The organism is Streptomyces inusitatus, from assembly GCF_014651115.1.
In the GTDB taxonomy this organism is placed as follows: domain Bacteria; phylum Actinomycetota; class Actinomycetes; order Streptomycetales; family Streptomycetaceae; genus Streptomyces; species Streptomyces amakusaensis.
Genome location: NZ_BMWG01000012.1, coordinates 48,412 through 102,059, shown reverse-complemented (window position 1 = coordinate 102,059; position 53,648 = coordinate 48,412). Strand labels below are relative to the sequence as shown.

The following is a 53,648-nucleotide window of genomic DNA, read 5'->3' as shown; positions in this document are numbered from 1 at the left end:
CCCCCCCCCGGCGGGGGGGAAACCCGGGACACACCCGTGAGGGCGCCCCCCCCCCGGGCGCCCCCCCGGCGGGCCCCCCCCGCCCGCCCGTTTCCCCGCCGGGCCACACCGGCCCGGCGGGCCGGATCAGCCACACCCCAGCAATGACGCGATCGATCTCCCCCGCGGCGCGGAGGCGTTCTAGGCTCTTCGGTACCGCCGGCTCGCGCAGCGCGGGGACGGGCACCGCATGCGCACCGGAGCACCAGCGGTACTTGAAGCGCCGCCCCCGGACGGGAGCGTCGCAGGGCAAGGAGGGCCGCATGACCGTACGGCGAGTAATGGGAATCGAGACGGAGTACGGCATCTCCGTCCCGGGCCATCCCAACGCCAATGCCATGCTCACCTCATCCCAGATCGTCAACGCCTACGCGGCGGCGATGCACCGGGCGCGCCGCGCCCGCTGGGACTTCGAGGAGGAGAACCCGCTGCGGGACGCCCGGGGCTTCGACCTCGCCCGAGAGGTCGCCGACTCCAGTCAGCTCACCGACGAGGACATCGGCCTGGCCAATGTGATCCTCACCAACGGCGCGCGGCTCTACGTCGACCACGCGCACCCCGAGTACAGCTCTCCCGAGGTCACCAACCCGCGCGACGCCGTCCTGTGGGACAAGGCCGGCGAACGGATCATGGCCGAGGCCGCCGACCGCGCGGCCCAGCTCCCCGGCGCCCTGCCGATCCATCTCTACAAGAACAACACGGACAACAAGGGCGCCTCCTACGGTACGCACGAGAACTATCTGATGAAGCGGGAGACGCCGTTCTCCGACATCGTGCGCCATCTGACCCCGTTCTTCGTCTCGCGGCAGGTGGTCACCGGCGCGGGCCGGGTCGGCATCGGCCAGGACGGGCACGAGGACGGCTTCCAGATCAGCCAGCGGGCCGACTATTTCGAGGTAGAGGTCGGCCTGGAGACCACACTCAAGCGCCCCATCATCAACACCAGGGACGAGCCGCACTCCGACGCCGAGAAGTACCGCCGGCTCCATGTGATCATCGGTGACGCGAATCTGTCGGAGATCTCGACCTATCTCAAGCTCGGCACCACCGCGCTGGTCCTCTCCATGATCGAGGACGGCTTCATCGCCGTCGACCTCGCCGTCGACCAGCCGGTGCGCACACTGCACCAGGTCTCCCACGACCCGGGGCTGAAGCAGCTGGTCACGCTGCGCAGCGGGCGGACACTCACCGCTGTCCAGCTCCAGATGGAGTACTACGAGCTGTCCAGGAAGTATGTCGAGGAGCGATTCGGGGCCGACGCGGACGAGCAGACCAAGGATGTGCTGGCCCGCTGGGAGGACACGCTCAACCGGCTGGAGAACGATCCGATGAGCCTCTCGGGCGAGCTGGACTGGATCGCCAAGAAGGAGCTGATGGAGGGCTACCGCCGCCGGGACGGGCTGGGCTGGGACGCGGCCCGGCTGCATCTGGTGGATCTCCAGTACGCCGACGTACGGCCCGAGAAGGGCCTCTACAACCGGCTGGCCGCCCGGGGCAGGATGAAACGGCTGCTGGACGAGACGGATGTGGTGCGGGCCCGCGCCAAGCCTCCCGAGGACACCCGCGCCTACTTCCGGGGCCGCTGTCTGGAGCAGTACGCGGACGATGTGGCCGCGGCCTCCTGGGACTCCGTGATCTTCGACCTCCCGGGCCGTGACTCGCTTCAGCGGGTCCCGACCCTGGAGCCGCTGCGCGGCACCCGCAATCACGTCAAGGAGCTGCTGGACCGGTGCCGGACGGCGGAAGACCTGGTCCGGGTGTTGTCAGGGGGCTAAAAGGGCCTGGTTCGGGAATCATCAACGGGAATCGCGGGGACGGCCCCAGGGCGTTGAGGAAAGTACGGGGCCGATGTCGGACCGGGCTTGTAGGGTCTGATCTTGACAGGAACGAACTCACGTCAGGGCAAACCGAGCGGGGTGAGGGACATGGCGACCAAGGACACCGGCGGCGGACAGCAGAAGGCCACGCGTTCCACGGAGGAGGCCGAGGAGCAGGCGCAGGACGCGCAGGTCTCCGAGGATCTCAAGGAGCGCCAGGAGAAGCTGTCGGACGACGTGGACTCCGTACTGGACGAGATCGACGACGTGCTCGAAGAGAACGCCGAGGACTTCGTCCGCTCATTCGTACAAAAAGGCGGACAGTAGCGGAGCCGTCGGGCTCTGCCGAGCCGACGCGCCGTTCTGTGCGCCGGGCCGCCCGGGGGCGAGCAGCGCCTTTCCGGTGCCCGTACCGCACGACCGCGGCCGAACACGGCGTGATGACCGCGGGACGGAGGGTTCCGCTCCCTCCGTCCCGCGGCTTCCGCCGCACATGTGGATCACTGCCGGGAGACGGGTAGGGTCCGTGGCATACCGTGCTTCAACCGTAATTCGGCCATCGGCACGTTGGGAGACCATCCCGACACCGTCCGTCGGGCTGCCGCCTACGTGGAAGGAAACTCGTGGAAGCCAACACTCGTGGCGCCGGACGTCTGCCGGCTGCCTTTCTGACGCCTGGCTCCTCCTCCTTCATGGACTTCCTGGGGGAGCACACCCCGGAAATGCTCCCGGGGAACCGTGCTCTTCCGGCCGTGCAGGGAGCCTTCGAGGCCCCGCACGGCACGACCATCCTCGCCGTCACCTTCTCCGGCGGCGTGGTGCTCGCCGGTGACCGGCGCGCGACCATGGGAAATGTGATCGCCCAGCGCGACATGGAGAAGGTCTTCCCGGCCGACGAGTACTCGGCCGTGGGCATCGCGGGCACCGCGGGCCTCGCGGTGGAGATGGTGAAGCTCTTCCAGCTGGAGCTGGAGCACTTCGAGAAGGTGGAGGGCGTCCAGCTCTCCCTGGAGGGCAAGGCGAACCGGCTGTCGACCATGATCCGGGGCAATCTGGGCATGGCCATGCAGGGGCTCGCGGTCGTTCCGCTCTTCGCGGGGTACGACGTGGACCGCGGCAAGGGGCGGATCTTCTCGTACGACGTGACGGGCGGCCGCTCGGAGGAGCGGGGCTACGCGGCGACCGGCTCGGGTTCGGTCTACGCGCGCGGCTCCATGAAGAAGCTCTATCACGAGGATCTGACCGAGGAGCAGGCCGCCACGCTGGCGGTGCAGGCGCTCTACGACGCGGCCGACGACGACTCGGCGACCGCCGGCCCCGACATCGCCCGGCGGATTTTCCCGATCATCACGGTGATCACCGAGGACGGGGTCCGCAAGCTCACCGACGACGAGTCCTCCGAGATCGCCCGGGCGATTCTGGAGCGCCGCCTCGAACGGCCCGACGGGCCGCGCGCCGCGCTGCTCTGATGTTTTTTCGGCTACTACTCGGCGGGGCTTTCACGCCACTGACAGAAAGGGACGGATAACCGGTGACGACGCCGTTCTATGTCTCGCCCGCACAGGCCATGCAGGATCGGGCGGAATATGCCCGCAAGGGCATTGCCCGAGGTCGCAGCCTGGTTGTGATCCAGTACGCCGACGGAATTGTCTTCGTCGGCGAGAACCCGTCCCGCGCGCTGCACAAGTTCAGCGAGATCTACGACCGGATCGGTTTCGCGGCGGCCGGCAAGTACAACGAGTACGAGAATCTCCGGATCGGCGGGGTGCGCTACGCGGATCTGCGCGGATACACCTATGACCGTGACGATGTGACCGCCCGCGGTCTGGCGAATGTCTACGCGCAGACGCTGGGCACGATCTTCTCCAGTTCGGCCGAGAAGCCGTACGAGGTGGAGCTGGTGGTCGCCGAGGTCGGCGCGACGCCCGACGGCGACCAGATCTACCGGCTGCCGCACGACGGGTCGATCGTGGACGAGCACGGCTCGGTCGCGGTCGGCGGCAGCGCCGAGCAGATCAGCGCGTTCCTGGACCAGCGCCACCGGGACGGCATGTCGCTCGCGGAGGCGCTGAAGCTCGCGGTGCAGGCGCTCTCCACCCAGACCAACGGCACCGAGCGGGAGATCCCGGCGGAGCGCCTCGAAGTCGCGGTGCTGGACCGCACCCGCCCGCAGAAGCGGAAGTTCAAGCGCATCGTGGGCCGGCAGCTGGCCCGGCTGCTGGAGGCCGACGGGGCGGCCTCGGTTCCGACCGACGCCCCTTCGGACATCGAGGAGACCGAGGAGAGCGGCGGGACCGGCGAGACCCGCCAGAGTGGCGAGAGCGGCGAGTAGTCCGCCGGCGGAGCCATGAGCGTGCCCCGGGGGCGGTCCGACGGCCGGTCCCGGGGCACGGCCGTGTCCGGCCCCCTCCGCCGACGGCCGGGACCGCCGGTGGATCAGGGCAGTGACCAGTGGCGGAGGCCCCCGGTGTGCCGGGTCAGCCAGGTCCCGTCGCCGAGCGGGGTGACCCAGCCGACGGGCGCCGGATAGCGGACCCGCCCGAGCGGCCGGAGCGTGGCGGCGTCGCAGAGCCAGTGCCGGATCACCGCGGGGCGTCCCGGTGGGTAGGTCCGGCCGGTGACCAGCAGATGCCTGTCGTCCAGGAGGAACGCGCCGTCGAACTCGTCGCTGTCGCGCCCGGCGGTGAGCCGTGCCAGGTCGTACAGCGTGGTGGGCTCGTCGGCGGCGACGTCGTGGGCCGCGAGCTCATTGCGGTCGTCGTCGGCCGCGATCCGTTCGGCGCGGCGGAGGGTGAGCAGATGCGGCGGCGCGTCCGGCCCGCCGTCGGGCGGGCGCGGCAGAAAGTCGATGATCTCCCGCATGGCGGTGGTGCCCCGGATGTGGAGTCCGTCGCGGCGCGGCTCTATCCACCAGCTGGTCCAGCTGTACCAGGCGGTCCAGGAGGAGAGGGCGAGCAGCGCGCCGTCCGGACGCCAGCGCTGGGTGGCGACGGACGAGATGCCGCTGATCGGACGGCGGGCCCGGATCCGGCCGGAATCGGTGTCGAGCAGCAGCAGCGTGTCATTGCCGTAGGGGAGTCCGGACGCGCCGCCCCCGGGGCGGGCCGTCGCCGTTCCCCCGACGGCGAGGGTGGGCACCAGCACGCTGACGAGGCCGCCGCCCGGGTGCGGGGCGGGCGGCCCCGGCGGGCGCGGTTCGTCGTGACAGCCGTGCCACGGGGTGTGCGGAAGCTCCCAGAGCGTCCTTCCGTCGGCGGTGATCCGGCGGATCCCGGCGGCCTCGCAGACGATCGCGCCGTCCTCCAGCGCGGCGGCGGTGGAGCGCGGCGGCAGGGGCAGCGTCCGCAGCGGGGCGAGGGCCCCGGAGAGAAAGGTCTTGGCGTCGTGGATCTCCAGCCGGTCGTCGTCCGTCAGGGCCAGCCGTCCGCCGGTGAGCGGGGTCACCGAGCCGGTCGTGCCGACCGTTCCGACCAGGGTGGCGTCGATCGGCGTCTCCGCCGTACTCGTCATGATCAAGATCGTTCCACGCGGCACGTGCGGGCTCAAGGGCGGGCCGTCTCGGCGGTCCGTCAGCGCACCGACCCGGGTACGGGACCAGGCACGGACCCGGGCACGGCCCCGGGCACTGGGCCGGTGGACTCGCGGACGACGAGCTGTACGGGAAGCTCGTCCCGCGCCGGGGCGCGCCCGTCGAGCACCGCGAGCAGGGCGTGCATACCGCGCTCGCCGACCTGTTCGGCGGGGAGCCGCACGGTGGTCAGCTCGGGTTCGACGGCGGTGGCGAGGGCGAGATCGTCGAAGCCGGTGACCGAGAGATCCTCCGGGACGCGCAGGCCGAGCCTGCGGGCGGCCTTGCAGACCCCGGCGGCGAGGGTGTCCCCGTCGCAGACGACGGCGGTCGGCCGGGGACCCGGCGCGGTCAGCGCCCGGTGGGCGGCCTCCCGGGCGGCGTCGACGGTGAAGGGCCCCCGGACGGTCCGCACGCTCGCCCCGGGGACCGCGCCGACGGCGGCGGCCAGGGCGCGGGCGCGCACCTCGAAGGTCCAGGAGTCGATGGCCGGGGCGAGATGCAGATACCGGCGGTGGCCGAGGTCCAGCAGATGGCCCGCGACCTGACGGACGCCGTCGGCGATGGCGAGGTTGACCCGGGCGGCGGCCCCCCGGTCCTCGGGGTCGCTGTCGAGCATCACGAGCGGCAGACCGGAGGCGCGCAGCGCGGTGAGCGCGTCGGTGGCCATCGAGGAGGCGATCACACCGTCCAGGGCCGCGCGGGCGGAGGCGAAGGGGTCCTTGGCGGGGCCGATGCCGTCCGGGGAGGGGTAGACGACCACGCCGAAGCCGTGCCGCTCGGCGACGGCGGCGGCCCCGGTGTAGACGCGGGCGAAGAACTCGTGGGTGAGGGCCGGGACCACCAGGAGCGCGGTCCTGGTGTGGCCGAGGCGCAGATTCCGGGCGGCGAGATTGGGCCGGTAGCCCAGTGAGCGCGCGGTGTCGCGGACGGTGTCGGCGGTGCCGGGGGAGACCCGGCCGCGCCATTTGTCGCCGAGCACGAGCGAGACGGTGGCCTGCGAGACCCCGGCGGCCCGGGCGACGTCCCGGCTGGTGGGCCGGGCCCCGGGAGGGACGCCGTCGCCCGGGGGAGCCGGCTCCGGCTCCGGGGCCGTGGCGTGGCGCGGTCCGCCCCCGCCGGGAGCGGGCGGGCGCTGCCCGTCTGCCATGGTGCCGTCCTTCGCTGCGCCGCCGTCCGCGGTAGGCGCGGATCCGCGGCGGGGCGGTGCTGTGGACCCGCGGACTGTCGACATGGTACGTATGAGCCTCGACGTTATACGTAACACCTCGGCCCGGGCCGGGGAGAGGGGGGCGGGGCGTGGTGTCTGAAGCCACCGGAACCGGCGAAGCGACCGGGGCCGTCGGGAACACCGGGGACGGCGGAGACGGCGGGGACGGCGGAGGCACCGGGATCGGCGGATACGCGGACATCCTCAGGGCCCCGCACGCCGCACGGCTGCTCGCCGGCACGCTGGTGGGGCGGCTGCCCCACGCCACGGGCCCGATCGCCATCGTGCTGTTCACCCGGGCCGAGGGCGGCGGCTACACCCTCGCGGGCGCGCTCGCCGCCGTGTACGGCACAGCCACCGCGATCGGGCAGCCGCTGCTCGGGCGCGCCGTGGACCTGCGCGGACAGCTCCGGGTCCAGCTCCCCGCCGCGGTGGTGTCCGCGCTGGGCATGGTGGTGCTGGCCGTCGCGGGGATCGGCTCGCTGCCCCTCGCGTACGCGGCGGTCTTCGTCGCCGGGCTGTTCACCCCGCCCCTCGAAGGAGGGCTGCGGGCGCTGTGGCCGAGCGTGCTGGGTCGCACGGACCGGGTGCACCGGGCCTATGCCCTGGACGCGGTCGCCCAGGAGATCATGTTCACCGCGGGGCCGCTGCTGATCACCCTGTTCGTCTCGCTCTGGTCCGCCGGGGCGGCGCTGCTGGCGATCAACGCGATCGGGGTGCTCGGCGCGCTCGTCGTCGTCCTCTCCGAGCCGTCCCGCGCCTGGCGCTCGGCCCCCCGGGAGGCCCACTGGCTGGGCGCGCTGCGCTCGGGCGGGCTGCTGGCCCTGCTGGGGTCGTTCTTCTTCGTGGGGCTCGCGCTCGGCTCCATCACCGTCGCGGGCGTCGCCTACGCGGACGACCACGGCCGGGACGCGATCTACGGCTGGCTGCTGGCCGCCCTGAGCCTCGGCGCGCTGATCGGGGGCGTGTTCTACGGGGCCCGCCGCTGGGCCGGCCCCCCGGAGCGCCGGCTGCTGGTCATCGTGGCCCTGCTCGCGGTCGGCTATCTGCCGCTGGCGCTGACGCCCGGCGTCGTCGCCATGACGGCCCTGGCCGCTCTCGCCGGGCTCTTCCTCGCCCCCGCGATCGCCTGCGCTTTCGTCGTCGTGGACCGGCACGCGCCGCGCGGCACGGTCACCGAGGCGTTCTCCTGGCTGGTGACCACCTTCGGCGTGGGCGCGGCCGCGGGCACCGCCGCCGCGGGCCCCGCCGTGGAACTGGGCTCCACCTCGTGGGGCTTCGCGGTCGCCGGGGCCGGCGGAATCCTCGCCCTGCTCGTTCTGACGGCCACTCAGAAGACCCTCGCCGGACCGGGCCGCGCGGTGGACGTCGCCCGCTCCATTCCGGACCCGCCGGCGCGATCAGCCGAAAATGATCGCAATGGTGCCGCCGAACCCGGTTTCAGCTCAGGCCCTGAGGCGTAATGTTCAGACATGGACCGCCGCATTTTCGGGCTGGAGAACGAGTACGGCGTCACGTGCACGTTCAGGGGACAGCGCCGACTGTCACCTGACGAAGTGGCGCGCTACCTCTTCCGCCGAGTTGTCTCATGGGGCCGCAGCAGCAATGTCTTCCTGCGGAACGGCGCCCGCCTCTACCTCGACGTGGGATCGCATCCCGAATACGCGACACCGGAATGCGACAACGTGACCGAGCTGGTCACTCACGACAAGGCCGGAGAGCGGATTCTCGAAGGTCTGCTCGTCGACGCCGAACGCCGCCTGCACGAGGAGGGAATCGCGGGCGACGTCTATCTCTTCAAGAACAACACCGATTCGGCGGGAAACTCCTACGGCTGCCACGAGAACTATCTCGTCGCCCGCCACGGAGAGTTCTCCCGGCTCGCGGACATCCTCATCCCCTTCCTCGTCACCCGCCAGCTGCTCTGCGGCGCGGGCAAGGTGCTCCAGACCCCCCGCGGCGCGGTCTACTGCGTCAGTCAGCGGGCCGAGCACATCTGGGAGGGCGTCAGCTCGGCGACCACCCGGTCCCGTCCCATCATCAACACCCGGGACGAGCCGCACGCGGACGCCGAGCGCTACCGCCGACTCCATGTCATCGTCGGCGACTCCAACATGTCCGAGACCACGATGCTGCTCAAGGTCGGCGCCACCGATCTGGTGCTGCGCATGATCGAGGCGGGCACCGTGATGCGCGATCTGACCCTGGAGAACCCGATCCGGGCGATCCGCGAGGTCAGCCACGACATCACCGGGCAGCGCAAGGTGCGCCTCGCCAGCGGCCGCGAGGCCTCCGCCCTGGAGGTCCAGCGGGAGTACTACGAGAAGGCCGTCGACTTCGTCGACCGGCGCGGCATCCGCACCGGCACGGTCGAGCAGGTGCTGGAGCTGTGGGGCCGCACCCTCGACGCGATCGAGGCCGAGGACCTGGACCGGATCGGCACCGAGATCGACTGGGTCATGAAGTACAAGCTCATCGAGCGGTACCGGGCCAAGCACAACATGACCATGTCGCACCCCCGGGTCGCCCAGATAGACCTCGCCTACCACGACATCCACCGCCGGCGCGGGCTGTACTACCTCCTGGAGCGCAGGGGCCAGGCCGCGCGGATCTGCAACGACCTCAAGATCTTCGAGGGCAAGTCGGTGCCCCCGCAGACCACCAGGGCCCGGCTGCGCGGCGACTTCATCCGCCGGGCGCAGGAGCAGCGGCGGGACTTCACCGTCGACTGGGTCCACCTCAAGCTCAACGACCAGGCGCAGCGCACGGTGCTCTGCAAGGATCCGTTCCGTTCGGTCGACGACCGGGTGGAGAAGCTGATCGCCGGCATGTAGCCGTCCGATCCCCTCAGGGCGGCCCGGCCGGTGGGCACATGAGTGCCACAGGTCGCCGGAACGTCACCCGGGCCCCGTACGTTGCTCGTGCGGGGCCCTCGGCACGCCCTAGAGTGTCGGGGACTCCGGGGGGTGTCGTGTGGTGGGGACTGCGCCGACGCCGCAGTCCCCACCACACGACACCCCCTCCACCCCGACGTCTGATGATCTGAGGAACACGTGCGCCGAATCGCCGGCCTTCTTGTCGTCCCCGCGCTGCTCTTGTCGACAGCGGCGTGCGGCAGCGAGGAAAAGGGCTCCGACTCCAGCCCCTCCCAGGGCGGACTGCCCGCCATCACCGAAGGCGCCAAGTTCGGTGAGAAGCCGACGCTGGCGAAGGGCGAGGGCACCCCGCCCAAAAAGCTGAAGGTCGAGGTCATCAGCGCGGGCAAGGGCGCGGTCCTCAAGAAGGGCGACCAGGCCCAGGTGAACTACCTCGGCCAGGAGTGGGACGAGAACAAGCCTTTCGACAACAGCTTCGACCGGGGTCAGCCCTTCGACGTGGCCATCGGCGGCCAGGGCGTCATCCAGGGCTGGCAGGAGGCTCTGAAGGGCCAGAAGGTCGGCAGCCGTCTGGAGGTCTCGATCCCGCCGGACCTCGGCTACGGCGCGCAGGGCCAGGGCGACATCAAGGCCAACGCGACGCTCGTCTTCGTCATGGACATCGTCAAGGGCACCACCGTCCCGGTCTCCGCCGACGGCGCGGAGGTCCCCCAGAACGACACCGCGCTCCCGAAGGTGGGCACCAACACCGACGGCAAGGCCCCCTCGGTGACCATCCCCAAGACGGACGCGCCGAAGAAGCTGGTCTCCAACTACGTGCTGGAGGGCAAGGGCCCCGAGGTGACCGACAAGGACACCGTCGTCGCCAAGTACGAGGCGTACATCTGGAAGGACGCCAAGCAGTTCGACAGCACCTACAAGTCGGACTCCACCGTCAGCTGGCCGCTGGCCCAGGTGACCGTCGAGGGCCTCAAGGAGGGGCTGATCGGCAAGAAGGTGGGCAGCAGGGTGCTGCTGGTGATCCCCTCCGACAAGGCCTTCGGAGACAAGGACCAGAACGGCATCCCCAAGAACTCCACCCTGGTCTTCGCGGTGGATCTGCTCGCGAAGGCCTGATCCGGCCGGGAGCGCGGCGGCCACGCCGGACTCGGCCCCCGGCCGGGCGAGGTGCGAGACTGTCCCGGTTGCCCGTACACCGTTTTACGAGGAGCAGTATCAGTGAGCATCGAGAAGCCCGAGATCGACTTCCCGGAAGGCAACCCGCCGGCCGACCTGGAGATCAAGGATCTCTGGGAGGGCGATGGCGCGGAGGCCAAGGCCGGTGACCTTGTCACCGTCCACTACGTGGGTGTCTCCTTCTCCACGGGCGAGGAGTTCGACGCGTCCTGGAACCGCGGCGAGACGTTCAAGTTCCCGCTCGGCGCCGGTCGCGTCATCGCCGGCTGGGACCAGGGTGTCCAGGGCATGAAGGTCGGCGGCCGCCGTCGGCTGACCATCCCCGCGCACCTCGGCTACGGCGACCGCGGCGCGGGTGCCGCGATCAAGCCGGGCGAGACGCTGATCTTCGTCGTCGACCTGATCTCGACCTGATCCCGGTCCGATCCGGTCCGCCGGGGCCCATGCTCTTCTCGGGAGCATGGGCCTCGGCTTTTGTCCCGACACCCCGGGGCGGTACGGTCGGCGGTGCGGAAGCGACTCAAGCAGAAGAGGTGCAGGGCGTCGATGGCCATTGCCAAGGCCGAGCGGCTGATGAATCTGGCGCTGTGCCTGCTCGGGACGCGCCGCCCGCTCAGCAAGCGTGAGCTGCGCGGGTCCATCGAGGCCTATCTGGAAGCGGGCTCGGACGAAGCCTTCAACCGGATGTTCGAGCGCGACAAGGACGATCTCCGCGAACTCGGCCTCGTCATCGCCACGGTGGAGAACCTCGACGGCGAGGTGGGCTATCTCGCCCGCCGCGACAGCAACCGGCTGCCCCCGATCACCCTGGACGCCGAGGAGGCCGCAGCCCTCGGGCTGGCCGCCCGGGTCTGGCAGCAGGCCAGACTGGCGGGGGCCGCGAGCGGCGCCCTCCAGAAGCTGCGCGCGGCCGGGATGCCCGAGGCGGAGGACGCCTACGACCTCCCGTACAGCGCCCTGGAACCCCGGATCCCGGTCCATGAGACCGCCTTCGAACCGCTGATGCTCGCCTGCCGCGACCGCAGGACCGTGGTCTTCGACTACCGCAAGGCGACCGCCGCCCGCCCCGAGCAGCGCCAGGTGGAGCCCTGGACGCTGGAGTGCTGGCGCGGCCACTGGTATCTGGCGGGCTGGGACCGCGACCGGCGGGCCGAGCGCGTCTTCCGGCTCTCCCGCATCACCGGCCGGGTCCGCTCCCGCGCCGGGGCCTTCACCGCGCCCGTACCCGATGTGGTGACCGTCCGGGAGACCGTCGAGAGCTGGGCCGGCGAGACCGCCACCCGGACCGCGCGGATCCGGCTGCGCGCCGGCAGCGGCTATCCGCTGCGCGCCCGTGCCCAGTCGGTGCGGGAGCTGGCCGGCGGCTGGGAGGAGCTGGAGATTCCGTACGGGCACGGGCTGGACGCCTGGCTCGTGGAGTTCGGCCCCGATGTGGTGGTCGTGGAGCCCGCTGATCTGCGGGCCGATGTCATGGAGCGGCTGCGCGCCGTGGCCAAGGGCTGAGGGGAGTCGGACCATGGCCGCCAACGCCATTGACCAGACCCGGCGGATGCTGTCGCTGGTGACCTATCTGCGGGAGCGCCCCGGGGCCCGGGTGGGCGATGTCGCCCGTGCCTTCGGCATCACCGAGGACGAGCTGATCTCCGATCTCGATGTGCTGCCCATGTGCGGGACGAGCTTCCGCGGCGGCGATCTGCTCGACATCGACACCGACGGCGACCGGATCTGGTGGCACAACCCCGACGACGTCGCCGAGCCGCTGCGGCTCGCCGCCGACGAGGCGACCGCGCTGCTGGTCGCCGCGCGCGCGGTGGCCACCCTGCCCGGGCTGCGCGAGGGCGACCGGGAGGCGCTGCTGCGGGCCACCGCCAAGCTGGAGACGGCGGCGGGCGAGGCGGCCGGGGCCTCCTCCCGGCTCTCGGTGACCTTCGAGTCCGAGGGCGGTGTCTTCGCCGAGGTGGACCGGGCGATCTCGGAGCGGCGGCGGCTGTGGGTGCGGTACTACTCGCCCGCGCGCGACGAGCTGACCGAGCGCGAGGTCGACCCGATCCGGCTCTTCGCCGTCGGCCACACCTATATGGAGGCCTGGTGCCGGCTCTCCGAGGCGCGCCGGACCTTCCGGCTCGACCGGGTCGCCGAGATCAGACTGCTGGACGCGCCGTCCGCGCCGCCCGAGGTCGAGCTGCGGGACCTCTCCGAGGGGCTGGTCCAGCCCTCGGCCGACGATCCCGAGGTGATCGTGGAGGTCGGGCCCGCGGGCCGCTGGGTCGCGGAGTACTACCCGCACGACAGCGCGGACGAGCTGCCCGACGGCGGTCTGCGCATCACCCTGCGGACCCCGTCCCCCGCCTTGCTGCGCAGGCTCGCGCTCCGGCTCGGCCAGGACGGACGGATCGTCGCCCCCGCCGAACTGGCGCTCAGCGCCCGGGACGCGGCCCGGCAGGCGCTGGCCGCCTACGAGGACAAGGGCCTTGAGGAGGCGGGCGGCGGCGGGACCGCGCCCGTCGCCGGGGCGCACGGCTGATGCCCGACGAACTCGACGAACTCGACGAAGGGGCGTACGCGGCCGGGGCCGGCCGTGACGCTGTCGCCCGGACGGGCGGGGAGAGGGAGGCGTACCGCACATGTCGCTGATTTCAGGGATCGCGTCCTCGGTCGGCCCGGTGCTCTTCAAGGCCGCCTGCCCCGACTGCCGGGCCCGCTTCGAACTGGCCGCGGAGGCGCTGCGGCTGGCGATCGGAGCCAGCCACCGCACCACCTTCTACTCCTTCACCTGCCCCGAGTGCGGCTCCGCCGTGCGCAAGCCGGCCGGAGAGCGGATCGTCGAACTCCTCACCGGCGGCGGGGTCCGCACCCTCCGTCTCACTCCCGGCTCCGGAACGGTCTAGGTTTCCCTCCCATGCTCTGGCCCATGCTCGCCGTCGCCCTCGGCTTCCTCGGCATCGCCGTCCTCGGTCTGCTCGGCATCAGGGTCTTCATCGAGGCCCGGCGCCTCGGTCTGGAGGTCGCCCGGACGACGGAGCGGATCAACCGCGCGGCGGAGGATCTGGAGCGGGCGGCGACCGGACTGGCGCGCACCGGGGAGACGCTCCGCCCCTGATCCGGGACTCGCCGTGTGCATGGCCAATACAGAAGGTGGTCATTGCACCCTGCTGTGGCGTGCGAGTGACCGGTACCCTGAGGTGCGGCGGCACAGGTGATGAGGCACCACCCGCCGACGGGAGTTGCCAGGGGGTTGCCCCCTGTTTACCCCCGGGAGTTACGATCGAACGGCTGTGGTGTGGTACCTCCATGCCCCGGCCGACAGCACAGACCATGCCGCCACGGTGAGAAGGTAGACCAGAATTATGCCGAACCTCGGTCCGTTGGAGATTGTTCTCATCCTCCTCGTCGTCATCCTGCTCTTCGGCGCGAAGAAGCTTCCGGACATGGCGCGCTCCCTGGGGAAGTCCGCGCGCATCCTGAAGAGCGAGGCCCGGCAGATGAAGTCCGAGGGCGGCCAGAGCGCCGCCGCGCCCGCAGAGCCCAAGGCACAGGACCCGGTCCAGCCGGCTCCCCGTACGATCCAGGCCTCGCCGGGCGATGTGCAGAGCGCCCGCCCCGTCGCCGAGCCCACCGACTCCGCCCAGCGCTGACCACCCGGGCCGCCTCTCCTCGACGGAGGGCGGTCTGCCGCATGAGATGAGGACGTGGGTTGCTCAAGCCTGCCCGCTCGAAGAGCCCGGAGAAGGACCCCGAGGGGCGGATGCCACTCGCCGAGCACCTGCGCGAGCTGCGTAACCGGCTCGCCAAGGGACTGCTGGCGATCGTCGTCATGAGCATCATCGCGGTCTTCTACAACAAGCAGCTGATGGACTTCCTCGCCGCGCCCGTCCCGGCGTGCGAGAAGGGCCAGTCCAACGCCGGCGGCCAGTGCGCCGAGATCGTCTTCAACAAACTCCTGTCGCCGTTCACCACCACCATCAAGGTCACACTGCTGGCCGGCTTCGTCCTCTCCTGCCCGGTCTGGCTCTACCAGCTCTGGGCGTTCGTCGCGCCCGGTCTGCACAAGAGCGAGAAGAAGTACACGTACTACTTCGTCACCGCGGCCGTCCCGCTCTTCCTGTCCGGCGCCTACCTCGCCTACCTGATCATGCCGATCAGCTTCGAGATGCTGCTGAAGATCACCCCGGACGCGGCGGGCAACCTGCTCGAACTGGACGACGTCCTCGACTTCTCCGTCCGTATGGTGCTCGTCTTCGGCCTCGCCTTCGAGCTGCCACTCATCCTGATCATGCTGAATCTGGTCGGCCTGGTCACCGGCCGCCGCATGTCCGGATGGTGGCGGGGCGTGATCATGGGCGTCTTCGTCTTCGGCGCGATCGCCACGCCGACCACGGACCCCATCGGCATGATCGCCCTCTCCGGGCCGATCGTCGTCCTCTACTTCGCCGCCGTGGGCTTCTCCCTGCTCAACGACAAGCGCCGTGCGCGCCGCGACCCCGACGCCGCCCTCGACGACGACGAGGCGTCCCCGCTCGACCTCGACACCGAGCCGGTCACCGCCGGACACTCCCTCCCGGAGCAGTCGAAGGGCGAGTCGGACGGAGCGCGCACCCACCGGGTCAACGGCTACGACGACATCACCTGAGCCCGGGCGTCAGCCCGAGCGCGCATCGTACATACGGACCATGGGACCGGAGGGCATGCCCTCCGGTCCCATGGTCATGATCCCGCGGTGCAGTAACGTCACGCGGGTGACCAGCCAGATCACCCTCTTCGTCAACCCCACCGCCGGACGCGGCAGAGGCGCGTCGGCCGCCCGCCCGGCGGCCGACGCGCTGCGCGGGGCCGGATTCTCCGTGCGCACCGTCCTCGGCGAGGACGCCCCCGACGCGCTCCGCCGCGCCCGCGAAGCAGTCGACGCGGGCACCGGCGCGCTCATAGCCGTCGGCGGCGACGGCCTGATGTCGCTCGCCCTCCAGGCCGTCGCCGGGACCGGTACCCCGCTCGGAGTGGTCGCGGTCGGCACCGGCAACGACTTCGCCCGCTCGCTCGGACTGCCGGTCAAGGACCCCGCCCGCGCCGGGCGACTGGCCGCCGAGGCGCTCACCGCGGGCACGGTCCGCACGATCGACCTGGGGCGGGTGGGGACGAAATGGTTCGGCACGATACTCGCCTCCGGCTTCGACTCCCGCGTCAACGACCGGGGCAACCGGATGCGGCTGCCCGGCGGCCGGTTCCGCTACGACCTGGCGATGCTCGCCGAACTGGCGGCGCTGCGCCCCGTCCCGTACCGGATCGCACTCGACGACGGGCCGGTACGGGAGATCGAGGCCACGCTGGTGGCGGTCGGCAACGGGCCCCTGTACGGCGGCGGGATGCGGATGTGCGCCGGGGCCGTGATGGACGACGGCCTCCTCGATGTGACGGTGGTCGCCGGCTGTGACCGCAGGACCCTGCTCCGGGTCTTCCCCCAGGTCTACCGGGGGACGCACCTGGACCACCCCAAGGTCACCGTCCACCGGGCCCGCTCGGTGACGCTGCGGGCCCCCGGGATCACCGGATACGCGGACGGGGAGCCGGTCGGGGCGCTGCCGCTGACCGCCCGGTGCGTGCCCGGCGCGGTGGGGGTGCTGGCGGCCACCCGATGAACAGGCATTTAAGTCCGCGCTGACTGTCGTACCTCTTGGGTAGGCTCGTGAGCAAGATGACCGAGGATCTCTCACCCGCCGAGCGCTATGCCGCCGCCCGCATCCGCGCAGCAGAGGCGGCCACCGCACTGGCCCCCTTCCGCGAGATGTACGAATTCGACCTGGACCCCTTCCAGATCGAAGCCTGTCAGGCCCTGGAAGCGGGCAGGGGCGTGCTTGTCGCCGCGCCCACCGGCTCAGGGAAGACCATCGTCGGCGAGTTCGCCGTCCACCTCGCCCTCCAGCAGGGCCGCAAATGCTTCTACACCACCCCCATCAAGGCGCTCTCCAACCAGAAGTACACCGATCTCGTCAAGCGCTACGGCGCGGACAAGGTCGGCCTCCTCACCGGTGACAACAGCGTCAACGCCGACGCTCCGGTGGTCGTCATGACCACCGAGGTGCTGCGCAACATGCTGTACGCGGGCTCCCAGGCGCTCCGCGGCCTCGGCCATGTGGTGATGGACGAGGTGCACTACCTCTCCGACCGCTTCCGGGGCGCGGTCTGGGAGGAAGTGATCATTCACCTGCCCGAGTCGGTGACGCTGGTGTCGCTCTCGGCGACCGTGTCCAACGCGGAGGAGTTCGGCGACTGGCTGGACACCGTCCGCGGCGACACCGCCGTGATCGTCTCCGAGCACCGGCCCGTCCCGCTGTGGCAGCACGTGATGGCCGGCCGCCGGATGTACGACCTCTTCGAGGAGGAGAGCGACCACGGCGGGCGCGGCACCGCCCGCCGCGAGGTCAGCCCCGATCTCGTCCGGCTGGCCCGGATGGAGAACCAGCGCGGCTACAACCCCCGCGACCGGCGGCGCGGCAAGATGGTCCGCGAGGCCGACCGGGAGCGGGAGCGCCGCCAGCGCGGCCGGATCTGGACCCCCGGCCGCCCCGAGGTCATCGACCGGCTCGACGCGGAGGGGCTGCTGCCCGCGATCACCTTCATCTTCAGCCGGGCCGGCTGCGAGGCCGCCGTACAGCAGTGCCTCCACGCCGGGCTGCGGCTGAACAACGACGCGGCGCGGGCCCGGGTCCGGGAGATCGTGGAGGAGCGCACCTCCGCCATCCCCACCGAGGATCTCCATGTCCTCGGCTACTACGAGTGGCTGGAGGGCCTGGAGCGCGGGATCGCCGCGCACCACGCCGGAATGCTGCCGACCTTCAAGGAGGTCGTGGAGGAGCTGTTCGTCCGGGGCCTGGTCAAGGCCGTCTTCGCCACCGAGACCCTCGCCCTCGGCATCAATATGCCGGCGCGCTCGGTGGTGCTGGAGAAGCTCGTCAAGTGGAACGGCGAGCAGCACGCGGACATCACCCCCGGCGAGTACACCCAGCTCACCGGCCGGGCCGGCCGCCGCGGCATCGACGTCGAGGGCCACGCGGTCGTGCTGTGGCAGCGGGCGATGGACCCGGCCGCCCTCGCGGGCCTGGCCGGGACGCGGACGTACCCGCTGCGCTCCAGCTTCAAGCCCTCGTACAACATGGCCGTCAATCTCGTGCACCAGTTCGGCCGCCATCGCTCGCGCGAGCTGCTGGAGACCTCGTTCGCACAGTTCCAGGCGGACCGCTCGGTCGTCGGCATCTCCCGCCAGGTCCAGAAGAACGAAGCCGGTCTGGACGGCTACCGCGAGGGCATGACCTGCCACCTCGGGGACTTCGAGGAGTACGCGCGGCTCCGCCGCGACCTCAAGGACCGGGAGACGGAGCTGGCCAAGCAGGGCGCGGCCCAGCGCAGGGCCGCCGCCGCCGACTCGCTGGAGAAGCTCCGGCCCGGCGATGTCATCCACGTCCCCACCGGCAAGTTCGCCGGGCTGGCGCTCGTCCTCGACCCCGGCGTCCCCGCCGGGCGGACCGGCGGCCATCGGGGCTTCGACTACCACGACGGGCCCCGGCCCCTGGTGCTCACCGCCGAGCGGCAGGTCAAGCGGCTGGCGGCGATCGACTTCCCGGTGCCGGTGGAGACGCTGGAGCGGATGCGGATCCCCAAGTCGTTCAACGCGCGCTCGCCGCAGTCACGGCGCGATCTGGCGTCCGCGCTGCGCACCAAGGCCGGTCACATCGTGCCCGACCGGCACCGCAAGTCCCGTTCCGCCGCCGCCGACGACCGGGAGATCTCCCGGCTAAGGGCGGAGCTGCGGGCGCACCCCTGCCACGGCTGTGACGAGCGTGAGGACCATGCCCGCTGGGCGGAGCGCTTCTACCGGCTGAAGCGGGACACCCAGCAGCTGGAGCGCCGGATCGAGGGGCGCACCAATACGATCGCGCGCACCTTCGACCGGATCGTGGCGCTGCTGACGGAGCTGGACTATCTCCGCGAGGACGAGGTCACCGAGCACGGCCGGCGGCTGGCCCGGCTCTACGGCGAGCTGGACCTGCTGGCCAGCGAGTGTCTGCGCGAGGGGGTCTGGGAGGGGCTGAGCCCGGCCGAGCTGGCGGCCTGCGCCTCGGCGCTGGTCTTTGAAGCGCGCCAGTCGGACGACGCGGTGGCCCCGAAGATCCCCGGCGGGAAGGCGAAGACGGCGCTCGGCGAGATGGTCCGCATCTGGGGCCGGCTCGACGCCCTGGAGGAGGACTTCAAGATCAACCAGGCGGAGGGCGTGGGCCAGCGGGAGCCGGACCTGGGCTTCGCGTGGGCCGCGTACCAGTGGGCCTCGGACAAGGGGCTGGACGAGGTGCTCCGCGAGGCGGAGATGCCGGCGGGGGACTTTGTGCGCTGGTCGAAGCAGGTGATCGACGTTCTCGGGCAGATCGCTGCCGCGGCTCCGGCGGAGAGCGGGACGGTGGCGAGGAACGCGAGGAGGGCGGTGGACGCGCTGCGGAGGGGTGTGGTGTCGTACAGCTCGGTGGGGTGAGCGCAGGGGCCTGCGGCCCGTGCTTGGGGAGGGTCCTGAATTGGCGGGCCTGCCCGAGCGGGGCCACGGGGCGCGGGGTCCGTCCTCAAGCGCCGGACGGGCTGGGATTTGGCTGCCTCGTGCGGGCCCCTGGGGTGCGGGGGCCGTCCTCGGTCTCCCGCTGGGCTTCGCCCGGGCGGGGGTGGTCCCGCACTGGGACGTCGGAATCGGGGCGGTTCCACTGCTGCGTTCGAGTGGCGGGAGGTCGAATCGGGCTCGGATGCCCGGTTGGCCGCATGACGGAGCCCCCGGCCCGGGAGCGGGCGGGGGGCTCTTGGGGCGGCCGGGTGGGTCAGGCGGCCTGCTGCTGTTCCTGTTCGCGTTCGACCTGGTCGTTCCATTCGCGCTTGACCTGGCGCCAGGCCTCGTCGGTCTTGCCGAGGCGCCAGTAGCCGGAGATGGAGAGGTGCTCGCGCGGGATCTGGCGCTCCAGGCGCAGATGGCGGCGCAGCTCCTTCACGAATCCGGCTTCGCCGTGGACGAAGGCGTGGATCCGGCCCTCGGGGAATTCGAGGTTCTTCACGGCGGTCACCAGGGACTCGCCGGCGGGGCGGCCGGACCGGTGGAGCCAGGTGACGCCGACGCCGTCCGGGGTGATGATCTTCTGCTCGTCGGCGGCGTCCTCGATCTCGACGAAGGCGTGCACTCGCGCGCCCTCGGGCATGTTCTCCAGGGCGGCGGCGATCGCGGGCAGCGCGCTCTCGTCGCCCACCAGCAGATGCCAGTCGGCCGCCGGGTCCGGCGCGTATCCTCCGGCGGGGCCGAGGATCCAGAGGGTGTCGCCGGGCCGGGCGCGCCCGGCCCAGGGGCCGGCCAGCCCCTCGTCCCCGTGGACGACGAAGTCGATCGTCAGCTCGTTGCGGTCGCCGTCCCAGCGCCGCACGGTGTAGGTGCGGTTGGCGGGCCACTGCTCGCGCGGGAACTCCGCCCGGACCCGGTCGATGTCGAACGGCGAGGGGTAGCTGACGCCCTCCTGGGCGAAGAGCAGCTTCACATAGCTGTCGGTGTGGCCCTCCACATCGAATCCGTTCAGCCCCTCACCGCCCAGAACGACACGGACCATGTGCGGCGTGAGCCGCTCGGTGCGGACCACGGCCGCCTCGAAGGACGTCGGTACCTGTGCCGATTGGTCTGCCACGGCGGCCTCCCTGTATTGGTTACATTCGCTTAGGCTTACCTAAGTTAGCACCTCGTGGGGCCAATCTCGCCTCAGGGAAACCAGCCTTCTCACCGGCGAAGAGTGGCCAGCAATCGCTGTAGTGCCCCGCCCAGCCCCCAGCGCGCGGCCAGTTCCTCCAGCGTCTCGGGATCGCGGGGCTCGTCCGGGAGCGCCGGGTCGAAGGCGGGCAGCGGTACGTCCGGGGCCACGCGGACCACCTTCGGCGCGACCGCCACATAGGCCCGGGCCTCGTCCAGCCGCTTGCGCTGCGAGGGTGTCAGCCTGGCCGCCGGATCGTCGACCGCGGCCATGATCCCGGCGAGATCGCCGAACGCGTCGAGCAGCTTCGCGGCCGTCTTCTCGCCGATGCCGGGCACCCCCGGCAGCCCGTCGCTCGGATCCCCGCGCAGCAGCGCCAGATCCACGTATCCCGGCCCGTCCACCCCGTACCGCTCGCGCAGCCACGCCTCGTCCGTGAGCTGGAGCGTCCCCACTCCCTTCAGCGGGTACAGCACCCGGCGGCCGCGCGCGTCGTCGACGAGCTGGAAGAGATCGCGGTCGCCGGTGACGATGTCCACCGGCCCCCGCGCGCGTGCGGTGAGCGTGCCGATCACATCGTCGGCCTCGTAGCCGTCGGCCCCGATCCGGGCGATCCCGATCGCGTCCAGCACCGCCGCGATCACCGGGACCTGCGGTGCGAGGGTGTCCGGGGTCTCCTCCTCGTCGGGGCCCGACTCGGTCTCCACCGCGACGCGGTGCGCCTTGTACGAGGGGATCAGATCGACCCGCCACTGTGGCCGCCAGTCGTTGTCCCAGCAGGCCACCAGATCGTCCGGATGGTGGTCCTGGACCAGTCGGGTGATGAATTCCAGCAGCCCGCGCACCGCGTTGACCGGGGTGCCGTCCGGGGCGCGGACCGAGTCGGGGACCCCGAAATAGGCCCGGAAGTAGAGGGAGGCGGTGTCGAGGAGCATCAGGCGTCGCGTCACCCCCCGATCATGCCGTACCCCGCCGGCGGTCATCCGGCAGCCGGTCCGCGCCCGTCCCGTGCCCGCCCCGCACCCGTTCCTTGCCCGTCCCGTACCGGCCCCCGGGCCCGCCCCGTACCCGCCGGATGTCTGTGAAGTGGGTCACTGTCGCGTTTGCCCGGTAAGAGCGGGGGCAGGCGCGGCAGCGGAGCCGCCCCCCGCCGTCCACCGTGACGCGCCGGGGTGCGCGGGCGGAACCCGCCGGGCTCCGCGGTTCGCTGGCCAGGGTGCGGCGGACCGCTTTTCGGTTCAACGCGTGAGGTATATGTGTCCAGGCTCCAGGCCGAGCACCTCTACAAGGTGTTCGGAAGACGACCCGAGGAAGCGATCCAGCGGCTGGAAGGGGGAGCCGACCGCGACGAACTGCGCGCCGAAGGCACGACCGCGGCCGTGGTCGACGCCTCGTTCACCGTCGAGCCGGGACAGATCTTCGTCGTCATGGGCCTCTCCGGGTCCGGCAAGTCCACCCTGCTGCGCATGCTCAACGGACTCCTCGCCCCCACCTCGGGCCGGGTCCTCTTCGACGGCCAGGATCTGACCGCCCTGACCGGGGGCGAGCTGCGCGCCGTACGCTCCCGCAGGATCAGCATGGTCTTCCAGCACTTCGCCCTCTTCCCGCACCGCAGCGTGCGGGAGAACGCCGCGTACGGCCTGGAGGTGCAGGGCGTCCCGCGCGCCGAGCGCGACCACCGGGCCGCCGAGGCGCTCGCCCTGGCCGGCCTCGCGGGCTGGGAGGACTCCTGGCCCGACGAGCTGTCCGGCGGTATGCAGCAGCGCGTCGGCCTGGCCCGGGCGCTCGCCACGGACGCCGATCTGCTGCTGATGGACGAGTCCTTCAGCGCGCTCGACCCGCTGATCCGCCGCGATATGCAGGACCAGCTCCTCCAGCTCCAGAAGACCCTGAAGAAGACCATCGTCTTCATCACCCACGACCTCAACGAGGCCATGCGCCTCGGCGACCGGATCGCGGTGATGCGCGACGGCCGGATCGTCCAGCTTGGCAGTGCCGAGGACATCCTCGTCACCCCCGCCGACGACTACGTCGCCTCCTTCACCCAGGACGTCGACCGCTCCCGGGTGCTGACGGCGGGCGCGATCATGGCCGATCCGGAGACCGTCCTGGGCGAGGGTCCGGAGCGCCGGAGCGCCGAGGACGTCCTCGCCGCCGCTCCCGCCACCGTGCGGGCCGACACGCCGATCATCGAACTCTTCACCCCCTGCTCCACCGGCGAGGCCCCGGTCGCCGTCGTCGACGGCACGGGCGCCCTCACCGGCGTCGTCCCCCGCGCCAGGCTGCTCGCCGTCCTCGGCGAGCCGATGACCCCCTCGTCCGCGCCGGAGACCGGACCGCCGGCCGCCGCGGCGCCCGCCCCCGTCGACCGCACCCCGGCCCCGGCCCCGGCCGAGGCCGAGGCCAAGGCGGTGGCCCGTGCCTAGGCTCAACATCGGCGACTGGGTCGACAGCGGAGTCGACTGGCTCCGCCTCCACCTGGAGTGGCTGTTCGACGCGGTCAGCGCCGTCGTCACCGGAATGTACGACGGCATCGACGCGGCCCTCTCCGCGCCCGAACCCCTGCTCTTCGCGGGCGTCCTCGCCATCGCCGCCTGGTGGCTGCGCGGGCTGCTCGCCGGAGTCCTCGCCTTCGCCGGGTTCGCGCTGATCGACTCCATCCAGCTCTGGGACGACGCCATGTCGACCCTCTCGCTGGTCCTCGTAGCCACCCTCGTCACCCTGGCGATTGCCGTGCCGCTCGGCGTCTGGGCCTCCCGCTCCACGACCGTGAGCGCGGTCGTCCGGCCGGTGCTGGACTTCATGCAGACGATGCCCGCCATGGTCTATCTGATCCCCGGCATCATCTTCTTCGGCGTCGGCGTGGTCCCCGGCATCATCGCCACCATCGTCTTCGCCCTGCCGCCCGGCGTGCGCATGACCGAGCTGGGCATCCGCCAGGTCGACAAGGAACTCGTCGAGGCCGCCGAGGCCTTCGGCACCACCCCGCGCGACACCCTCTTCCGGGTCCAGCTCCCGCTGGCCCTGCCCACCATCATGGCCGGGGTCAACCAGGTCATCATGCTGGGCCTGTCCATGGTGGTCATCGCGGGCATGGTCGGCGGCGGCGGCCTCGGCGGCGCGGTCTACCGCGCCATCGGCAACGTCGACATCGGCCTCGGCTTCGAGGCGGGCGTCTCCATCGTCATCCTCGCCATGTACCTGGACCGGATGACCGGCGAACTCGGCCGCCAGGTCTCCCCGCTCGGCCGCCGCGCCGCCGCCCGGGCCGTCGCCGCCTCCGGCCGCCCCCGGCTCAGGGACTACCGTCCGCGGCCCGCCGTCGCGCTCACCGGAGCGGTCGTCCTCGCCCTCGTCGCGGGCGGCATCGGAATCTTCGGCACCGAGAAGTCCGGCCGCCCCGCGGGCGCGGCCGACATCGGCAAGGGCCGCCAGGTCACCATCGGCTACATCCCCTGGGACGAGGGCATCGCCTCCACCTTCCTCTGGAAGGAGGTGCTGGAGCGGCGCGGCTTCGAGGTCGAGACCAAGCAGCTGGAGGCCGGGGCGCTCTACACCGGTCTGGCCGGCGGGCAGCTCGACTTCCAGACGGACGGCTGGCTGCCCGTCACCCACGCCCAGTACTGGAAGAAGTACGGCGACCGGCTGGAAGACCTCGGATCCTGGTACGGCCCCACCTCGCTGGAACTGGCCGTCCCGTCCTATGTGGACGGCATCGACTCCCTCGCCGACCTCAAGGGGCAGTCGGGGAAGTTCAAGGGCCGGATCATCGGCATCGAGCCGAGCGCCGGAATGATGGGACTGCTCGACGACAAGGTCCTCGACGCCTACGGCCTCGGCGACGAGTACGAGGTCGTCGACGGCTCCACCCCCGGCATGCTCGCCGAGCTGAAGCGGGCGTACCAGAAGAAGGAACCGATCGTGACCACCCTCTGGTCGCCGCACTGGGCCTACAGCACCTACGACCTGAAGAAGCTCAAGGACCCCGAGGGGGCCTGGGGCAAGGGCGACGGCGTCCACACCATCGCCCGTAAGGGCTTCGCCGCCGACCAGCCCGAGATCAGCCGCTGGCTGAAGGACTTCACCATGACCGAGAAGCAGCTCACCAGCCTGGAGGCGCTGATCCAGCGGGCGGGCACCGGCGAGGAGCAGCACGCCGTACGCGCGTGGCTGAAGGAGAACCCCGAGGTCGAGGGGGAGAGGCCCCCGCGGGGGGGGCCCCCCCCGCGCAACGGGCCCCCGGGGGGGCGCCCCCCGGGGAGGGGGGGACCCGCCCCGTCCGGTTTTCGCCCCCCCGCCAGTCCCCACCGGCCCCCCACCTGCCCTCCGCGGGCTCCCGCGGCCCCCGTCCGGTGCGCCGTATGCGCGCGGCCGGAGCCGGAAGCTGCGTATGGTGAGACAGGACCAGGAAGGGGAGCCGGGCGCATGGACGCGAAGGACGGCAAGGACCCGAAGGAGACCGAGCGTCTTCGCGTGGGCGCCGCCGTGCGCAGACGCCGCCGGGCGCTCGATCTCACGCTCGCCGCGGTCGCCGAGCGCAGCGGCCTCTCCGTGCCCTTCCTCAGCCAGGTCGAGAACGAACGGGCCCGGCCCAGCACCCGCTCCCTCCAGCGCGTGGCCGACGCCCTGGAGACCACCGTCGGACGGCTCGTCGAGGCCTCCGACGCGGCACGGACCATCGCCGTCGTCCGGGCCCCCGCCGACACCGAGGACGATCTGGTCTACGCGCGGCGCACCCGCAGGCTGGTCCGGGGCAGGCACCAGCTGGAAGCCCTGGAGTTCACCGGCGAGTACGACACCGAGGGCGAGTTCCAGCACCGCAACGACGAGATGATGTACGTCGCCGACGGCGCGGTCGAGGTCGAGGCCGAGGGCCGCGCCCACCGCCTCGGCCGCGGTGACACCCTGTTCCTCTCCGGTGGCGTACGGCACCGCTGGCGCGCCACCGTCCCCGAGACCCGCCTCGTCGTCGTCACCGTCGCCGACCACATCGTCGAAACCCCCGCCGACACCACCCGCTGACCATGCGCGTCGTCTCCCTGGTGCCCTCGCTCACCGAGGCCGTCGCCGTCAGCGCGCCGGGGCTGCTCGTCGGCGCGACCGACTGGTGCGAGCACCCCGCCGGTCTCGACGTCGTACGGGTCAGAGGCACCAAGAATCCGGACCTCGCCGCCGTCCTCGCGCTGAAACCCGATCTGGTGATCGCCAACGAGGAGGAGAACCGGCCCCAGGACCTCGACGCCCTGCGCGCCGCCGGAGCCCCCGTCCTGGTGACCGAGATACGCGACCTCGCGCAGGCCTTCCGCGAACTGGAACGCGTCCTCGTCGACGGCTGCCGGCTCCTCCGCCCACGCTGGCTCGACACCGCCGAGGAGGCGTGGGCGGCCGTCCGCCCCCTGGCCGACCCGCCGGTCCCCGCCGTGGTGCCGATCTGGCGGCGGCCCTGGATGGTGCTCGGCCGGGACACCTTCGCCGGGGATCTGCTCGCCCGGCTCGGGATACGGAATGTGTACGCGGCCCACCCCGAGCGTTACCCCCGCATCCCCCTGGAGCGGCTGCGCGACAGCGGGGCCGCGCTGGTGGCCCTCCCCGACGAGCCGTACCGCTTCACCGCCGACGACGGCCCCGAGGCCTTCCCCGGGCTGCCCCCGGCGCTGCTCAGCGGCCGGCATCTCACCTGGTACGGCCCCTCCCTCACCGAGGCGCCCGCCGTCATCGGGGCGGCACTGCGGGCAGCGCTCCCGCCAGCACACCGCGCGCGGTACGCCAGCCCGCCACCGCCCAGGCCGTGACCAGCAGCGCGTACAGAACGGCCGCCAGCGCGGTGAACACCGACAGGCCGGTACGGTCCGCGAGCCCCGCAGCGCCCGTCACACAGGTGCCCACCGGGAAGGTGAAGGCCCACCACCCCATCGTGAACGGCATGCCGCGCCGCAGCGCCCGTACGGTGAGTGCGCCCGCGAGCGCCAGCCACAGCAGCGCGAACCCCATCACCGGCACGCCGTAGACCACCGACAGGGCCGTCAGACCAGAGCCGTACGGGGAACCGGAACCGGCCCCCGCCATATTGCTCAGCGCGGTGGTCGACTGCCCCAGCGGCCCGAGGACCAGGAACAGCGAAGGGGTGAGCGCGAGCGGCGGCGGACCGCCGTGGACCAGCCGGGAGAAGACCAGCGGCAAGATCATCAGCGTCGCCAGCAGCGTCATCCCGAACAGCGCGCCGCTCGCTGCCAGCACCGTCTCCCGCCACCGTCCGGTCGGCAGCAGCGGGAGCGAGGAGGCCGCCACCATCGGCGCGACCACCGGCAGCAGCCACACCGGGGACGCGCCGCCCGGCTCGATCCGGTGCCGTACGACCATCAGATACGGCACCCCCAGCGCCACGGCGACCGCGCCGGCCGTGCCCGCCGTGAAGAGCGCGAACGCCAGCGCCGTGGCCGCGCTCTCCCCGATCAGCTCCCGGCCCGCCGTGAGACCCGCCGTCCCCACCGCCAGCAGCGCCATCGGCGCACAGCCGTAGAACGGGGCCACCGAGGGGTCGAGCAGATCGGCCCGGGCCTGATCGCGGTGGCGCAGCCAGTGCCCCGCCCGCCCGGCCAGCACCAGGACCAGCAGCACGGCGGAGATCGCCCACACAGCCCCCAGCGCCGGGCGCGCGCCGGGCACCGGGAGGGCCGCGCCCGCCGTCGCCACGACGGCGGTGCCCATCACGGTCGCGTACCAGTTGGGGGCGAGCCCGCGCAGCGCCGCCGGACGTCTTACGGAGAGCGCCTGAGGGCCTGGGCCGATGCGTACGGCGGTGGTCATGCCCCCACTCTCGGACGCGCCGGGGGCCCGCGCCAGGAGCCCCCGGGCTATGGGGTCATAAGCTGGGGTGATGAGTGAGCGTCGCGCGGATGGGACATGGGTGCCGCTGGCGCACCGGGTGCCCGAGCTGGGGGCGCTGGAACTGCTGCTCGCGGTCGCCAGGCTCGGCAGCCTGGGGCGCGCCGCCCGGGAGCTGGGCATCAGCCAGCCCGCCGCCAGCGGCCGGATCCGCTCCATGGAGCGTCAGCTGGGGGTCGCCCTGCTGGACCGCTCGCCGCGCGGCTCCCGGCTCACCGAGGCCGGGGCGCTGGTCACCGACTGGGCACGCCGGGTCGTGGAGGCGGCGGAGGCCTTCGACGCGGGGACCCAGGCGCTGCGCGGGCGGCGCGACTCACGGCTGACCGTCGCCGCGTCCATGACCATCGCCGAATATCTGCTCCCCGGCTGGCTCATCGCGCTGCGCGCCGCCCGGCCGGACACGGCCGTCTCCCTGCTCGCCGGGAACTCCGCGACGGTCGCCGAGCGGCTGCTGTCGGGCGAGGCCGACCTCGGCTTCGTCGAGGGGCTCTCCATCCCCGAAGGGCTGGACGGCACGGTCATCGGACACGACCGGCTGGTGGTGGTCGCCGCTCCCGGACACCCCTGGGCCCGCCGCCGCACCCCGCTGACGGCCGCCGAGCTGGCCCGCGCCCCGCTGATCCTCCGCGAGCGCGGCTCCGGCACCCGCCAGGTGCTGGACTCCGCCCTCTCGAAGAGCGGCGGCCTCGCGGAACCCCTGCTGGAGCTTGCCTCCACCACGGCGGTGAAGGCCGCCGTGGTCAGCGGCGCCGGTCCCGCCGTCCTCAGCGAACTCGCCGTCACCGAAGAGCTCACCGCCCGCCGCCTCACCGAGATCCACCTCCACGGCATCCCCCTCCGCCGCGCCCTCCGCGCCGTCTGGCGCCGCTCCCAACTCCCCACCGGCCCCGCCCGCGACCTCCTCACCCTCACTTCCCAACCGACACCACCCCTCTGATTTCTCTGCGGCAGAGCCCGGAACCTCAACTTTGCCCGCGCCCCCTGCACATCACTTCTCAACCCGGCAAAATTCAGCCCCGCCGGCGTTTGAGGCGCGGGGGTTCGGGGGCAGCGCCCCCGACCAGGGCCTCGCACTCGCGAGATGCCTCAGGCACGGGCAGCCTCCACCAGCGCCCCCACCACCCCCACCTCCCTCCCCATCTCCGGATGCCACTGCACCCCCACCCCCCACCCGCCGGAGGCCACCTCCACCGCCTCCACCGTCCCGTCCTCCGCGTACGCCGACACCGTCAGCCCCTCCGCCACCCGGTCCACCGCCTGGTGGTGGTAGGACGGCACCTCCGTCGCGTACGGCACGATCGAGGCGTAGCGGGTCCCGGGCACGGGCTTGACGGTGTGGGAGGTGAAGACGCCCTCGCCGCCGGTGTGCCCGTCCAGATGCTGGCGCAGCGTCCCGCCCAGGGCCACGTTGAGCAGCTGCATCCCCCGGCAGATCCCCAGCAGCGGCACCCGCGCCGCGAGTGCTGCGTGGATCAGGGCGAGTTCCCAGGCGTCCCGTTCGGGGGCGGCGGGCCCGGTGCGCGGGTCGCGTTCGGCCCCGTACCGCCGGGGCTCGACATCCGCGCCGCCCGCGACGATCAGGGCGTCGAGCCGGGCCAGGACGGCGGGGGCGGAGTCCGGGTCGGGGTCGGGCGGGATCATCGCGGCGAGGCCGCCCGCCCGCTGCACCAGGGCCGGGTACTGGGCCGGGAGCAGCGCGGCGGGCATGTTCCACAGCCCCCAGGCGGCGGGGTTGAGATAGGTCGTGACGCCGATGAGCGGCTTGGTCACCATGGCTCCGTTCGGTTCCGGTCGCTTCAGGCCCGTTCAGGCCCGTTCAGGTCCGTTCGAGTTCCGCCTCGGCCGCCGCGAGCGCCGCGAACTCCTCCTCCGGAGCCCTGGCCACCAGATGCCGTCGACTGTAGATCGCGAAGTGGGCGACGGCGACGGCGTAGAGCCCGAGCGCGGTGAACGCCGCCGCGATGTCCACCAGGAAGGTCGCCGCCAGGGCGGCGAGCGCGAGCAGCAGGGCGACGGACGAGGTGAGCGTCCCGCCGGGGGTGCGGTACGGGCGGGGGAGCCCGGGTTCCCGGCGGCGCAGCACGATGTGGGAGAGCGCCATCAGGGCGTAGCTGATCGTCGCGCCGAAGACCGCGATGTTCAGCAGCCGTGCCCCGTCCCCGGTGGCGGCGGCGAGGGTGAAGCCGATCGCGCCGGGGACGAGCAGTCCGAGGTAGGGCGATTTGCGGCGGCTGGTGAGGGAGAGGACACGGGGCAGATAGCCGGCCCGTGAGAGCGCGAAGAGCTGGCGGGAGCCCGCGTAGATGAGTGAGAAGAAGGACGCGACCAGGCCCGCGAGCCCCGCGTAGTTGACGAAGCGGCTGAGCGGGGTCGGTGCGCCGTTCCCCTGGACGGCGACCACCAGCGGGTTCCCGGCCTCCTGGATCGCGGCGGAGCCCCGGGCCCCGGTGGCGGCGAGGAAGGTGAGCACGGCGAGGAGGACCAGGATGCCGAGGGAGGCGGCGAGCGCCCGGGGCATCGAGCGCACCGGGTCCTTCGCCTCCTCGGCGGCGAGCGGGACGCCCTCGACGCCGAGGAAGAACCACATGCCGAAGGGGAACGCCGCCCAGATCCCGAGCAGTCCGAACGGCAGCCAGGAGTTCGCGCCGAACGCGCTCTCGTCGGCGGGGATGTCATTGAGCCGGTCCACGCTGAACTCGGTGAACGCGCCGACGGCGAAGATCAGCAGCGCGGCGACGGCGATCGCGGTGACGACCAGGCTGAAGCGCAGCGCCTCGCCGACTCCCCAGAGATGGATGCCGATGAAGATCACGAAGCAGGCGAGCAGCACCGGCCATCCGGACTCCAGGCCGAAGAGGCCGAGGGACTCGACGTAGTCGCCGATGAAGAGGGAGATCGCGGCGGGCGCGAGGATGTACTCGATGAGGATCGCCGTGCCGGTCAGAAAGCCGCCCCAGGTGCCGAGCGCCCGGCGGGCGAAGCCGTAGCCGCCGCCCGCGGTGGGCAGGATCGCCGACAGCTCGGCGAGGGCGAAGACCAGACAGGCGTACATCACGCCCATCAGCAGGGTGGCGATCGCCAGTCCGCCGAAGCCGCCCTTGGAGAGTCCGACGTTCCAGCCGGAGAAGTCGCCGGAGACGACATAGGCCACTCCGAGGCCGGTGAGCAGCAGCCAGCCCGCGCTGCCCCGGCGCAGGGTGCGGCGGCTGAGATAGGCGTCGTGGGAACGGGCCTCGGAGGCGGCGGAGTCGGGGGAGGGGTCGGCGGGGGAGGGGACGCGGTCGGTGGTGCCTTCGGCCATGGGACGCTCCCGGCGTTCAAAGGTTTGTATGAATACCTTTGCGGTCGGGGGCTGGGCCGCGCAAGCCCCGCGCACCGGGCCGCTGGATCCGTCAGGGCAGAAAACCCCGCAGCAGCGCGGCGGTGCCCTCGCAGTGCTCCCGCATCAGCTCCCGCGCGCCCTCGGGATCCCCGTCGAGCACCGCTTCGACCAGGGCGGTGTGCTGGTGCTGGGAGTGCTCCAGATTCCGCACCAGCAGCGGGATGCAGTCCAGCAGATCGTTGAGGGTCGCCCGGACGGCGGCGTACTGGGCGGCGAGGGTGGCCGAGCCGGACAGCTCCGCGAGAGTCAGATGGAGCAGGGTGTCCCGCCGTCGGTACTCGGCCAGCGGCGCGTCCCGGGTGGCGGCCAGCGCGGCGCGCAGCCGCCGGGCGTCCTCGCCGGCCGGGGGCCGGGCCGCGCACAGCCCGGCGGCCCCGGTCTCCAGCACCTCGCGGAAGCGCAGGGTGTCCTCCACGTCCACGTCCGCCACGCGTCTGCGCAGCTCGTCCTCGCCCGGGGCGTCCGGGCGCGCCAGCACGAAGGTCCCGCCGTAGCGGCCCCGCCGGCTCTCGACCAGCCCCTGCTCGCTGAGCACCCTGAGCGCCTCGCGCAGGGTGACCCGGCTGATCCCCAGCCGCTCGGCCAGCTCGCGCTCGGCGGGCAGCCGCTGCCCGGCGGCGACCAGCCCGAGCCGCAGCAGCCGCAGGATCCGCTCCAGCGCCTCCTCGAAGCCGTTGCCCGCGCGCACCGGGCGCAGCACGGATTCCAGCCGATCAGGGTCATCGATGGTGGCCACGTCGACGTTTCCTCTTCCCTTCAAAGGTATCCAGCAATACCTTATGGCTTCCGGCTGATCCAAGGAGGCGTACGTCCCGTGGCAGACCGCACACCCCCGCTCGCCGTCGAGGAGCTGCGCGCCCTCGTCGCGAGCGGTGAGATCGACACCGTGGTGCTCGCCTTCCCCGACATGCAGGGACGGCTCCAGGGCAAGCGGTTCGCCGCCCCGTTCTTCCTGGACGAAGTGGTGGAGCACGGCACCGAGGGCTGCGACTATCTGCTCGCCGTCGATGTCGAGATGAACACCGTCGACGGCTACGAGATGTCCTCCTGGGACCGGGGCTACGGCGACTTCGCCATGCGCCCCGACCTCTCCACCCTGCGCCGCGTCCCCTGGCACGAGGGCACCGCGCTGCTCGTCGCCGACCTCGCCCGGCACGACGGCTCACCCGTCGCCGCCGCCCCCCGCCAGATCCTCCGCCGCCAGCTGGAGCGTCTCGCCGGACTCGGGCTCACCGCCCAGGTCGCCACCGAGCTGGAGTTCATCGTCTTCAAGGACAGCTATGAACAGGCCTGGGACCGCGGCTACCGGGGGCTCACCCCGGCCAACCAGTACAACACCGACTACTCCGTCCTCGGCACCGGCCGCGTCGAACCGCTGCTGCGCCGCATCCGCCGCGAGATGGCGGCCGCCGGACTGACCGTCGAGTCCGCCAAGGGCGAGTGCAGCCCCGGCCAGCAGGAGATCGCCTTCCGCTACGACGAGGCCCTCGTCACCTGCGACCAGCACGCCCTCTACAAGACCGGAGCGAAGGAGATCGCCGCCCAGGAAGGCGTCTCGCTCACCTTCATGGCCAAGTACGACGAGCGCGAGGGCAACTCCTGCCACATCCATCTCTCGCTCACCGACGCCCGGGGCGACAACGCGATGGCGGGCGACGGACCCGGCGGGATGTCCCCGGTGATGCGGCACTTCCTGGCCGGACAGCTCGCCGCGCTGCGGGACTTCTCCCTGCTGTACGCGCCCAACATCAACTCCTACAAACGGTTCCAGCCCGGGACCTTCGCCCCCACCGCCGTCGCCTGGGGCCACGACAACCGCACCTGCGCCCTGCGGGTGATCGGCCAAGGCCGCTCCAAGCGCTTCGAGAACCGGTTGCCGGGCGGCGACGCCAACCCGTATCTCGCCGTCGCCGGACTGGTCGCGGCGGGGCTCCACGGCATCGAACAGGGGCTTGAGCTGCCCGATGAGTGCACCGGCAACGCCTATACGGCGGACCACGCCCATGTCCCCGCCACCCTGCGCGAAGCCGCCGAGCTGTGGGAGAACAGCGCCGTCGCCAAGGCCGCCTTCGGCGACGAGGTCGTCGCGCACTACACCAACATGGCCCGGGTCGAACTCGCCGCGTTCGACGCTGCGGTGACCGACTGGGAGCTGCGCCGCTCCTTCGAACGACTGTGACGGCCCCGACCGGCCGCGACCGGCCGCGACCGGCCCCGACCGGCCGCGGCCGACCGCGAACGACTGTGACGACCGCGCCGACCGTACCGACGTGCCGACCGCGCCGACTGTGAGGGACGCCTTGCCGAACACCCACCACGAAGTCCTCAACCCCGCCACCGGCGAGACCGTCGCCACTGTCCCCGCGACGACCGCCGCCGGGGTCGACGCCGCCGTGGCCCGCGCCGCCCGCGCCCAGCGGGGCTGGGCCGCCGCCGCCCCCGCCGACCGGGCCCGGCTGCTGCGCCGCTTCGCCGCCGTCGTGGACGAGCACATCGAGGAACTCGCCCTCCTGGAGGTCCGCCAGGCCGGACACACCATCGGCAACGCCCGCTGGGAGGCGGGCAACGTCCGCGATCTGCTCGACTACTCCGCGGGCGGGGTCGAACGCCTCACCGGCCGCCAGATCCCCGTCGCCGGCGGACTCGACATCACCCTCCTCGAACCGCTCGGCGTCATCGGCGTCATCGCCCCCTGGAACTTCCCGATGCCCATCGCCGCCTGGGGCGCCGCCCCCGCGCTCGCCGCCGGGAACGCCGTACTCCTCAAACCCGCCGAGACCACCCCGCTGACCGCCCTGCGCCTCGCCGAACTCGCCCTGGAGGCCGGCCTCCCCGAGCATCTCTTCCAGGTGCTGCCGGGCGCGGGCGACATCGCGGGCCGGGCCCTGGTGGACCACCCCGGCACCGCGAAGATCGTCTTCACCGGCTCCGTACGGATCGGCACCGCCGTCATGGCCCGCTGCGCCGAACTGGTGAAGCCGGTCACCCTGGAACTCGGCGGCAAGAGCCCCAACGTCGTCTTCGCCGACTCCGACCTCGAAGCCGCCGTCGCCGCCGCCCCCATGTCCTTCCTCGACAACAGCGGCCAGGACTGCTGCGCCCGCACCCGCATCCTGGTCCAGCGCACCGTCCACGACCGCTTCCTGGAACTCCTCGCCCCCGCCGTCCAGGCCGTCACCGTCGGCGACCCCCTGGACGAGAAGACCCTGATGGGCCCGCTGATCTCCCGGGCCCAGCTGGACAAGGTGCGCGGATACGCCCCCGACACCCTGCCCGGCATCAGGGGCGCCGCCCCCGCCGGACCCGGCTTCTGGTTCCCCCCGACCGTCCTCACCGGCGTCGACCCCGACGCCCCCGTCGCCCGCGAGGAGGTCTTCGGCCCGGTCGCCGTCGTGCTGCCCTTCGAGGACGAGGCCGACGCGATCCGGCTCGCCAACGACACCGACTACGGACTCTCCGGATCCATCTGGACCCGGGACATCGGCCGCGCCATCCGCGTCTCGCGCGCGATCCGGGCCGGCAATCTCTCCGTCAACTCCCACAGCAGCGTCCGCCACACCACCCCGTTCGGCGGATACAAGCACTCCGGCATCGGCCGCGAACTCGGCCCCGACGCCCTCACCGCATTCACCGAGACCAAGAACGTGTTCTTCAGTACGGAGGCCTGAACACCCATGACCGAGACCATCGTCTGCCGCCGCCTGGCGGGCCGTACCGCCGTCATCACCGGAGCCGGCAGCGGCATCGGCCTTGCCACCGCCCACCGGCTCGCCTCCGAGGGCGCGAACGTCGTCTGCGCCGACATCGACGAGCGGGCGGGCAAAGCCGCAGCCGAGGCCGTCGGCGGCCTCTTCGTCCAGGTCGACGTAACCGACGCCGAGCAGGTCGAGGCGCTGTTCGCCACCGCGTACGACACCTACGGCTCCGTCGACGTCGCCTTCAACAACGCCGGCATCTCGCCCCCCGAGGACGACTCCATCCTCACCACCGGACTGGACGCCTGGAAGCGCGTCCAGGACGTCAACCTCACCTCCGTCTACCTCTGCTGCAAGGCGGCCCTCCCCTATATGCGCCGCCAGGGCCGGGGCTCCATCATCAACACCGCCTCCTTCGTGGCGATCATGGGAGCCGCGACCTCGCAGATCTCCTACACCGCCTCCAAGGGCGGAGTCCTCGCCATGTCCCGCGAACTGGGCGTGCAGTTCGCCCGCGAGGGCATCCGGGTCAACGCGCTCTGCCCCGGGCCCGTCGACACCCCGCTGCTGCGCGAACTCTTCGCCAAGGACCCCGAGCGGGCCGCCCGCCGGCTGGTGCACATCCCGCTCGGACGATTCGCCCGCCCGGAGGAGATCGCGGCGGCCGTCGCCTTCCTCGCCAGCGACGACTCCTCCTTCGTCAACGCCACCGACTTCCTGGTGGACGGAGGAATCGCCGGGGCGTACGTCACCCCGCTCTGACCGGCCCGCCGGCGCGGGAATCACCCTGGGGCGAAGGGAGTTGGGGCAAGCATGACCAAGACTCCAGGGCCCGCCTCCCTCTCCGACGCGGCCCTCTCCGAGCTGCTGGGCGCGCACCGCTTCGGCACCCTCGCCACCCTCAGACGCAGCGGACACCCGCATCTGACCACCATGGTGTACAGCTGGGACCCCGACGCCCGGATCGTGCGCTTCTCCACCACCGCCGACCGGGCCAAGGCGGCACACCTGCGGCGCGACCCCCGCGCGGCGCTCCACGCGCAGGGCGACGACGTGTGGTCCTTCGCCGTCGCCGAGGGAGAGGCGGAAGTCTCCGGGCTCACCACCGAGGCCGGGGACGCCGTCGGCCGCGAACTCCTCGGCATACTCCCCGACTCCATGCGCCCCGACGACGAGGAGGCGTTCCTCGCCCAGATGGTCGTCGAGCGCCGGGTGGTCATCCGGCTCAAGGTGAACCGGCTCTACGGCGTGAGGATCGACCTCGACGGCTGAGCCCGGGGGAGAGGGCGGGAGGCTAGAGAAAAGTCCGGCCCTCGCCCCGGTAGGTCGGCACGGACCCGGTCACCCGGTCCCCCTCGACCAGCCACAGGGCGTCGAAACGCTCGCACAGCTCCCCGGCCTTGGCGTGCCGGAACCACACCTTGTCCCCGATCAGCAGATCGTCGGCGGGCGGCCCCAGCAGCGGGGTCTGCACCTCGCCCGCGCCCTCCCGCCGGTCGTAGCGCAGCCCTTCGGGGAGGTACGGGAGAGGGGAGCGGTCCCGGCCCGCCGGGCCGGACGCCGGATAGCCGCCGCCGAGCACCGTCACCGCGCCCACCCCCGGACGGCGCACCACCGGCTGCGCGAACAGCGCGGCGGGCCGCCCGGAGAACGAGCTGTAGTGGTCGAACAGCCGGGGCATGAAGAGCCCGGAACCGGCCGCGACCTCCGTCACCGCCGACTCCGCCGCCGTCTGTTCCACACTGCCGGTGCCGCCGCCGTTCACGAACTCCAGATCCGGCGCCACCGCCCGTACCGCGCGCACCGCCTCGGCCCGCCTCCGGACAAGATCATTTCGCGCCATCCGCTGCATCAGCCGGACCGCGCCCGACACCAGCGGAGCGCCCTCGTGCGCATCGCCCACACCCGCGATGTGCCCCTCGTACGCCATCAGCCCCACCAGTCGGAACCCCGGACGACGGGCGATCGAGCGGGCCAGCTCGGCCAGCCGGGCCGGCTCGCTCAGCGGGGAGCGGCGCGCCCCGATCCGTATCCGGCCGCCCAACAGCCGCAGCGCGGTGTCGAGTTCCAGACAGACCCTGATCTCGGCCCGGCCGCCCGACCGGGCCCGCTCGATCAGTTCCAGCTGGGCCGGATCGTCGATCATCACGGTCACGGCGGCCGCGAGCCGCGCGTTGCCCGCGAGTTCGGCGAAACCGGCCCGGTCGGCGGAGGGATAGGCCAGCAGGACATCGTCGAAACCGGACCGCGCCAGCCACAGCGACTCCCGCAGCGTGAACGACATGACCCCGGCGAACCCGCCCCGGGCGAGCACCCGTTCCAGCAGCGGACGGCACCGTACGGACTTGCTCGCCACCCGCACGGGCTTGCCCGCCGCCCGGCGCGCCAAGTCGTCCGCGTTGGCGTCGAACGCGTCGAGGTCGACCACCGCGAGCGGGGCGTCGAGATGAGCGGTGGCCCGGTCGTAGCGGGCCCGGTCGGCGGCGCGTGACGTCATGGGCCGAGCCTGCCAGACCTGATTACCACGGGGTAGGGGGACGTTTTGGGCAGATCCACACGAGCCCGGGGTCACGGTCCCGTGGGGCGGGCACCAACCCGTAGAGTGACGCGGAAGCGGTGACGGACGGGGCTGCCCGCAGCGGTGGAACCGCCGGTCACGGGGACCAGACACGGGGGGCGGAATGAGCACGGAGGCAGAACGCCCTCCCCTCCCAGGCTCTCCCGCCCCCGACGACGAAACCCCGCCCCTCGCCCGCGCCCCGCAGGCCCTGACACCGGCCCCGCCGCGTTCGGACGGCCCCACCAGCCCCATGGGCCCCACCGGCCCGGCCCCGGCGAACAGCCCCGACGAGGACACCCCGGCGGGCGGCCCAGACCCGGACCCGGACCCGGACTCCCATCCCGGCGGCCCCGGCACCGGCCCCGCATCCGCCCAGGACTTGGCCCCGGCACCGGCCCCGGAGCGTGACGAGGACACCCGGTCGCTGCCGCGCGAGCCCGCCCGCCGCCCCCAGGACCCCCGCACCCCCTGGCCCGCCCGAGGACAGTCCAGGCCGCCCCGGCCCACACCCCCCGCCGAACTCCCCCGCCCACGCGGCTCCTCGGAGACCCGCCCGGCTCCCCCCGCGCTCCCGCCCCGCCCGCCCGCACCCCCGCGCCGCCCGCCCGCCGCCGCACCCGCGGCCCCGCCACGCCCCCCGCGCGTCCCGCCCGCGCGGCCCGCGGGCCCGCCCGCCCAGCGACGCCACCCCGCCTACGACGCGCCCATCGACATCACCGCCCGGCTGCGCCCCGTCGGCGAACTCCCCGGCCCCCGGCCCGCCGTCCCCTGGCCGCCGCCCGAGCACCCCGCCGACACCGCCGGCCGGCCGCCGCACCCGGCCCGCACCCGCCGTCCCATACGCACCGCCGCCGCCCTCGCCTGCGCCGTCCTGGGACTCGGCCTCATCGGGGGAGCGGCCACCGGGAGCTGGCTGACCGGCGACTCCAGCGCCGACACCGCGGCCCACACCGCGTACACCGAGGGCCGCACCCTCTGGCACAGCCTCCCCGTGGACGTGTTCTTCCCCCGCACCCTGCACGGCAAGGGCGCGGGCCCCGGCGGCGCCGACCGGGTCTGGACCCGGATCGCCGTCGCACCCGACGGCGACTGCGCCACCAGCCTCGACCCCCTCCTGGTCCGGGCCCTGGAACCGGTCGGCTGCGGCCGGGTGCTGCGCGCCACCTACACCGACGCCACCTCCAGCCATGTCACCACCGTCGGCATGATCTTCACCAAGGGCGATGTCACCGCCATGCGGGCGCTCAAGACCCGCTTCACCTCCGAGGGCCTCGACAAGCGCCCCGACCTGATGCCGCGCGCCCTGCGCGGCCCCGGCACCGTCGCCGAGCACTTCGGCGACCGGCAGCGCGCGAGCTGGAGCATCGACGTCCTCACCGACGCGCCGGTCGTGGTCTTCGCCGTCTCCGGCTTCGCCGACGGCCGCGCCGTCGCCGACCCCAGGCCCGCCGCCGAGGCCCGCGCCAAGGGAGCCACCTCGGCCCCCGCGCAGTCGGGTCTCGGCCATGAGGCCGAGGGCGTCGCCGAGGGCATCGAACAGGCCCTGCGCGGCGGCCTCAGCACCGCCATGGAGACCTCCCGATGACCAGAGCGCCCCGCAGGACCCGGCTCGCCGCCGCCCTCACCGCCACCGCCTTCCTGGTGCTGCCCGCCCTCCCGGCGCGCGCCGACGGGATACGCCCCCAGCAGTGGGGCCTCGACGCCCTCAACACCGACCAGGCGTGGCGCACCACCAAGGGCGAGGGCATCACCGTCGCCGTGCTCGACACCGGCGTCGACGACCAGCACGCCGACCTGGTGGGCAATGTCCTGCCCGGCAAGGACCTCATCGGCTTCGGCGCGGGCCGGGGCGACCGGGCCTGGGCCCGGCACGGCACCGCCATGGCGGGCATCATCGCCGCGCACGGCCACGGCCCCGCGGGCGAGGACGGCGTCATGGGCATAGCGCCCGAGGCGAAGATCCTGCCCGTCCGGGTGATCCTCGAAAGCGGCGACCCGGCCCGGGACAAGGCCCGCAACTCCCGGGGCACCGCGCTCGCCGAGGGCATCCGCTGGGCCGCCGACCAGGGCGCGGACATCATCAACCTCTCCCTCGGCGACGACAGCGAGTCCGCCCACGCGGAGGCCGGCGAGGACGCGGCCGTGCGGTACGCGCTCGACAAGGGCTCCGTGGTCGTCGCCTCCGCGGGCAACGGCGGCGAGAAGGGCGACCGGGTCTCCTACCCCGCCGCCTATCCCGGCGTGATCGCCGTGACGGCCGTCGACCGCTTCGGCACCCACGCCTCCTTCTCCACCCAGCGCTGGTACGCCACCGTCAACGCGCCCGGCGTCGACGTGGTCATCCCCGACCCGGACCGGAAGTACTACCAGGGCTGGGGCACCAGCGCCGCCGCCGCCTTCGTCTCCGGCGCGGTCGCCCTCGTACGCTCCGCGCACCCCGCGCTCACCCCCGCGCAGATCAAGCGACTCCTCGTGGACACCGCCCGCGACGCCCCGGGCGGCGGCCGCGACGACGCCAAGGGGTACGGGATGGTGGACCCCGCCGCCGCGATCGAGGCGGGCGGAAGGCTGCGGCCCGCCGACCCGAAGGCCGCGACGGCGGGGTACGACCGGCAGTACTTCGGCCCCGGACCGCAGCCGGTGGCGGCCGTCGAGGAGCCCGCCGACTGGCTCGCCCCCCTCGCGGGCGGAACCGGGGCGGTGGTGCTGGCGGCCGCGGTGGTGCTCTGGCGCGGCGCGCGGGAGCCCGCCGACCGCTGACCGGTCGCCGGCCGGTCGCGGTCCGGGAGGCCCGGGGCCGCCCTGAGTGCTCCGGCCGGGCGGCGACGAACTACCCTCGACGCGTGGCGCTCAAGAACATCCCGGACTCCGGTTTCTCCGACGACGACGGCACCGCCGACCCGCGGCTCGCCGCGGCCCTCGAAGCCTGGTCGCACGACCGGGCCGCCGAAGGGCCGGTGCTCGAAGCCCTCCGGGAGGCCCGGCTGCTGGTCCCCGTGGTCGCGGTCCTCGGCGAGGTCGAGACCGACGAGAGGGGGCTGCGCCGGGAGAAGACCAGCGACATGGCGGTGCCCACGCTCACCGCGGGCGACCGCCGGGCGCTGCCCGCCTTCACCTCGCTCGCCGCGCTGGCCCGCTGGGACCCCGAGGCCCGCCCGGTCGCCGTCCCGCTGCACCAGGCGCTCCAGGCGGCTGCCCACGAGCGGGCCGACACCCTCGTACTGGATCTCGCGGGACCTGTTCCGTACCAGCTGAGCGGCCCCGCGCTGCTCGCCCTCGCCGAGGGGCGCACCAGCACCGACCCGCTGCGCGACCCGGTCGTCACCGAGGCGGTGCGGGAGGTGGTCGCCGCCGAGCCCGCCGTGGTCCGGGCGCATCTGGGCCCGGGCGGCGCGGACGGCACCCTCGCCCTGGTGCTCGCCGCCGACGCGGTCCCCGGGCCCGCCGTCCGCCGTGTCGCCGAGGCCCTCGCGGGCCACGACGCACTGAGGGCCCGCCTGGTGCGGGGCCTCGACCTGGCACTGCTGCCGGCCGGGGCCACCCCTGTGGGCGAGCCCTTCTTCGTACGGTAGGAAACGGCAGGAAAGCGGCGGGAGAGCCCGCGGGGGATCAGCCGTAGACGGGGCCGGTGTACTTCTCGCCGGGCCCCTGGCCCACCTCGTCCGGCACCAGCGAAGCCTCGCGGAACGCGAGCTGGAGCGACTTCAGGCCGTCGCGCAGCGGCGCGGCGTGGAAGGAGCTGATCTCGGTGGTGCTGGCGTCCAGCAGACCGGCCAGCGCGTGGACCAGCTTCCGGGCCTCGTCCAGGTCCTTGTGTTCGTCGCCCTCCTCGGTCAGGCCGAGCTTCACGGCGGCGGCGCTCATCAGGTTCACCGCGACCGTGACGATCACCTCGACGGCGGGGACTTCCGCGATGTCGCGGGTCATGGCGTCAAAGTCGGGAGACTCGTGGATGTCGGCAGCAGGGGTCGCGTCACTCATGCCCCACACGATATGCCCCGGCGCGGGCGACCCGTCCCGGGCCGGTCGGTTAGCCCTCGCCGGGCGAAGCTGCTAACCTTGTGTGACGACCGGCTGGACGCTTCTGTGTCCGGCCCACAAGTGGAGGCTCCGATCTCCCACCTGACCGTCCTCCGGGACGGCGGGTCACCGGTCAGGCGATGCCCATCGTTCCGTACGGACGATGGAAATCGCCCGATGTGCGCCCTGCGGCTGGCCGCGGTGGTGCTCCGGATTTGAGGAGCTGCCGCCTGTGTCCCGTCCGGGGCATTTTTCATGTTCCGGCGCGGTTGGTCTTACCAAACAGACGTTGCGCGGCTCTCTGCCAGTAGGCCGCGCAGTGCTACCGAGGAGGATCCATCAGCGCCGAGCCCCGCATCAACGACCGGATTCGCGTTCCGGAAGTGCGGCTTGTCGGTCCCAGCGGTGAGCAGGTCGGCATCGTCCCGCTCGCCAAGGCCCTTGAGCTCGCACAGGAGTATGACCTCGACCTGGTCGAGGTCGCGGCGACCGCCAGGCCGCCCGTGTGCAAGCTCATGGACTACGGGAAGTTCAAGTACGAGTCGGCCATGAAGGCCCGTGAGGCGCGCAAGAACCAGGCGCACACGGTCATCAAGGAGATGAAGCTCCGGCCGAAGATCGACCCGCACGACTACGACACCAAAAAGGGTCACGTCGTCCGGTTCCTCAAGCAGGGCGACAAGGTCAAGATCACGATCATGTTCCGTGGTCGTGAGCAGTCCCGCCCCGAGCTCGGCTACCGCCTGCTCCAGCGTCTCGCGACCGATGTCGAGGACCTCGGTTTCATCGAGTCGAACCCGAAGCAGGACGGCCGGAACATGATCATGGTTCTCGGTCCGCACAAGAAGAAGACCGAGGCCATGGCCGAGGCGCGTGAGGCCCAGGCCGCACGCAAGGCCGACCGTGAGGGCGCGAAGGTCCAGGCCGACGCCCCCGCCGACGCTCCTGCCGAGGCCCCCGTCGACGCCCCCGCCGAGACGCCTTCCGAGGCGTGACCCGAGGGGCCGCCGCGAGGCGCCCCCGGTCCCGCCCGGATCCACAACCCAAGATCTGACGCTCCCGCACGCATGCCGGTACCTCGTGTGCCGGGGGAGCGCCACTGACGAGGAGATAACGGCGCTATGCCGAAGAACAAGACGCACAGCGGTTCCAAGAAGCGCTTCAAGATCACCGGCTCCGGCAAGGTGCTCCGTGAGCGCGCCGGCAAGCGCCACCTGCTCGAACACAAGCCGTCCACGCTGACGCGTCGCCTCTCGGGCAACGCGGAGATGGCTCCGGGCGACGCCAAGAAGATCAAGAAGCTTCTCGGCAAGTGACGCTCTCTCCGCCCCGCCCCCGGTGACGGGGGAGCGGGCGGAGCGACGTCGAGACCGGGACCTCATCGAATTCGGGTCGTGTGGGTATCACCACGGCCCCGCTACAAGGAGTTAACAAGTGGCACGCGTCAAGCGGGCAGTCAACGCCCACAAGAAGCGCCGGGCGATCCTCGAAGCCGCCAAGGGCTACCGCGGTCAGCGTTCGCGTCTGTACCGCAAGGCCAAGGAGCAGGTCACCCACTCCCTGGTCTACAACTACAACGACCGCAAGAAGCGCAAGGGCGACTTCCGTCAGCTGTGGATCCAGCGCATCAACGCCGCTGCCCGCGAGAACGGCATGACGTACAACCGCCTCATCCAGGGTCTGAAGGCCGCCAACATCGAGGTGGACCGCAAGATCCTGGCCGAGCTGGCCGTCAACGACGCCAACGCGTTCGCCGCGCTGGTCGAGGTCGCGCAGAAGGCCCTGCCGGCCGACGTCAACGCGCCGAAGGCCGCCGCCTGAGCCTCGCGCCCAGATGTGTGCTTTCCGGACCCGCAGGCCCTTCGGCCTGCGGGTCCGCGTGCGTCTGCCGGGCCGATGACAGTCTTCGGCCCGGCCGAGCCCCGATGAAGAACCTGTGCAGCGAAAGTGAGTTCATGGCCGCCCCCGAGTTGATCTCCCCGCGTTCCTCCCGTGTCGCCGCAGCCCGGCGGCTCGCGAAGCGGAACTTCCGCGGCAAGGAGCGGCTGTTTCTCGCCGAGGGCCCCCAGGCCGTCCGGGAGGCCGCCCGGCACCGCACCGGGGGTGAGCCGACCCTGGTGGAGCTGTTCGGCACACCGGAGGCCGTCGAGCGGTACGCGGACATCGTCGACGCGGCACACGAGGCCGGGGCCCGGATCCATCTCGCCGACGAGGCCGTGATCGCCGACATCTCGACCACGGTCACCCCGCAGGGCCTCGTCGGCGTCTGCCGCTTCATCGACTCGCCCTTCGAGGCAGTCGTCGCGGCCCGGCCGAAACTCGTCGCCGTACTCGCCAACGTACGGGACCCCGGGAACGCCGGCACCGTGCTCCGGTGCGCCGACGCCGCCGGGGCCGACGCCGTCGTCCTCACCGACGCCTCCGTCGATCTGTACAACCCCAAGGCCGTACGCGCCTCCGTCGGCTCCCACTTCCATCTGCCGGTCGCCGTCGGCGTCCCCGTCGAGCAGGCCGTACGCGCCCTGAAGGACGCCGGTGTGCGCGTGGTCGCCGCCGACGGCGCGGGCGAGGACGACCTCGACGCCGAGCTCGACGCGGGCACCATGGGCGGCCCCACCGCCTGGATCTTCGGCAACGAGGCCTGGGGCCTGCCCGAGGAGACCCGCGCGCTGGCCGACGCCGTCGTCCGGGTGCCGATCCACGGAAAGGCCGAAAGTCTCAATCTGGCGACCGCCGCCGCCGTCTGCCTCTACGCCTCGGCGCGCGCCCAGCGCGCGGGGGGCGCGCACTGAACAGCGCGGGCCCGCCGGTGACGGCGGGGCTCACCGAGGGGGTGCACTCGCGCGGGGGCTCCGCACGGTCACATCCAGCTAGTAGGGTGACGGGCTCGGGGGGCCCACTGAGCGCCGGCCGAGAGGTGGGGACACACGGATGGCAGTCGGGACCAGCAGGCCCATGGAGACGCACGGGACGCTTCTGTGCCCCGTCGGTGACGCCGGCATGACCGGGGTCGACCCCGACGACCTCCCCGACGGGCTGGTCATCGCCGACGAGGGCGGCCGGGTCGTCTGTTTCAACGCCGCCGCCGCCCGGATCACCGCCGTCGCCCCCGGCGACGCCATGGGCAGACCCCTGGAGCGGGCACTGCCCCTGGAGGACCTCAAGGGACAGCGCTGGTGGGCCCTGACCGACCCGTACGGCGGCCTCGCCACCCGGGTGGGCCAGCCCGAGCGCAATCTGCTGCTCCCCGGCGGCCGTGAGGTCCTGGTCTCCGTGCGCTATGTGCGCGAGTTCCCCACCGGGCCGATACGCCGGCTCGTCATCAGCCTCCGGGGCACCGAGGCCCGCCGCCGCAACGAGCGCAGCCACGCCGAGCTGATCGCCACCGTCGCCCATGAGCTGCGCTCCCCGCTCACCTCCGTCAAAGGCTTCACCGCCACCCTGCTCGCCAAGTGGGAACGGTTCACCGACGACCAGAAGCGGCTGATGCTGGAGACCGTCGACGCCGACGCCAACCGGGTCACCCGGCTCATCGCCGAGCTGCTCGACATCTCCCGCATCGACTCCGGCCGCCTGGAGGTGCGCCGCCAGCCGATCGACATCGCCGCCGCCGTCGGACGCCATGTCCATGCCCACATGGCCACCGGGCAGAGCCCCGACCGCTTCTTCGTCCGGGTCCGCCGCGAGCTGCCCGCCCTGTGGGCCGATCCCGACAAAATCGACCAGGTGCTCGGCAATCTGCTGGAAAACGCGGTGCGCCACGGCGCGGGAACCGTCACCATCGAGGTGGCGCCCGCAGCGGCGAAGGACGACGAGAGAGGCACGGCCGTCACCGTGAGCGACGAAGGTCCCGGCATCCCCGAGGAGTCGATGGGCCGCGTCTTCACCCGCTTCTGGCGGGGGAGCAAGCGCGGCGGCACCGGCCTGGGCCTCTACATCGTCAAGGGCATCGTCGAGGCCCACGGCGGCGCGATCACCGTCGGCCGGGGCCCCGGCGGCGGCGCGGAATTCCGGTTTATCCTGCCCGTGGGCGCCCCGGCCTATCTGGCCTGAGCCGCCCCCGGGCTTCCCGCCCCGCCGAGCGGACCACCCCCGGCGGGACCCCCCGGGACCGTCCCCGGACCAGCCGTCCCCGCGCGCCCTTTAGAATCGGCCTTTGGCGCCTTCGTGCCCACATGGACGTCGAGCGGGGCACACAGGTCCGGGGGTGTCCCCCGGTAAACGCAGCATTCAGCGCAGCATCAGCCAATCGGAAGCACGGGAAGAGATGTCGGCACCGAACAAGTCGTACGACCCTGTCGAGGTCGAGGCACTGAAACCGGAAGAGATCGAGCGCATGCGGGACGAGGCGCTCGCCGCCTTCGCGGCCGCCGGCGACCTCGACGCGCTCGCGGCCGAGAAGGTCGCGCACACCGGCGGAGCCTCGCCGCTGGCACTCGCCAACCGTGAGATCGGCGCGCTGCCCCCGCAGGCGAAGGCCCAGGCCGGAAAGCGCGTGGGCCAGGCCCGCGGCGCGGTGAGCAAGGCGCTCGCGGCCCGCCAGAGCGAGCTGGAGGCCGAGCGCGACGCCCGGGTGCTGGTCGAGGAGGCGGTGGACGTCACCCTGCCGTACGACCGGATCCAGGCGGGCGCCCGCCACCCGCTGACCACCCTCTCGGAGCGCATCGAGGACGTCTTCGTCGCCATGGGCTACGAGGTCGCCGAGGGCCCCGAGGCCGAGGCCGAGTGGTTCAACTTCGACGCGCTGAACATCGGCCCCGACCACCCCGCGCGCGGCGAGGCCGACACCTTCTTCGTGGCAGGCCCCGACGGCACGGCGGACTCCGGGGTCGTGCTGCGCACCCACACCTCCCCGGTGCAGATCCGCTCGCTGCTCGACCGTGAGCCGCCGGTGTATGTGATCTGCCCCGGCCGGGTGTACCGCACCGACGAGCTGGACGCCACCCACACCCCCGTCTTCCACCAGGTCGAGCTGCTCGCCGTGGACGAGGGCCTGACCATGGCGGACCTCAAGGGCACCCTGGACCACATGGTGCAGGCGCTCTTCGGCGAGGGGATGACGACCCGGCTGCGGCCGAATTTCTTCCCCTTCACCGAGCCGTCCGCCGAGATGGACATGGTCTGCTACGTCTGCCGCGGCGCGTCCGTCGGCAACCCGGACCGCCCCTGCCGCACCTGCTCCAGCGAGGGCTGGATCGAGCTGGGCGGCTGCGGAATGGTCAACCCCAAGGTGCTCGTCGCCTGCGGCGTCGACCCCAGCAAGTACAGCGGATTCGCCTTCGGGTTCGGCATCGAACGGATGCTGATGTTCCGCCACAACGTAGAAGACATGCGAGACATGGTCGAGGGTGACGTTCGTTTCACCAGGCCGTTCGGGATGGAGATCTGATGCGGGTCCCGCTTTCCTGGCTGCGGGAGTACGTCGACCTGCCGGCGACGGAGACCGGCCGTGACGTACAGGCCAAGCTCATCGCCGCCGGCCTTGAGGTCGAGGCCGTCGAGCAGCTCGGCGCCGGCCTCACCGGCCCCCTGGTCGTCGGCCGTGTCGCCGCCATCGAGGAACTCACCGAGTTCAAGAAGCCCATCCGCCACTGCCTGGTGGACGTGGGCCAGGCCAATACGACCGGCGAGCCGCAGGAGATCATCTGCGGCGCGCGGAACTTCGCCGTCGGCGACAAGGTCGTCGTGGCGCTCCCCGGCGCGGTCCTGCCCGGCGACTTCCGGATCGCCGAGCGCAAGACGTACGGCCGGATGTCCCGGGGCATGATCTGCTCCACCGACGAACTGGGCATGGGCGACGACGGCACCAAGGGCATCATCGTCCTGCCGCCCGAGCACGAGACCGGCATCGACGCCATCGAGCTGCTGGGGCTGTACGACGAGGTCCTCGACATCGCCGTCACCCCCGACCGCGGCTACTGCCTCTCGCTGCGCGGCGTCGCCCGCGAGACCGCCACCGCCTACGGGCTGCCGCTGCGCGACCCCGCGCTGCTGGACGTCCCCGGACCCAACGCGTACGGCTACCCCGTCAAGGTCTCGGACCCGATCGGCTGCGACCGCTTCACCGCGCGCACCGTCACCGGGCTCGACCCCGAGGCGCGCTCCCCGATCTGGCTCCGGCGCCGCCTCCAGAAGGCGGGCATGCGCCCGATCTCGCTCGCCGTGGACATCACCAACTACGTGATGCTGGAGCTGGGCCAGCCGCTGCACGCCTACGACCGCACCCGCGTCGAGGGCCCCATCGGCGTCCGCCGCGCCGAGGCCGGCGAGAAGCTCACCACCCTCGACGGAGTCGTCCGCACCCTGGACGCCCAGGACCTCGTCATCACCGACGACCGGGGGCCGATCGGCCTCGCGGGCGTGATGGGCGGAGCCGACACCGAGATCGCCGACGCCGCGCCCGACCCGGAGACCGGAGCGATCCGGGGCACCACCGAGGTCGTCATCGAGGCCGCGCACTTCGACCCGGTCGCCATCGCCCGGACCGCGCGCCGCCACAAGCTCTCCTCCGAGGCGTCCAAGCGCTTCGAGCGCGGAGTCGACCCGCAGGCCGGGGCCGCCGCCGCACAGCGCACCGTCGATCTGCTGGTGCTGCTCGCCGGAGGGACCGCCGAGGCCGGCGTCACCCACATCGTCTCGCCGTCCGCGCCGCGCACGGTCTCGATGGCGGCCGACCACCCCGACCGGGTCGCCGGTGTCGAGTACGGCCGGGAGACCGTCGTACGCCGTCTCCAGGAGGTCGGCTGCGACGTCTACGGACAGGACGAGCTGGTCGTCACCGTCCCCTCGTGGCGTCCCGACCTCACCGCGCCCAACGACCTCGCCGAAGAGGTCATCCGGCTGGAGGGGTACGAGAACCTGCCCGCCACGCTGCCCAGGCCGCCGGCCGGGCGCGGGCTGACCGGACGCCAGCGGCTGCACCGCAGGGTCGGCCGGGCGCTCGCCGGAGCGGGCTATGTGGAAGCGCCGAACTACCCCTTCATCGGCGCGCGCGTCCTCGACCAGCTCGACCTCCCGGCGGACGACCCCGCCCGCCGGCTGGTCACGCTCGTCAACCCGCTCTCCGACGAGGAGCCCTCGCTCCGCAGCACCCTGCTGCCCGGACTGCTCGGCGCGCTGCGCCGCAACACCGGGCGCGGCAGCCACGACCTCGCGCTCTTCGAGACCGGGCTGGTCTTCCACCCGGCCGCCGAGCGGGCCGCCGCGCTGTCGCTGCCCGTCGACCGCAGGCCCACCGACGCGGAGATCGCCGTACTGGACGCCGCACTGCCGGTGCAGCCCAGGCACGCCGCCGTCGTCCTCGCCGGAGCCCGCGAGCGCTCCGGCTGGTGGGGCGGCGGACACCCGGCGAACTGGGCGGACGCGATCGAGGCCGCCCGCCTCGTCGCCCGTGAGTCCGGCGCCGAACTCGCCGTGGACCAGGGGCGGTACGGCCCCTGGCACCCCGGCCGCTGCGCCGAGCTGTCCGTCGTCCTCGACGGGGTGAAGACGCCCGTCGGACACGCCGGAGAGCTGCACCCCCGCGTCGTCAAGGCCCTCGGGCTGCCCGAGCGCACCTGCGCCATGGAGCTGAACCTGGACCTGGTGGAGCGGGCGGGCGAGGGCGAGCTGACCGCGCCCCGGATCTCCGCCTTCCCGGTGGCGACCCAGGACGTGGCGCTCGTCGTGGACGCGGGCGTCCCCGCCGCCGCCGTCGAGCACGCGCTGACGCTCGGCGCGGGCGAGCTGCTGGAGTCCATCCGGCTGTTCGACACCTTCACCGGCGAACAGCTCGGCGAGGGCAAGAAGTCGCTGGCGTACGCCCTGCGGTTCCGCGCCGCCGACCGCACGCTCACCGTCGAGGAGGCCTCCGCCGCCCGTGACGCGGCGGTCGCCCACGCGACCGAGCGGACCGGAGCGGTCCTCCGGGGAGCCTGACCCTCCCGCCACCCGGCCGCAGGGGCGCATCCGTATCCGGACGCGCCCCTGCGGCTTTTCCACGCCGGGAGGCCACAGCCGCCCCGGGGAGAGTCGAACGCCACTCGACTCACTCATTCGGGTGAGAATCGGAAGGGTTGCCCCTGCTTCCCCCATTCGGTCGACAGAATCGACCCGGCTGCCCGGGCGGCCGACTACGCCGGAGAGGGCCTATGAGGGGACCACGGCATGATTCGTATCAGGGGAATACGCCCCTTCCCGGCCGTGCGCAGAGCGGGCACGGCCCCCGCGTCTGAGAAAGCTCCGGACCGGCCGAGCAGGCCGGCCGGCGCCCGCATCCCGCGCCGCGAGCGATGGCCGGACCCCGCGCACACCCGCCGACTGCGGCGGATGCTGCCCCTCGGAGTCCCCGTCGCCTGCGGAGCCGCCGCCCTCACCTGGCGGATCGGACTCCCCGACGAACACCCCGAGAGCCTCGGCGAACGCATCCTCGCAGGCGTCCTCCTGATCGCCGTCGGCAGCGGCCTCGTCGTCGGGGCCCGCCTCCGCCTCCACCGCGAACTGCGCCGCGTCCGCGCCGTCGCCGAAGCCACCCAGCACGCGCTGCTGCGCCCGCTGCCGCCCAGGATCGGCGGCCTCGCCCTCGCCGCCACCCGGCTCTCCGCGGGCGGCGACCTGTACGCGGCCGTGGCCACCCCGTACGGCACCCGCGTCGTCATAGGCGACGTCCGGGGCCATGGACTGCCCGCCGTCTCCACCGTCGCCGCCGTCCTCGGCGGCTTCCGGGAGGCCGCCCACGACGAACCGCGCCTCGGCGGCGTACTGCGCCGACTGGAGCGCTCCGTACAGCGGCATCTGCGCGAGCCCGAGCACCGGCCCGCCGACGACGGCGAGGAGTTCGTGACCGTGCTGCTGCTCCAGATCGGCGCGGACGGCTGCGTACTCGCGCTCAACTGCGGCCACCCCTGGCCCTACCGGCTCGGCGGCGACGGCGGCGTACGGCCCCTGTCCACCGCCGAACCCCTGCCGCCGCTCGGGCTCTTCCCCCTCCCGACGGAGCTCGGGATCCGCCGCTGCGCCCGGCTCCGCCCCGGCGAGACGCTCTTTCTGCACACCGACGGCGCGGCCGACGCCCGCGACCCGGAAGGCCGTTTCTTCCCGCTGGAGGCCGTACTCGCCGAAGCGGTCACCGGCCCCCGGCCCGCCGGGGGACCCACCGAGCTGATCGCCTCCGTCGGCTCCCAGCTGCTGCGCCACACCGGCGGACGGCTCACCGACGATGTGGCGTTCCTGGCGCTCCACGACGACCGCGCACGGGTGCCGGCGCGGTGTGGGGAAACACCGCGCCGGACCCGGAGACAACCCTCCGCCCGCTGACCGCGTGGGTCGGCGCCGGGAAGGCGGACGAAGGATCGCCCCGCGGCCTGTGCCGCCCGCCCCGCCGCGGAGTGCCGGGCAGATCGGCGGGACGGACGACGCTCACGGCGACCACCGCGCGAACTGAGGGGGAGCCCGGTGGTCCGGCCGCCACTGTGAGAGGCCGCTCAGTCAACACGGGTGCCCCGCGGGGCGGCAGAGCGTGTGCGGCACGGATCGGGGCACTCGGTTCACACCCCGTGTGAATCCCCTTCCACTACGCTGAAACGCACTCGCCCCCGGAGAGGCCATGCAGCCCAACACCCTGCTCGACGCCCTGCTGGACGAGGCCGGTTTCTCCCACGCGGGCCTCGCCGCCCGGGTCAACCGGGCCGGCCGCGCCAAGGGGCTCTCCCTGCGGTACGAACACACCGCCGTCGCCCGCTGGCTCAAGGGCCAGCGCCCGCGCGGCCAGGTGCCCGACCTCATCTGCGAGGTGTTCGCCGCCCGGCTGGGCCGCGCCCTGACCCTCGGCGACATCGGACTGGGGGTCGGCGGGGGACACGGGGAGACGGCGGACGGGCCCGGCACCCCGCTCTCCGGCTTCGTGGAGCGGGCCGCCGCGCTCTGGCGCTCCGACGAACAGCAGCGGCGCCACATCATCGACGCCCCCGCCGTCACCGGAACCCCCGCCGTGATGCCCGTCTGGGAGTGGGAGAACCCGCCGGAGGACGCCGACGTCTCCCGCTCCGGCCGGGCCGGCGTCTCCCCGGCCGACATCGCCGTGCTCCGGGCTGCCAGGGCGCACTACGAGCTGATGTACCGCCGGGCCGGCGGCATGGTGACCCGCGCCCGGATCGTGGGATTCCTCAACACCCGGACCGCCCCGCTGCTGCGCGGCTCCTACAGCGACGCGCTCGGCCGCCGGCTGCACCGGGCGACCGGCGGACTGGTCGCGGTCGCCGGGATCTGCGCGTACGACTCCGACGCCCATGGACTGGCCCAGCGCTACTTCCACCAGGCGCTGCGCCTGGCGAAGGCCAGCGGCGACCGGGGCCTCGGCGCGTACGCGGTCGCACTGCTGGTCAACCAGTCGCTGTACATGGCCGAGTACCGGCAGGCGGTGGCCTTCGCGGAGGCCGCGCTGCGGGCCTGCGGCGGCCGGATCACCCCGGCGCTCGCCTCCGATCTGCACGCCATGCAGGCCAAGGCGTACGCGCATCTCGGCGACGCCGCCGCCGCGCTCGCCTGCATCCGCCGTGCCGAGCGGGAGGCGGAGCGCATCCAGCGGGGGTACGAGCCGGACGAGACCGGCTATGTCCAGCCGGGGCTGGTCAATGTGCAGGTCGCGGAGGCGCTGCTGAGCCTGGGGGATCTGCCGGCCGCCCATGGGCACGCGGCGGCGGCCGTCGGCTCCCCCGCGCACGACCGGGGCCGGGTGCACCGGCTCGCCATGCTCTGCCAGATCGAGCTGCGGCAGGGCGAGGCGGACCGGGCGGCCGACCGGGCCGCCGAGATGGCGGTACAGGTCCGCGGCATGGAGTCGCAGCGGCTCCGGGACCGGCTGCGGGAGGTGCGCGAGCATCTGATGGCCAGCGGCTCGTCCCGGGCCAAGGAGGTCGCGGAACTCATCGACGGGGCGCTCCGCGTCCCGCTGTAGCCACTCGCGGCCGTCCGGGCCCGTCCGCGGCCGTCGTCCGGCCGGGGTGACGCGTTTCCGTTGCCCGGCCGACGCCTTTTCGGCCTCACCGGGCGCTGCTAGCGATGTTGCCACCTACTGGTCGAAAGGTGGCACAAAACATGCAGTGGACGAACTTAAACGAACGAAATGTGTATGAGAACCGCTGGTTCCGGGTGAATCTCGCGGATGTGGCTCTCCCGGACGGCCGGCATCTGGACCACTATGTGATCCGGATGCGCCCGGTCGCCGTCGCGACGGCGGTCAACGAGGCCAATGAGGTGCTGCTGCTGTGGCGGCACCGCTTCATCACCGACAGTTGGGGCTGGGAGCTGGCCGCGGGCGTCGTCGAGGACGGCGAGGACATCGAGGCGGCGGCGGCCCGCGAGATGGAGGAGGAGACCGGCTGGCGTCCGGGCCCCCTCCATCCGCTGCTGAGCGTCGAGCCGTCGAACGGCCTCACCGACGCCCGCCACCATCTCTACTGGTCCGAGAGCGCCACCTACACGGGCCACCCCCAGGACGACTTCGAGTCCTCCCGGCGGGAGTGGATCCCGCTCAAGCTGGTCCCCGACCTGATCGCCCGGGGTGAGGTCCCGGCCGCCAACATGGCGGCCGGGCTGCTGATGCTCCACCACCTCAGGCTCGGTTAGAGCCTGCCCCACGGCTCACACCGGACGTCTCGGCGGCGGGATCGCGAGCGCGGGTCAGGAGTACGGGTAGAAGCCCGAGCCCGTCTTACGGCCGAGGCGTCCCGCGTCCACCATCCGCTGGAGCAGCGGGGGAGCGGCGTACAGCGGCTCCTTGAACTCCGTATACATCGAGTCCGCCACCGAGACGACGGTGTCCAGCCCGATCAGATCCGCGAGCTTCAGCGGTCCCATCGGATGGGCGCAGCCCAGCTCCATGCCGTTGTCGATGTCCTCACGGCTGGCCAGGCCCGATTCGAACATCCGGACCGCGGCGAGCAGATACGGGATGAGCAGCGCGTTCACCACGAAGCCCGAGCGGTCCTGGGCCCGGATGGCGTGCTTCCCGAGCACCTTCTCGACCATGGCCTCCGCGCGGAGGATCGTCTCCTCGGAGGTGGTCAGCGCGGGGATCAGCTCCACCAGCTTCTGGACCGGGGCGGGATTGAAGAAGTGGATGCCGACGACCTGGTCGGGGCGCGAGGTCGCGACCGCCAGCTTCACCAGCGGGATGGAGGAGGTGTTCGAGGCGAGGATCGCGTCCTGCCGGGTCACCACCTGGTCGAGCACCCGGAAGATCTCGGTCTTGACCTGCTCGTTCTCCACGACGGCCTCGATGACGAGATCGCGGTCGGCGAACTCCCCGAGGTCGGTGGTGAAGCTGAGCCGCTCCAGCGTGGCGTCCCGCTCCGCCTCGGTGATCTTGCCCCGCTCGGCTGCCTTGGCGAGCGAGTTGTACAGCCGGGTCCGGCCGATCTCCAGGGCCTCGCCCGTGGTCTCCGCGACCTTCACCTCCAGCCCGCTGCGCGCGCACACCTCCGCGATGCCCGCGCCCATCTGGCCACAGCCCACCACTCCGACGCGTGCAATGTCGGCCATTGAGTCCGTCACCTCGTGCCTTTCGCTGATCCAGTGCTGGTCCGTTGCCGCACGGCCTCCAGGGGTCTCCGTCCGCCGCCGCGACTCCTAGGGTCTGCCGTTTGGATCAGGCTGGGCTCGCGAGCCCAGCCTGATCCAAACGGCAG

General features: G+C 72.5%; 48 protein-coding genes and 1 pseudogene. 38 read left to right on the top strand and 11 right to left on the bottom strand.

Translation table 11 applies throughout. The features are described from left to right. Nucleotides 1-302 precede the first annotated feature (302 nt). The 5 genes and pseudogenes from dop (at nucleotide 303) to prcA (ending at nucleotide 4,188) form a co-directional block, all read left to right on the top strand. Nucleotides 303-1,814, top strand: coding sequence for a depupylase/deamidase Dop (gene dop / locus IE247_RS19350; protein WP_190124432.1), 1,512 nt, complete (start codon nucleotides 303-305; stop codon nucleotides 1,812-1,814). 150 nt (nucleotides 1,815-1,964) lie between these two features. Continuing rightward, complete coding sequence (locus IE247_RS19345) at nucleotides 1,965-2,183, top strand: ubiquitin-like protein Pup (protein ID WP_161226477.1); 219 nt, start codon at nucleotides 1,965-1,967, stop codon at nucleotides 2,181-2,183. 165 nt (nucleotides 2,184-2,348) lie between these two features. Further along, nucleotides 2,349-2,528: pseudogene (locus tag IE247_RS19340) on the top strand (endonuclease domain-containing protein); the annotation flags it as partial. Then, nucleotides 2,480-3,325 (top strand): proteasome subunit beta, encoded by an 846-nt coding sequence (gene prcB / locus IE247_RS19335; RefSeq protein ID WP_190124430.1) that lies wholly within the window; start codon nucleotides 2,480-2,482, stop codon nucleotides 3,323-3,325. The pseudogene IE247_RS19340 and the gene prcB, both read left to right, overlap by 49 nt. A gap of 62 nt (nucleotides 3,326-3,387) precedes the next feature. Then, nucleotides 3,388-4,188, top strand: a complete 801-nt coding sequence (prcA, locus tag IE247_RS19330) for a proteasome subunit alpha (protein WP_190124429.1) — start codon at nucleotides 3,388-3,390, stop codon at nucleotides 4,186-4,188. A gap of 104 nt (nucleotides 4,189-4,292) precedes the next feature. Here prcA and IE247_RS19325 read toward each other — a convergent pair whose 3' ends face one another. Together IE247_RS19325 and IE247_RS19320 are read right to left on the bottom strand one after the other, a co-directional pair. After that, on the bottom strand, nucleotides 4,293-5,366 hold the full coding sequence (locus tag IE247_RS19325; protein ID WP_190124428.1) for a hypothetical protein: 1,074 nt from the start codon (nucleotides 5,364-5,366) through the stop codon (nucleotides 4,293-4,295). Nucleotides 5,367-5,425: 59 nt separating this feature from the next. Then, complete coding sequence (locus IE247_RS19320) at nucleotides 5,426-6,574, bottom strand: LacI family DNA-binding transcriptional regulator (protein WP_190124427.1); 1,149 nt, start codon at nucleotides 6,572-6,574, stop codon at nucleotides 5,426-5,428. Nucleotides 6,575-6,816: 242 nt separating this feature from the next. Here IE247_RS19320 and IE247_RS19315 point away from each other — a divergent pair, with 242 nt between their 5' ends. From IE247_RS19315 to IE247_RS19260, 12 genes are all read left to right on the top strand, one after another. Beyond that, complete coding sequence (locus IE247_RS19315) at nucleotides 6,817-8,097, top strand: MFS transporter (protein WP_190124525.1); 1,281 nt, start codon at nucleotides 6,817-6,819, stop codon at nucleotides 8,095-8,097. Between the two features lie 9 nt (nucleotides 8,098-8,106). Next, complete coding sequence (gene pafA / locus IE247_RS19310; protein WP_190124426.1) at nucleotides 8,107-9,468, top strand: Pup--protein ligase; 1,362 nt, start codon at nucleotides 8,107-8,109, stop codon at nucleotides 9,466-9,468. Between the two features lie 219 nt (nucleotides 9,469-9,687). Next, nucleotides 9,688-10,626, top strand: a complete 939-nt coding sequence (locus tag IE247_RS19305; protein WP_190124425.1) for an FKBP-type peptidyl-prolyl cis-trans isomerase — start codon at nucleotides 9,688-9,690, stop codon at nucleotides 10,624-10,626. Between the two features lie 102 nt (nucleotides 10,627-10,728). Next, nucleotides 10,729-11,100, top strand: a complete 372-nt coding sequence (locus tag IE247_RS19300; RefSeq protein WP_190124424.1) for an FKBP-type peptidyl-prolyl cis-trans isomerase — start codon at nucleotides 10,729-10,731, stop codon at nucleotides 11,098-11,100. Nucleotides 11,101-11,232: 132 nt separating this feature from the next. Further along, nucleotides 11,233-12,189, top strand: a complete 957-nt coding sequence (locus IE247_RS19295; protein ID WP_190124423.1) for a helix-turn-helix transcriptional regulator — start codon at nucleotides 11,233-11,235, stop codon at nucleotides 12,187-12,189. Between the two features lie 13 nt (nucleotides 12,190-12,202). After that, nucleotides 12,203-13,210: a helix-turn-helix transcriptional regulator gene (locus IE247_RS19290; RefSeq protein ID WP_190124422.1), complete on the top strand. Its 1,008-nt coding sequence runs from the start codon at nucleotides 12,203-12,205 to the stop codon at nucleotides 13,208-13,210. A gap of 100 nt (nucleotides 13,211-13,310) precedes the next feature. Next, nucleotides 13,311-13,574 carry a hypothetical protein gene (locus tag IE247_RS19285; protein ID WP_190124421.1) on the top strand — a complete coding sequence of 88 codons (264 nt, stop codon included), beginning with the start codon at nucleotides 13,311-13,313 and terminating at the stop codon, nucleotides 13,572-13,574. An 11-nt stretch (nucleotides 13,575-13,585) separates the two neighbouring features. Further along, entirely contained in the window at nucleotides 13,586-13,786 is a 201-nt protein-coding gene (locus IE247_RS19280; RefSeq protein ID WP_190124420.1) for a hypothetical protein, read from the top strand. 247 nt (nucleotides 13,787-14,033) lie between these two features. Continuing rightward, complete coding sequence (gene tatA, locus IE247_RS19275; protein ID WP_190124419.1) at nucleotides 14,034-14,321, top strand: Sec-independent protein translocase subunit TatA; 288 nt, start codon at nucleotides 14,034-14,036, stop codon at nucleotides 14,319-14,321. 110 nt (nucleotides 14,322-14,431) lie between these two features. Beyond that, on the top strand, nucleotides 14,432-15,316 hold the full coding sequence (gene tatC, locus IE247_RS19270; RefSeq protein WP_190124524.1) for a twin-arginine translocase subunit TatC: 885 nt from the start codon (nucleotides 14,432-14,434) through the stop codon (nucleotides 15,314-15,316). Nucleotides 15,317-15,422: 106 nt separating this feature from the next. Further along, nucleotides 15,423-16,319: a diacylglycerol kinase gene (locus IE247_RS19265; protein ID WP_190124418.1), complete on the top strand. Its 897-nt coding sequence runs from the start codon at nucleotides 15,423-15,425 to the stop codon at nucleotides 16,317-16,319. 56 nt (nucleotides 16,320-16,375) lie between these two features. Next, nucleotides 16,376-19,204, top strand: coding sequence for a DEAD/DEAH box helicase (locus IE247_RS19260; protein WP_190124523.1), 2,829 nt, complete (start codon nucleotides 16,376-16,378; stop codon nucleotides 19,202-19,204). A gap of 331 nt (nucleotides 19,205-19,535) precedes the next feature. Here the strand turns inward: IE247_RS19260 and IE247_RS19255 are convergent, their stop codons facing one another. Both IE247_RS19255 and IE247_RS19250 read right to left on the bottom strand, forming a co-directional pair. After that, complete coding sequence (locus IE247_RS19255; RefSeq protein WP_190124417.1) at nucleotides 19,536-20,381, bottom strand: siderophore-interacting protein; 846 nt, start codon at nucleotides 20,379-20,381, stop codon at nucleotides 19,536-19,538. 89 nt (nucleotides 20,382-20,470) lie between these two features. Further along, complete coding sequence (locus tag IE247_RS19250; protein WP_190124522.1) at nucleotides 20,471-21,376, bottom strand: 5'-3' exonuclease; 906 nt, start codon at nucleotides 21,374-21,376, stop codon at nucleotides 20,471-20,473. A 321-nt stretch (nucleotides 21,377-21,697) separates the two neighbouring features. On the opposite strand from IE247_RS19250, the gene IE247_RS19245 reads away from it, so the two are divergent. Genes IE247_RS19245 through IE247_RS19235 form a run of 3 tightly spaced genes read left to right on the top strand, consistent with a single transcriptional unit; the run spans nucleotide 21,698 to nucleotide 26,233 of the window. Beyond that, nucleotides 21,698-22,867: a quaternary amine ABC transporter ATP-binding protein gene (locus IE247_RS19245; protein WP_190124416.1), complete on the top strand. Its 1,170-nt coding sequence runs from the start codon at nucleotides 21,698-21,700 to the stop codon at nucleotides 22,865-22,867. After that, a complete protein-coding gene (locus tag IE247_RS19240; protein WP_190124415.1) occupies nucleotides 22,860-25,463 on the top strand; it encodes a glycine betaine ABC transporter substrate-binding protein in 2,604 nt (867 codons plus the stop codon). The genes IE247_RS19245 and IE247_RS19240 overlap by 8 nt, the downstream gene beginning before the upstream one ends. A 2-nt stretch (nucleotides 25,464-25,465) precedes the next feature. Further along, entirely contained in the window at nucleotides 25,466-26,233 is a 768-nt protein-coding gene (locus tag IE247_RS19235) for a helical backbone metal receptor (RefSeq protein ID WP_190124414.1), read from the top strand. Here IE247_RS19235 and IE247_RS19230 read toward each other — a convergent pair. After that, nucleotides 26,154-27,248 carry an SLAC1 family transporter gene (locus tag IE247_RS19230; RefSeq protein WP_190124413.1) on the bottom strand — a complete coding sequence of 365 codons (1,095 nt, stop codon included), beginning with the start codon at nucleotides 27,246-27,248 and terminating at the stop codon, nucleotides 26,154-26,156. The two genes, IE247_RS19235 and IE247_RS19230, sit on opposite strands and share 80 nt — an antisense overlap. Nucleotides 27,249-27,318: 70 nt before the next feature. Between IE247_RS19230 and IE247_RS19225 the strand changes: the two genes are divergently transcribed. Then, a complete protein-coding gene (locus IE247_RS19225) occupies nucleotides 27,319-28,263 on the top strand; it encodes a LysR family transcriptional regulator (RefSeq protein ID WP_190124412.1) in 945 nt (314 codons plus the stop codon). Nucleotides 28,264-28,412: 149 nt separating this feature from the next. On the opposite strand, the gene IE247_RS19220 is transcribed toward IE247_RS19225, so the two are convergent. The 3 genes from IE247_RS19220 to IE247_RS19210 form a co-directional block, all read right to left on the bottom strand. Further along, complete coding sequence (locus IE247_RS19220; RefSeq protein WP_190124411.1) at nucleotides 28,413-29,099, bottom strand: gamma-glutamyl-gamma-aminobutyrate hydrolase family protein; 687 nt, start codon at nucleotides 29,097-29,099, stop codon at nucleotides 28,413-28,415. Nucleotides 29,100-29,142: 43 nt separating this feature from the next. Next, a complete protein-coding gene (eat, locus tag IE247_RS19215) occupies nucleotides 29,143-30,627 on the bottom strand; it encodes an ethanolamine permease (RefSeq protein WP_190124410.1) in 1,485 nt (494 codons plus the stop codon). 91 nt (nucleotides 30,628-30,718) lie between these two features. Next, a complete protein-coding gene (locus IE247_RS19210) occupies nucleotides 30,719-31,444 on the bottom strand; it encodes a FadR/GntR family transcriptional regulator (RefSeq protein ID WP_229869225.1) in 726 nt (241 codons plus the stop codon). A 78-nt stretch (nucleotides 31,445-31,522) separates the two neighbouring features. On the opposite strand from IE247_RS19210, the gene IE247_RS19205 reads away from it, so the two are divergent. From IE247_RS19205 to IE247_RS19190, 4 genes are all read left to right on the top strand, one after another. Continuing rightward, nucleotides 31,523-32,887, top strand: coding sequence for a glutamine synthetase family protein (locus IE247_RS19205; RefSeq protein WP_190124408.1), 1,365 nt, complete (start codon nucleotides 31,523-31,525; stop codon nucleotides 32,885-32,887). A 121-nt stretch (nucleotides 32,888-33,008) separates the two neighbouring features. Next, entirely contained in the window at nucleotides 33,009-34,376 is a 1,368-nt protein-coding gene (locus IE247_RS19200; protein WP_229869224.1) for an aldehyde dehydrogenase family protein, read from the top strand. Between the two features lie 6 nt (nucleotides 34,377-34,382). Beyond that, nucleotides 34,383-35,165 carry a 3-oxoacyl-ACP reductase gene (locus tag IE247_RS19195; RefSeq protein ID WP_190124407.1) on the top strand — a complete coding sequence of 261 codons (783 nt, stop codon included), beginning with the start codon at nucleotides 34,383-34,385 and terminating at the stop codon, nucleotides 35,163-35,165. A gap of 51 nt (nucleotides 35,166-35,216) precedes the next feature. Continuing rightward, complete coding sequence (locus IE247_RS19190; RefSeq protein ID WP_190124406.1) at nucleotides 35,217-35,675, top strand: PPOX class F420-dependent oxidoreductase; 459 nt, start codon at nucleotides 35,217-35,219, stop codon at nucleotides 35,673-35,675. Between the two features lie 22 nt (nucleotides 35,676-35,697). Here IE247_RS19190 and IE247_RS19185 read toward each other — a convergent pair whose 3' ends face one another. Next, nucleotides 35,698-36,900: an amino acid deaminase/aldolase gene (locus IE247_RS19185; RefSeq protein ID WP_190124405.1), complete on the bottom strand. Its 1,203-nt coding sequence runs from the start codon at nucleotides 36,898-36,900 to the stop codon at nucleotides 35,698-35,700. Between the two features lie 184 nt (nucleotides 36,901-37,084). Here IE247_RS19185 and IE247_RS34760 point away from each other — a divergent pair, with 184 nt between their 5' ends. From IE247_RS34760 to IE247_RS19170, 3 genes are all read left to right on the top strand, one after another. Continuing rightward, nucleotides 37,085-38,548 (top strand): hypothetical protein, encoded by a 1,464-nt coding sequence (locus tag IE247_RS34760; RefSeq protein WP_268247215.1) that lies wholly within the window; start codon nucleotides 37,085-37,087, stop codon nucleotides 38,546-38,548. Continuing rightward, nucleotides 38,545-39,723, top strand: a complete 1,179-nt coding sequence (gene mycP / locus IE247_RS19175; RefSeq protein ID WP_190124404.1) for a type VII secretion-associated serine protease mycosin — start codon at nucleotides 38,545-38,547, stop codon at nucleotides 39,721-39,723. The genes IE247_RS34760 and mycP overlap by 4 nt, the downstream gene beginning before the upstream one ends. Nucleotides 39,724-39,806: 83 nt before the next feature. Continuing rightward, nucleotides 39,807-40,535 carry an SseB family protein gene (locus IE247_RS19170; RefSeq protein ID WP_190124403.1) on the top strand — a complete coding sequence of 243 codons (729 nt, stop codon included), beginning with the start codon at nucleotides 39,807-39,809 and terminating at the stop codon, nucleotides 40,533-40,535. Nucleotides 40,536-40,572: 37 nt separating this feature from the next. Here IE247_RS19170 and IE247_RS19165 read toward each other — a convergent pair whose 3' ends face one another. Further along, on the bottom strand, nucleotides 40,573-40,944 hold the full coding sequence (locus tag IE247_RS19165) for a DUF1844 domain-containing protein (protein WP_190124402.1): 372 nt from the start codon (nucleotides 40,942-40,944) through the stop codon (nucleotides 40,573-40,575). A 377-nt stretch (nucleotides 40,945-41,321) separates the two neighbouring features. On the opposite strand from IE247_RS19165, the gene infC reads away from it, so the two are divergent. From infC to IE247_RS19115, 10 genes are all read left to right on the top strand, one after another. Then, complete coding sequence (gene infC / locus IE247_RS19160) at nucleotides 41,322-41,978, top strand: translation initiation factor IF-3 (protein WP_190124519.1); 657 nt, start codon at nucleotides 41,322-41,324, stop codon at nucleotides 41,976-41,978. 126 nt (nucleotides 41,979-42,104) lie between these two features. Continuing rightward, nucleotides 42,105-42,299, top strand: coding sequence for a 50S ribosomal protein L35 (gene rpmI, locus IE247_RS19155; protein WP_153480691.1), 195 nt, complete (start codon nucleotides 42,105-42,107; stop codon nucleotides 42,297-42,299). Between the two features lie 118 nt (nucleotides 42,300-42,417). Then, the gene (gene rplT, locus IE247_RS19150; protein WP_190124401.1) at nucleotides 42,418-42,804 is read left to right on the top strand and encodes a 50S ribosomal protein L20; all 387 of its coding nucleotides are present in this window, start codon (nucleotides 42,418-42,420) and stop codon (nucleotides 42,802-42,804) included. A gap of 134 nt (nucleotides 42,805-42,938) precedes the next feature. Beyond that, nucleotides 42,939-43,775 (top strand): TrmH family RNA methyltransferase, encoded by an 837-nt coding sequence (locus IE247_RS19145; protein WP_190124400.1) that lies wholly within the window; start codon nucleotides 42,939-42,941, stop codon nucleotides 43,773-43,775. Nucleotides 43,776-43,914: 139 nt separating this feature from the next. Further along, entirely contained in the window at nucleotides 43,915-45,036 is a 1,122-nt protein-coding gene (locus tag IE247_RS19140) for a sensor histidine kinase (protein WP_190124399.1), read from the top strand. Nucleotides 45,037-45,250: 214 nt separating this feature from the next. Further along, nucleotides 45,251-46,372, top strand: coding sequence for a phenylalanine--tRNA ligase subunit alpha (pheS, locus tag IE247_RS19135; RefSeq protein WP_190124398.1), 1,122 nt, complete (start codon nucleotides 45,251-45,253; stop codon nucleotides 46,370-46,372). Next, entirely contained in the window at nucleotides 46,372-48,900 is a 2,529-nt protein-coding gene (pheT, locus tag IE247_RS19130) for a phenylalanine--tRNA ligase subunit beta (protein WP_190124397.1), read from the top strand. The genes pheS and pheT overlap by 1 nt, the downstream gene beginning before the upstream one ends. Nucleotides 48,901-49,290: 390 nt before the next feature. Continuing rightward, nucleotides 49,291-50,277 (top strand): PP2C family protein-serine/threonine phosphatase, encoded by a 987-nt coding sequence (locus tag IE247_RS19125; RefSeq protein WP_190124518.1) that lies wholly within the window; start codon nucleotides 49,291-49,293, stop codon nucleotides 50,275-50,277. A gap of 289 nt (nucleotides 50,278-50,566) precedes the next feature. Then, nucleotides 50,567-51,916 carry an NsdA family TPR-like regulatory protein gene (locus tag IE247_RS19120; protein ID WP_190124396.1) on the top strand — a complete coding sequence of 450 codons (1,350 nt, stop codon included), beginning with the start codon at nucleotides 50,567-50,569 and terminating at the stop codon, nucleotides 51,914-51,916. Nucleotides 51,917-52,056: 140 nt separating this feature from the next. Beyond that, nucleotides 52,057-52,587 (top strand): NUDIX domain-containing protein, encoded by a 531-nt coding sequence (locus tag IE247_RS19115; RefSeq protein WP_190124395.1) that lies wholly within the window; start codon nucleotides 52,057-52,059, stop codon nucleotides 52,585-52,587. 54 nt (nucleotides 52,588-52,641) lie between these two features. On the opposite strand, the gene IE247_RS19110 is transcribed toward IE247_RS19115, so the two are convergent. Then, nucleotides 52,642-53,502 (bottom strand): 3-hydroxybutyryl-CoA dehydrogenase, encoded by an 861-nt coding sequence (locus IE247_RS19110; RefSeq protein ID WP_190124394.1) that lies wholly within the window; start codon nucleotides 53,500-53,502, stop codon nucleotides 52,642-52,644. Nucleotides 53,503-53,648: the final 146 nt, after the last annotated feature.

What these genes read in the sequence shown, in the direction of transcription:
- dop (WP_190124432.1), top strand. Translation starts at nt 303, where the DNA reads ATGACCGTACGGCGAGTAATGGGAATCGAGACGGAGTACGGCATCTCC.
- IE247_RS19345 (WP_161226477.1), top strand. Translation starts at nt 1,965, where the DNA reads ATGGCGACCAAGGACACCGGCGGCGGACAGCAGAAGGCCACGCGTTCC.
- IE247_RS19325 (WP_190124428.1), bottom strand. Translation starts at nt 5,366, where the DNA reads ATGACGAGTACGGCGGAGACGCCGATCGACGCCACCCTGGTCGGAACG.
- IE247_RS19320 (WP_190124427.1), bottom strand. Translation starts at nt 6,574, where the DNA reads ATGGCAGACGGGCAGCGCCCGCCCGCTCCCGGCGGGGGCGGACCGCGC.
- pafA (WP_190124426.1), top strand. Translation starts at nt 8,107, where the DNA reads ATGGACCGCCGCATTTTCGGGCTGGAGAACGAGTACGGCGTCACGTGC.
- IE247_RS19295 (WP_190124423.1), top strand. Translation starts at nt 11,233, where the DNA reads ATGGCCATTGCCAAGGCCGAGCGGCTGATGAATCTGGCGCTGTGCCTG.
- IE247_RS19290 (WP_190124422.1), top strand. Translation starts at nt 12,203, where the DNA reads ATGGCCGCCAACGCCATTGACCAGACCCGGCGGATGCTGTCGCTGGTG.
- IE247_RS19285 (WP_190124421.1), top strand. Translation starts at nt 13,311, where the DNA reads ATGTCGCTGATTTCAGGGATCGCGTCCTCGGTCGGCCCGGTGCTCTTC.
- IE247_RS19280 (WP_190124420.1), top strand. Translation starts at nt 13,586, where the DNA reads ATGCTCTGGCCCATGCTCGCCGTCGCCCTCGGCTTCCTCGGCATCGCC.
- tatA (WP_190124419.1), top strand. Translation starts at nt 14,034, where the DNA reads ATGCCGAACCTCGGTCCGTTGGAGATTGTTCTCATCCTCCTCGTCGTC.
- tatC (WP_190124524.1), top strand. Translation starts at nt 14,432, where the DNA reads ATGCCACTCGCCGAGCACCTGCGCGAGCTGCGTAACCGGCTCGCCAAG.
- IE247_RS19260 (WP_190124523.1), top strand. Translation starts at nt 16,376, where the DNA reads ATGACCGAGGATCTCTCACCCGCCGAGCGCTATGCCGCCGCCCGCATC.
- IE247_RS19250 (WP_190124522.1), bottom strand. Translation starts at nt 21,376, where the DNA reads ATGCTCCTCGACACCGCCTCCCTCTACTTCCGGGCCTATTTCGGGGTC.
- IE247_RS19235 (WP_190124414.1), top strand. Translation starts at nt 25,466, where the DNA reads ATGCGCGTCGTCTCCCTGGTGCCCTCGCTCACCGAGGCCGTCGCCGTC.
- IE247_RS19230 (WP_190124413.1), bottom strand. Translation starts at nt 27,248, where the DNA reads ATGACCACCGCCGTACGCATCGGCCCAGGCCCTCAGGCGCTCTCCGTA.
- IE247_RS19225 (WP_190124412.1), top strand. Translation starts at nt 27,319, where the DNA reads ATGAGTGAGCGTCGCGCGGATGGGACATGGGTGCCGCTGGCGCACCGG.
- IE247_RS19220 (WP_190124411.1), bottom strand. Translation starts at nt 29,099, where the DNA reads ATGGTGACCAAGCCGCTCATCGGCGTCACGACCTATCTCAACCCCGCC.
- eat (WP_190124410.1), bottom strand. Translation starts at nt 30,627, where the DNA reads ATGGCCGAAGGCACCACCGACCGCGTCCCCTCCCCCGCCGACCCCTCC.
- IE247_RS19195 (WP_190124407.1), top strand. Translation starts at nt 34,383, where the DNA reads ATGACCGAGACCATCGTCTGCCGCCGCCTGGCGGGCCGTACCGCCGTC.
- IE247_RS19190 (WP_190124406.1), top strand. Translation starts at nt 35,217, where the DNA reads ATGACCAAGACTCCAGGGCCCGCCTCCCTCTCCGACGCGGCCCTCTCC.
- IE247_RS19185 (WP_190124405.1), bottom strand. Translation starts at nt 36,900, where the DNA reads ATGACGTCACGCGCCGCCGACCGGGCCCGCTACGACCGGGCCACCGCT.
- IE247_RS34760 (WP_268247215.1), top strand. Translation starts at nt 37,085, where the DNA reads ATGAGCACGGAGGCAGAACGCCCTCCCCTCCCAGGCTCTCCCGCCCCC.
- mycP (WP_190124404.1), top strand. Translation starts at nt 38,545, where the DNA reads ATGACCAGAGCGCCCCGCAGGACCCGGCTCGCCGCCGCCCTCACCGCC.
- IE247_RS19165 (WP_190124402.1), bottom strand. Translation starts at nt 40,944, where the DNA reads ATGAGTGACGCGACCCCTGCTGCCGACATCCACGAGTCTCCCGACTTT.
- rpmI (WP_153480691.1), top strand. Translation starts at nt 42,105, where the DNA reads ATGCCGAAGAACAAGACGCACAGCGGTTCCAAGAAGCGCTTCAAGATC.
- IE247_RS19145 (WP_190124400.1), top strand. Translation starts at nt 42,939, where the DNA reads ATGGCCGCCCCCGAGTTGATCTCCCCGCGTTCCTCCCGTGTCGCCGCA.
- IE247_RS19140 (WP_190124399.1), top strand. Translation starts at nt 43,915, where the DNA reads ATGGCAGTCGGGACCAGCAGGCCCATGGAGACGCACGGGACGCTTCTG.
- pheS (WP_190124398.1), top strand. Translation starts at nt 45,251, where the DNA reads ATGTCGGCACCGAACAAGTCGTACGACCCTGTCGAGGTCGAGGCACTG.
- pheT (WP_190124397.1), top strand. Translation starts at nt 46,372, where the DNA reads ATGCGGGTCCCGCTTTCCTGGCTGCGGGAGTACGTCGACCTGCCGGCG.
- IE247_RS19125 (WP_190124518.1), top strand. Translation starts at nt 49,291, where the DNA reads ATGCTGCCCCTCGGAGTCCCCGTCGCCTGCGGAGCCGCCGCCCTCACC.
- IE247_RS19120 (WP_190124396.1), top strand. Translation starts at nt 50,567, where the DNA reads ATGCAGCCCAACACCCTGCTCGACGCCCTGCTGGACGAGGCCGGTTTC.
- IE247_RS19115 (WP_190124395.1), top strand. Translation starts at nt 52,057, where the DNA reads ATGCAGTGGACGAACTTAAACGAACGAAATGTGTATGAGAACCGCTGG.
- IE247_RS19110 (WP_190124394.1), bottom strand. Translation starts at nt 53,502, where the DNA reads ATGGCCGACATTGCACGCGTCGGAGTGGTGGGCTGTGGCCAGATGGGC.